The following is a 57671-nucleotide window of genomic DNA, read 5'->3' on the forward strand; positions in this document are numbered from 1 at the left end:
ACACTAGGCTGGAAAACGCCGGCGGAGGCGCTTGACGAATTGCTGTTATGAGTGAAAAAACTGGTGTTGCGACGACCGTTTGAATCCGCCTTGGCTGCCCCTGTCGCTATGATGCACGAGCCCGCCGCGATGGACCGGCCGTCGATCATGCAGTGCCTGTTCCAGCGCATCGAGCACGAAGCCCGCATGCGCCGTGCGCGAGGCCCGCCAGCCCACGATCCTGCGGGCATAGGCGTCGATGACGAAGGCGACGTAGACGAAGCCGGTCCAGGTCGCGACATAGGTGAAGTCGGAAAGCCAAAGGACGTTTGGCCTTGGCGCCCTGAACTGGCGGTTGACGTGATCCAGCGGGCATGGCGCGGCCTTGTCGCTGATCGTGGTCTTGACCGGTTTGCCGCGGATGACCCCTTGCAAACCCATGTCCCGCATCAGTCGCGACACGGTACAACGGGCAACATCGAAGCCTTCACGCTTGAGCTGCCGCCAGACCTTGCGCACGCCGTAGACGCCGAAGTTCTGATCGAAGACGCGCCGGACCTCGATCTTCAGCGCAGCATCCTGCCTGGCGCGCGCCGACAGTCTGGCGGGATCGCGCCGCTTGGCCACATGGGCGTGATAGGTCGAGGGGGCGATCGGCAGCACCTTGCAGATCGGCTCGACCCCATGCGCCCCACGATGATCGTCGATGAAGGCGATCATGGCTTGGATCGGCGGTCGAGCTCCGCCATCGCAAAATAGGCGCTTGCCTTGCGCAGGATCTCGTTGGCCTGCCGAAGCTCGCGGTTCTCTCGTTCGAGCGCCTTCAGCCTCTCGGCCGTGTCGGTCGGAACGCCGGCCCGCTGCCCGCTATCGACCTCGGCCTTCTTGACCCAGTCATGCAGCGTCTGCGCCGTGCAGCCGATCTTGGCCGCGATCGACATCACTGCCGCCCAGCGTGAGGGGTGCTCGCTGGCGTGATCCAGAACCATCCGAACCGCTCGGGTCCGGACCTCGGGTGAAAACTTGTTTGTCGTCTTGCTCGTCATGGCTCCATCCTCTCAGGAGTTGGAGCCTCCGGCAAACCCGGGGCGGTTCAAACCGACTCTGACAGTCCACCTAGCGCAGATCTATGGCTACCCCATCAAGGTCGAAGACGTATTGGCTTATGTTGCGGCTGTCGCATCCAATCCGGCTTTTCCCGTGCGGTTCAGATCGAACTTTGTACAGCCGGGGCTGCGCGTTCCAATAACGGCCGACTCAAGACTCTTTAGCGAAGCCGTCGCTCTTGGGAGCGAGATCATCTGGCTTCATTGCTACGGTGAGCGATTCGTAGATGCAGCTGCCAGTCGTCCCAAACAAGCGCCCCGCCTGCCGAAGGAGGTGGCGCCACGCATCCCTTCGGCTGGCAGCATTCCCTCCGCGCCAGAACCGTTACCTGACACGATGGACTACGACCCCGCGCTGCAACGATTGAAGATCGGAAAGGGCTACGTTGAGAATGTTACGCCGGCGATGTGGGCGTACGAGGTATCCGGCAAACAGATTCTTTGGCAGTGGTTCAGTTATCGCCGCCGCGACCGTACCCGCCCAATCATCGGTGACCGTCGACCTCCTTCGCCGCTCGATAGCATACAGCCCGAAGGCTGGCTGCCTGAATACACTTCAGACCTGCTCGATCTCCTGCATGTCCTCGGCCGACTGGTCGCTCTGGAGCCTCGCCAAGCCGAGTTGCTGGAGCAGATTTGCGCGGGGCCGTTGCAGAGTGCCGAGGAGCTTGAAGCGGCGAGCGCATTCGGCGTCCCTGAAACCGCGGTCACGTCGAAGAAAAAGAGCAAAAGCAAGGCCTAGTTCGCTAACGGGTGCGATACGGGGAAAAGTCCGCCTGACCGCTCGCCTAGCTGGACAAGATCGCGCATGTTTCTGTCCTGATTCGACATAGACTGCGAGCGACATGGCCCATCCCCGTCAGCCAGACCTGTTCCAGAACCACGAGCAAACCGACTTGTTCGGCGAAGATTCTCCGACTCCTGAGTACCGCCCTGACCCCGACTCGGTCCGCACCGAGCTTTACAGAATCCTCACCGAGGCGCGTGCGGCGCAGAAGCTCCCGTGGGAACCGAAGAAGGTCGTTCTATACAGAACCATCTTTCCCCAGATGACGAACTGGCTTCCAGACGAGGAAGGTGCGCAACTGCGGTTCGAGTTCGAGAGCGAGATTAGGCGGCTGGAGGCGGCGTAGGCTCGTGCGTGCCTCTCGCCTACGGCGAGCCCGATTATGTATGGGCTTCCTGCGAATGCCCCAACATTCCCGAAACAGCAGTCGTCTACAGAGAGGCCGCAGCGTACAGGATGCCCCGCTTTCGCGGGGCATGACAGAGGTGAGTGTGGGACCGCGCAATCCCGCCACACGGTCAGCCTACTGCACGCTCAGCGCGACAAACCGCAGCTCGCCGTCGGCATTCGACACCAACAGCAGCACCGACTTCTTGCCGTCCTTCTTGAGCTGGTCCACCCGCTTCTGGATGTCGGCTCCGTTTGACACCGCCTCCTGCGCCACCTCGACGATGACATCGCCGGCGGAGAGCCGCTTTTCCGCGGCGTCCGAATTGGCGTCGACATTGGTGACGACCACGCCCTTGACGGTGTCCTTGATCTTGTAGCGCGTGCGCAGATCCTTGCTCAGCGCCGCGAGATCGAGGCCGAGCGCCTTCTGCGTCACAGTCTTTTCAGGTGCGGGCTCATCGGTCTTCACCGCGGCCTGTACCTTGTCGGGATCCTGCAACCGGCCGAGCGTGACCTTCTTGGTCTCTTCCTGGCCCTTGCGAATGATGATGACGTCGACCTCCTTGCCGACCGCCGTGTCGGCGACGACGCGGGAGAGATCCTTGGGGTCCTTGACGTCCTTGCCGTCGAACTTGATGACGACGTCGCCGGGCTCGATGCCGGCCGGTTTGGCCGGGCCCTTGTCGTCAACGCCGGCAACCAGCGCTCCGCGCGGCGGCTTGATGTTGAGGCTCTCGGCGATCTCGTCGGTGACGCTCTGGATGCGGACGCCCAGCCAGCCGCGGCGCAATTCGCCGAACTGACGGAGCTGGTCGACGACACCCGCGACCGTCTTCGACGGTACGGCGAAGCCGATGCCGATCGAGCCGCCGGACGGCGAGATGATGAGCGTGTTGACGCCGATGACGTCGCCATCGAGGTTGAACAGCGGACCGCCGGAATTGCCGCGGTTGATGGAGGCGTCGGTCTGGATGTAACTGTCGTAGGGACCTGAGGAGATGTCGCGGTTCTTCGCCGAGACGATACCGGCCGTCACGGTGCCGCCGAGGCTGAAAGGATTGCCGATCGCGACGACCCAGTCGCCGAGGCGCAGCTTGTCGGAATCGCCGAACTTCACCGACACCAGCGGCTTCGGCGGCTTGAACTTCAGCACGGCAAGGTCAGTCTTCTTGTCGACGCCGACCAGCTCGGCCTTGATCTTGGTACCGTCGTTGAGGATGACGCTGATCTCGTCGGCGTCCGCGATGACGTGGTTGTTGGTGACGACGACGCCTGATGTGTCGATGATGAAGCCGCTGCCGAGCGAGTTGGTCTTGCGCGGCGCCGGGCTGTTCTCGCCGCCCTTGCTGCCGCCGCCGGGACCCTTGCGATTCTTGAAGAAGTCGTCGAAGAACTCCTCGAAGGGCGAGCCGGGCGGCAGTTGCGGCATGGCGTTGCTGCCGCCGCCACCTTTGGCGTCGACGGTCTGCGAGGTCGAGATGTTGACGACCGCGTCGATCACCTTCTCGGCAACGTCGGCGATGCCGTCCGGTCCGCGCGCAGAGGCCGGTGTGCCGAATGCGCTGAAAGCGCCAACGGCGAGCGCGGCCAGCCCTAAGCGCAAACGGGTCGGGGCAATGATGGCAGCGGTCATTGTGATCTCCAGGAAATGCGGATTCGGCGTCAAGACTGCGCTTGAACGGGGGGACGGCGCAAGCGCGGACCTTAACGGGCCTCAAGACCCGGACAATACGGCGAAAACCGGTCCCTCGCCTTCACTTTGGCGTTGGCGCGACGGCTAAATTGGACGTCGCATAACCCAGATCAGGATCAGGCCGGCCACGGCCGAACCAATCCCCACCGCCCGCAGGACATTGTCCGGAGTGGCCATGGCGCTTTTCATGGCCTTGCGCATCCAGGCCGGACTTGCCGCGAACATCAAGCCTTCCAGCACGAACAGGATGCCCAAGCCGATGAGGAAGTCGGCGAACGCAATGGACCTCATCGGATTGGAACCTCCCGTTGTGCTGTTCTTGTCCGGACGAAGGGCGGCCAGACCGGCCGCCCTCGTCTGGCTTACGGCTTCGCTGGCGTCGTGGTCGCCGTCTTGCCGGACGGGTTACCAAAGAACCGGAAGAAATCCGAGTCCGGGCGCAGGAGGAAGCGGGTATCGTTCGACCGCAACCCGTTCTCATAGGCCGACATCGAGCGGTAGAAGGCAAAGAAATCCGCATCCTGGCCGTAGGCTTCGGCGAACAGACGGTTGCGCTCGGCATCGCCGACGCCGCGCGTTTGCTCGGCCTGCGACCTTGCTTCTGCCTCGATTACGGTTGCCTCGCGGTCTGCCTTGGAGCGGATCTCCTGTGCCTTCTGGCCGCCCTGCGCGCGGAACTCGGCGGCTTCCCGCTCGCGCTCCGTCTTCATGCGCTGATAGACCGCCTGGCTGTTCTGCTCCGGCAAATCGGCGCGGCGGATCCGGACGTCAACGACCTGGATGCCGTAGCCGTCGGCCTCGTGATCGAGCTGATCGCGGATGCGCTGCATCAGCTTCTCGCGGTCGTCGCGCACCACGTTGATGAACGTGACCTCGCCGAGCACGCGGCGCAGTGCTGCGTTCAGCAGGGTGGTGAGCTGGATGTTGGCGGCCTGGATCGAGCCGATGCTCTGATAGAACCGCAACGCGTCCTTGATGCGGTAGCGCGCGAAAGCATCGACCACGAGCCGCTTCTGGTCGGACGCGATCGCTTCCTGTGACGGGTTCTCGAGATCGAGGATCCGCTTGTCGATGTTGATCACCGAATTCCACGGCGCCTTGAAATGCAGGCCGGGAGCGGTAACGACGTCGACAGGCCGGCCGAACTGCAGCACGATGGTCTGCTCGGTCTGCGCTACCGTGAACAGCGACATGTAGCCCACGATCACGACAAGCAGGAGCCCGAGCAGCGCGACGATACCTGTAACTGGAGACCTCATCGGTTGCCTCCGGTCGTCTGCTGGCCGGTTGCAGGCGGCCGCTTGGCCGTCAATTCGCTGAGCGGCAGATAAGGCACGACGCCCTGGCCCGACTGGCCGCCGTCATAGATGAGCTTCTCCGAGCCGCCGAGCACGCGCTCCATCGTCTCAAGATAAATCCGTTCACGCGTCACGTCGGGCGCCTTCTTGTATTCATCGTAAACCTTCAGGAAGCGCGAGCTCTGGCCCTTAGCCTCGGCGACCGTCTGCTCCCTGTAGCCTTCGGCGGCCTGCATGATCTGCGCCGAACGTCCGCGTGCCTGTGGTACGACCTGGTTGGCGTAGGTCTGCGCCTCGTTTTGCAACTGCTCGAGATTGGCGCGCGCCGCCTGGACGTCGCGGAAGGCGTCGATCACCTGGGCCGGCGGATCGACCTTCTGCATCTGCACCTGGCTGATCTGAATGCCGGCGCCGTAGGTGTCCAGGGTCTTCTGGATCAGCTCCTGCACGCCCTGTTCGGTGACGTTGCGCGCGCCGGTCAGGATCGGCTGGATCTGCGAGCGGCCGATCACCTCGCGCATCGAGCTCTCGGCGACCGCCTTCACGGTACCTTCGGGATTCTGGATGTTGAAGAGGAAATCGCCGACGCCGTTGGGCTTGATACGCCAGAGCACGGTGAAATCGACGTCGACGATGTTCTCGTCGCCGGTCAGCATCAGGCTCTCTTCCGGCACGTCACGAATGGAACGGCCGCGCCGCGCCGGATCGTCGATTAGCGTCATGCCGATGGAGATGGTGGAAACGCGCAGTGCCTTCGGCAGCAGCACGGTCTCGATCGGATAGGGCAGATGATAGTTCAGGCCGGGCTCCACGGTGCGAACGTGCTTGCCGAAGCGCAGCACGACGCCGAGCTCTTCGGATTGCACCCGGAAGAAGCCCGACAACAGCCAGAACGCGACGATGAGCAGCACGATCAGCGTGATGCCGATGCCGGAGAAATAGCCGCCCGGCATGATCTGCTGGAGGCGGTCCTGGCCGCGGCGCAGAAGGTCTTCCAAATCCGGCGGCCTCGGCCCGACCGGTTGCGGGCCGTTGCCCCATGGTCCCTTCGGACCCGAGCCCCATGGGCCACCGCCCTGATTCTTCCACGGCATTCGACGCTCTCCTCGGCAGGGTGAAATTGCCCCAGCCCGCTTTGTCCAGTCCGGCTTTATAGGGGACAGGCAGGTCCCTTACAACGCGGCCCTCGCTGTCTTCCGAGCTATGCTCGGGCACGAAAAAGTCAATGTAAACATTGGCGAAAGCGGTTAATGGCGCGGCCGCCGACGATATGTCACATAGGAGTAGTCGGCGCTGTCGTCGGGTCCGGCAGGATGACGTACACGCGCCACCTCATCCCAGTCTGCCTTGTCGATGTCGAAATACGTGTCGCCTTCGGGGCGCGCATGCACTTCGGTGATTTCGAGGCAATCGGCGCGATCGAGCCATTGCCGATAGATTTCGGCGCCGCCGATCACGGCAATCTCGGCGACTGAACGCCGCAGGGCATCGCCGCGGGCGACGGCGCCTGCATCGGCAGCCGATGTCGTGACGATGGCGCCAGTGGCACGATAATTCGCATCCCGCGTGATGACGATGTTGGTGCGGCCCCGAAGCGGCCGGGGCAGGGATTCGAAGGTCCTGCGGCCCATGATCACGGGCTTGCCGATCGTGAGCGCCTTGAAGCGCGCCATGTCGGATTTCAATCGCCACGGAATCGCGTTGCCGGCGCCGATGACGCCGTTCTCAGCGATCGCGACGACGAAGACGATCTCCATCAGGTCGCGCTTCCGGCAAGCTGCGTCAGCGCCGGACCGGTGACGCGGCACAGCGTCCAGTCGTCCAGCATGACGGCACCGAGCGACTTGTAGAACGCGATCGACGGTGCGTTCCAGTCGAGCACCGCCCATTGCAGCCGCGACCAGCCGTTCTCGACGCATTCCACGGCAAGGTGCACGAGCAGCGCCTTGCCGAGGCCCCTGCCCCGATGCGACGGCCGCACATACAAATCTTCGAGATAGATGCCGTGGCGGCCGCTGAACGTAGAAAAATTCACAAACCACACCGCGAAGCCGACCGGCTCGCCGTTCCACTCGGCGATTGCGCAATGGAGTTGCGGTCTCTCACCGAACAGCGCGTCGGTGATCATCGCCTCGGTCGCTTCGACCTCGTGCGAAAGCTTTTCGTACACGGCGAGCTCGCGGATGAAAGCGAGAACGAGCCCGGCTTCGTCTGGACGCACACGGCGGATGTTGAGCGACATCGGCTTCAGACCGCGACTGCCGCCTTGATGTGCGGATGCGGATCGTAGCCGACCAGCTCAAAATCCTCGTAACGGAAGGAGAAGATATCCTTCACGTCAGGATTGATCCGCATCACCGGCAGCGCGCGCGGCGCGCGCGTGAGCTGGAGCTTCGCTTGCTCCAGATGGTTGGAATAGAGGTGGGTGTCACCGAACGAATGCACGAAGTCGCCGGCCTTCAGGCCCGTGACCTGCGCCACCATCATGGTGAGCAGCGCGTAGGAAGCGATGTTGAAGGGCACGCCGAGGAACACGTCGGCCGAGCGCTGATAGAGCTGGCACGACAGCTTGCCGTTGGCGACGTAGAACTGGAACAGGCAGTGGCACGGCGGCAACGCCATCTTGTCCACTTCGGCCGGATTCCAGGCCGAGACGATCAGGCGGCGCGAATCCGGATTGCGCTTGATCATGTCGATCACGTTGGCGATCTGGTCGATGCTGCGTCCGTCCGGCGCGGGCCAGGAGCGCCATTGATGGCCGTAGACGGGTCCGAGATCGCCGTTGGCATCAGCCCACTCGTCCCAGATGGTGACGCCGTTGTCGCGCAGATATTTGACGTTGGTGTCGCCCTTCAGGAACCACAACAGCTCATGCACGATCGCCTTCAGCGGCAGGCGCTTGGTGGTCAGCATCGGGAAGCCAGCGGACAGGTTGAAGCGCATCTGATGGCCGAACACCGACAGCGTGCCGGTGCCGGTCCGGTCGGTCTTTTCCGCGCCGTCTGAAAGAATCCGCTCGAGCAGGTCCTGATACTGGTGCATGTGCGTGAGCCTTTGGGGAGGCGGCAAACTTAGCGGCCACCCCCGCGCTGCGACAGCGTCGATTCGCCATCCATACGCATTATACCCGGAAAAATGAGCGTTCCCGGCGCAAACGACAAGGGGCGGAACTTTGCGTGCCGCCCCTCGCCTATCGACTTGATCCTGCTGGCTAACTTGCCGGCTTGAGCACCGGGGTCCACTTCGCGATCTCGCTCCTGACGAGGGTCGCCAGCGCCTCCGGCGTCCGGTCCGCGGGCGCCGGAATGACGCTGCCGAGCTCGAGCAGGCGCTTGCGCACGGTTGCATCGTCGAGCGCCTTGACGGCCGCGGCGTTCAGGCTCGCTATGATCGCGGGCGAAGTTCCCTTCGGCGCGAACATCGCATTCCAGGCCTGGGCCTGGAATGCAGGCAGGCCGGCTTCCGCCGTCGAGGATAGGGTGCAGCAGCTGGAGCGACAAAGGCGCACAACGATGCCAGCGCCGCGGCACATGCGCCCGCAAGTGCGCGAATGCAAGTCATGTCGACCCCCTCGGACATAAAACAAAATGCCGGCCACAGGGCCGGCATTTTCATTTCACGAAGCGGTCACACAAGTCGATTCGACATCCGAATGCGACGCCCCGACACAGGGCGCCGCGCCGACGCAGCGCGCGTCGCGATCAGTTCTCGGATTCGGTGAACACCTCGTCGCGCTTGGCACGCAACGTGGGCAGCACCGTGAGCACCAGCAGGAAGGCCGCAATCGCAAGCAGCACGGCCGACAGCGGACGCGTCAGGAACACGCTCCAGTCGCCGCGCGAGATCAGCAACGCACGGCGCAGGTTCTCTTCCATCAGTGGTCCGAGCACCATGCCGAGCAATAGCGGCGCCGGTTCGAAATCGTGCTTGATCAGCCAGTAACCGACCAGACCGAACACGCCAGCGAGGATGACATCCACAGGTGCGTTGTTCACCGAGTAGATTCCGATCGCGCAGAAGATCACGATCGAGGGGAACATCAGCCGGTAGGGCACGCGCAACAGCCGCACCCAGATTCCGACCAGCGGCAGGTTGATGATGATCAGCATCAGATTGCCGACCCACATCGAAGCGATCATGCCCCAGACCAGCTCCGGCTGCTTCTGCATCACCTGCGGGCCTGGCACGATGCCGTGGATGGTCATCGCGCCCACCATCAGCGCCATCACCGCGTTGGGCGGGATGCCGAGCGTCAGCAACGGGATGAAGGAGGTCTGCGCCGCGGCGTTGTTGGCGCTTTCCGGCGCCGCAACGCCCTCGATCGCACCGCGGCCGAACCGCGACGGGTTCTTGGCGATCTTCTTCTCGAGCGTATAGGCCGCGAAGGAGGCGATCACGGCGCCGCCGCCCGGCAGGATGCCGAGGATCGAGCCGAGCACGGTGCCGCGCAGGATCGCAGGCGTCGAGTCGATCAGGTCTTTCCTGGTCGGCATCAGGCCGGTGATCTTCTGCTGCACGAGGTCGCGGTTCATCTCGGCGCCGGCATCGAGGTTACGGATGATCTCGGCGAATCCAAACACGCCCATCGCCACCGTCGCGAAGCCGAGTCCGTCGGCGAGTTCCGGAATGTTGAACGCCATGCGCGAGGCGCCGGTCTCGATGTCAGAGCCGACCATCGACAGCAACAGGCCGAACACGATCATCGCGATCGCTTTCAGCACAGAGCCCTTGGCCAGCACCACCGCGAAGATCAGGCCGAGCACCATCAGCGAGAAGTATTCGGCCGGACCGAATGCCAGCGCGAGCTTGGTCAGCGGCGCACCGAGGATGGCGATCAGGATGGTCGCGACGCAGCCGGCGAAAAACGAGCCGATCGCCGCAATCGCCAGCGCCGGACCGGCGCGGCCTTGCTTCGCCATCTGGTGACCGTCGATGGCGGTGACGACCGATGTCGCCTCACCGGGAATGTTGACCAGGATCGAGGTGGTCGAACCGCCATATTGGGCGCCGTAATAGATGCCGGCGAGCATGATCAGCGCGCCGACCGGCGGCAATCCGAACGTGATCGGCAGGAGCATCGCCACGGTTGCGACCGTGCCGATGCCCGGCAGCACGCCGACAAGCGTGCCGACCAGTGCGCCAATCAGGCACATGAGAATATTGATCGAAATCGGGAGCGACAGTCCGAACAGCCACGACGGTGACCACCAGGAGATCTGAAACACCACACCGAAACCGAGGCCCAGATTGTGAAAAAGATCGGCCATCACACCCTCACTGAACCAGGAAACGCGGGAACATCGGCATTGGCAGCCCGAGCACGTAAGGGAAGAGCAGCGCGCAGCCGAGCGTCAGGCAGGCGCCTACGATGATGGCTTCGATCCAGCGCGTCTCATGCGTGCCCATCGCCGCGACCAGGAAGCTCACGAACGCCGTAACCACGACCCCAAGCGGACGAATCGCCAGCGCGAAGAAGACGATCGAGATCAATACGAACAGCGGTCCGCGCCAGGCATAATGTGCCATCGCCGGTCCATCAGACAACAATCCCGTCAACGCGATGCCGGCGCCAAGCGCGACGAGGAGCCCGCCAAACATTCGCGGCGCCGTGCCGGCGCCGAAGGAGAAGCCGCGCATACCCTGCAAATCGCTGGAGGCCCACAGCGCGAACAAGGCCAGCGCCATCAGAACGATCCCGCCGACATAGTCCTGCGCCGACCTGATCGTCATGAAGATCGTGAGAATCGCCACCGCAAACAGCGGATAGGAATAGATCAGCGCCAGCAGCACATCGGATGACGCCTTCTTGGTGTCACCGCCGATCGCTCCGATCAGCGCGCCGGGGGCGCCCGCGAGCAGCGCCGTCACGTGACTGATCACGACGGTGGCCGGACCGCGTCCGGTGCCCCAGCCGAAGATCGTCCCGAACGACCAGATGAATTCGAAGATCTGCGGCGCTATGGCCAGCAGACAAAAGCTGAGCGCCACCGACGTGTTTCGGTTGGCTGTCGCCGAGTGGCCCATCGTATCGGCCATGCCTATCTCCTCCGCGACCCGTAAGCCACGAGCAATGTTGTTCTAATCGGCTGGAAAACGATCCCCCCGCCCGGATCACTGCCTAGCGATTTTCATTGCACAATGCCAGCAAAACCCAACAGGCCTCCGGCGAGCAAAAGCCATAGTGGATTGATGCGCGAGACCGAGGCGATCACTGCAACCGTCGCGGTCAGAAGCAGTGCAGCAATGGTGCGATCGGTCGACTGTGCCAGGATCAAGGCGCTCGCCGCCATCAGTCCGATCGACAGCGGAACCAATGCAGCCTGAATCAGCACGGGCCAGCGCGATTGGCTGGGGCGGTTGAGGAGCCGGCTGACATAATAGGCAAGCAGCGCCGTCGGCAGGCACATGGCCAAGGTCGCCGCCAGCGCGCCGGGGATGCCGGCAACGGCGTAGCCGATTAGCGTGACGATAAGCACGTTCGGACCTGGTGAGAGCTGCGCAATCGCATAGGCATCGGCGAACTGCTTGTCGGTCATCCAGTGATGCACATCGACCGCGATGCGGTGCATCTCTGGCACCGCCGCCGCGGCGCCGCCGACTGCGAACAGCGACATCAGGCCAAAGGTGGAGATCAGCGCCCAGATCGGGTTCTCGGCGTTCATGCGGCTACCTTCCGCCGCATCAGGAAGGTGGCGCCGACACTCACAGGGATCGCAACCAAAAGCACGGCCTGGAGCGGCAGGCGAACGACGCCGATGGCAAGAAACACGGCCAGCATCAGGATGAGCGCGACGACGTCCAGCCGCTTGAGCAGCGGCGTCATCATCCGGAAGACCACCGCGATCAAGAGCCCGACCGCCGCGCAGGAGATGCCCGCGAGGATGCGGCGCAGCACCTCCACATCGCCGAACCGGGCGTAGATGATCGCAAGCACCGTCACGATCAACGTCGGCGGCAGCAACAACCCGGCGAAGGCGGCAATACCACCCGCGATCCCGCGCAGCCGCGCGCCGAACACCATCGACAGATTGACGATGTTGGGCCCGGGCAGGAAATGGCAGAGCGCAAAAGTCTCGTTGAACTCGTCCGCGGTCATCCAGCGGTGCTGCTCGACGATGGCCTGCCGGGCAAATACCAACACCCCGCCGAAACCGGCCAGCGACATCCTGGCGAAGGCCAGGAACAGCGCGACGAGGCCGGGCGGAACGGGGTTGGTGGCTGGACGGTCCGGCGATTGATCTGGGTGTTGGGCGGCCGGTGCGGAATCCTTGGACATGTCAGGAGCTTAGAACGCCGGCCGTCGCGCGGCCAAGCCAGTCGGGAACCTATCCAAAGGGAACCTCCGGAAAACCGCTCGAAACACCTGTCATTTGAAACCTTTGCCCCCTATATTGGGGGTGCCGGTTCGCCGGCTATGGAAATAAACGGTCGTCGCAATAAACCATTCGGACCCGGGGGCGGTACCCGGCGCCTCCACCAAAGCCCACCAGCGGGCTAGCCCTAGAGTGGGCTTTGGCGGGGGCGAAATAGGATCGACGAGGGCGTAAAGGGCGTTCTTTTTCTCGGTATTGTTCCGCCGTTATCGGGCTATGCAATAGTTGCCAACGACAACTTTGCTCCGGTTGCTCAGGCTGCGTAACGCAGTTTGAAAGACCATTCTGAAGTCCTAACGGGTTAAGCTCCGTTAGGCGGGGTTCGGAGGCACCTGGCAACAGAAGCCTCCACTTACCTCCATTTCCTACCCGGCGGGGACTCCTGCTGACCCGTCAGGCGCGGTATTATCGCGGCTTGGCGAGTCGGGCCGGCGGGGCCCAACTCCTGGAATGCAACAGGACCACCATGGCGACCGATCATATCCGATACGATGTGCTGGCCCGCGACGCGCTGCGCGGCGTGCTGCGCAAGGTGCTGACCGATGCCGCGTCCCAAGGACTGCCGGGCGAGCATCATTTCTTCATCACCTTCGTCTCGAAGGCCGACGGCGTGAAGATCTCATCGCGACTGCTGGCGCAGTACCCGGAAGAAATGACGGTCATCCTGCAGCACCAGTTCTGGGATCTGACCGTGCTCGAGGACCGCTTCGAGGTCGGCCTGTCCTTCGGCGGCATTCCGGAGCGGCTGATCGTGCCGTTCAGCGCCATCAAGAGCTTCCTCGATCCGTCCGTGAAATTCGGCCTCCAGTTCGATACCTCCGATGTTGCGGAGGTCTCGCCCGAGACATTGCCCGCCGCTCCCGCCCCGTCCGCGGTCGCGGTGCCGGCGTCTGCGGCCGAGACGACGGAAAGCTCTGAAGAGCCGGCCGCCCCGAACCAGGGCGGCGCCGAAGTCGTGCGATTGGATCGTTTCCGCAAGAAATGATCTAGATTGGGCCGGAGCCCGTCGCACGCGACCAAACTCCCTATATAGAGGCACATGAAGAGGCTGCGCGGCGTTTCGCGCGGCGGAATGGATGTGCCCATGGCCAAGATCGCCCGCTCGAAAACCGACCGCTCCTCGCGCCCCGCGACCCGCACCGAGACCGACAGCTTCGGCCCCATCGAGGTCCTCGCCGATCGCTATTGGGGGGCGCAGACCGAACGCTCGCGCCAGAATTTTCGCATCGGCATCGATCGCATGCCGATCTCGCTCGTGCATGCGCTCGGCATCGTCAAGCTCGCCGCGGCGCAATCCAACCAGGAGCTCGGCCTGCTCGACCAGCGCCGCGCCAACGCCATCATCCGCGCCGCGCGCGAGGTGATCGAAGGCAAGCTGGACGATCATTTTCCGCTGGTGGTGTGGCAGACCGGCTCGGGCACGCAGAGCAACATGAACCTCAACGAGGTCATCGCCAACCGCGCCAATGAAATGCTTGGCGGCGAGCTCGGGGCCAAGAAGCCGGTCCATCCCAACGATCACGTCAACATGAGCCAGTCGTCGAACGACTCGTTCCCGACCGCGATGCACATCGCGGCGGCAAGCCGGATCAATGCCGATCTCGTCCCGGCCCTCGGCGAGCTGCTCCGCGCGCTGCGCAAGAAGGAGAAGGAGTTTTCCAGGATCGTGAAGATCGGCCGTACACATACCCAGGACGCCACGCCGCTGACGCTCGGCCAGGAATTTTCCGGCTACGCCGCGCAGGTCGAGAGCGGCATCGCCCGGCTCAAGGTCGCGGTGAAGGAGCTCTATCCGCTGGCGCAGGGCGGCACCGCCGTCGGCACCGGCCTCAATTCGAAGCCGCGCTTTGCAAAACTGTTCGCAAAGCACGCGGCCAGCATCACGAAGCTGCCCTTCACCAGCGCCGCCAACAAATTCGAGGCACTGGCCTCGAACGACGCCTACGTGTCGGCGCACGGCGCCATCAATTCGGTCGCGACCGGCCTGTTCAAGATCGCCAACGACATCCGCCTGCTCGGATCCGGCCCGCGCTCGGGCCTCGGCGAATTGATGCTGCCGGAGAACGAGCCGGGCTCCTCGATCATGCCGGGCAAGGTCAATCCGACGCAGTGCGAGGCGATGACCATGGTGTGCTGCCAGGTGTTCGGCAATCACACCGCGATCACGGTCGCCGGCAGCCAGGGCCATTTCGAGCTCAACGTCTACAAGCCCGTGCTGGCCTACAACATGCTGCACTCGATCCGCCTGATGGCGGACGCCGCGCGCTCCTTCACCGAGCATTGCGTCAGCGGCATCCGCGCCGACGAGAAGCGCATCAAGGAGCTGATGCAGCGCTCGCTGATGCTGGTGACGGCGCTCGCTCCCAAGATCGGCTACGACAACGCGGCCAAGGTGGCCAAGACGGCGCATGCCAACGGCACCACGCTGAAGGAGGAGGCACTGCGGCTCGGCTTCGTCTCGGCGGACGAGTTCGACCGCCTGGTGCGCCCCGAGAAGATGACCAGCCCGGGATAAAATTCCGAATTCCGATAGCCATCCGTAGTGATACGGACGCGCGCGCTGCAGAAATATGAGGCTTTGAGGGCCGGATTTGATTACCGTCAATGTCGCGGCGGGGCGGTGTGTTACGCAGCCCCTCTGCCCTTCACGGAGCGAAATTCATCGTTTGATGGCCCAAGGGGCCGATTGACGAGGACGAGCGAATGGCGATCAAGTCTTGTGGGGCGCAACGCGGCACCCTGTTTCTGAATGTTTCATCCAGCCCACGGAGGATCGGATGATGGAGACGCGGCATGGGGAACGTCATCAACCTGAAACGTTTCAGGAAGCGCGCCGAGCGGGAAGCCACGGCGAAGCAGGCGGACGCCAACCGAACGAAGTTCGGCCGCACGAAGGCGGAACGGTCGGCGGAGCAGACGCGCGCGGACCAGGCGAAGGCACACTTGGACCAGCACCAGATCGATCGCGAGGAGCAGCCATGAAGTCGCCCGTCGTGAAAAGGTCGATCGTCGTCGCCGGCCACAAGACCAGCGTCAGCCTGGAAGAGGCGTTCTGGAACGGCATGAAGGAGATCTCGGGCCTGCGCAACATGACGCTGTCCGAGCTGGTCGGCGAGATCGACGGCAACCGCCAGCAGGGCAATCTGTCCTCGGCGATCCGCCTGTTCGTGCTGGACTACTTCAAGAGCCGCGCCATGGCCGCCATCCAGTCGGAAAAGGTCCCGGCCCTGTAGCCGCCCTGGCGCCGATCCCCCTCCGTCACGAAGCTGCTACTTTAAAATCACTCTAAGATGCAGCTTCCGCGAGCCAGCGCGCTTGACCTCGATGCCCTGCGTTGAAAATACAGGGCATGACCGACATCCACGATACGCGTCCGCACATGCCGCTGGGTCTGGCCCAGCGCGGCTATACCGGCGTCATCCAGCACCTTTCCGCCAAGGACGCCGGCTCGGCGCTCTCGGACATCGAGCTCGAGAGCCGGCTGATCGAGCTCGGCTTCGTCGAAGGCGCCCGGGTCGAGGTCTTGCATGAGGGGCTGGTCGGGCGCGACCCGATCGCCGTACGGGTCGACAGCATCACGATCGCGGTGCGCCGTCGCGAAGCCATGGCCATTATCGTCGCCTGAAGCGACCGGACCCCAATTCCATGGAATTGCCCCAACTTCATCTCGCCCTGGTCGGCACGCCAAACAGCGGCAAGACCTCGCTGTTCAATGCGCTGACCGGCAGCCGGCAGAAGGTCGCGAACTATCCCGGCGTCACCGTCGAGCGCAAGGAAGGCTTTTTTGTCACCCCTCTGGGGCGCCAGGTCTCGGTGGTCGACCTGCCCGGCACCTATTCGCTGCGCGGCCGCAGCCCGGACGAGGAGATCACCCGCGACTTCGTGCTCGGCAAGGCCTCCGGCGAGACCGCGCCCGACCTCATCCTGTGCGTGGCCGATTCCACCAATCTGCGGCTGACCATCCGCCTGCTGCTGGAGCTCAAGCGCACCGGCCGGCCGATGGTCCTCGTGCTCAACATGTTCGATATCGCCAGCCGCCGCGGCATCACTGTCGACGTCGAGCGGCTCGCCAACGAGCTTGGCGTGCCCGTGGTCACCTCGATCGCGGTGCGGAAGGGCGGCACGGCCGACCTGCTGGCGCTGACGGACGAGATTTCGGCAAAGCTCGCCGCCGAGCCGGGCGAGAACAATTGGCGTGTGCTCAGCGTGGCCGAACTGCGCGCCACCCAGCGCGAGGCCGACCGCATCATCGCCGATTGCGTCAGCCTGCCAAGCCGGCCCGACACCTGGACGGCGCGGATCGACGCGATCGTGCTGCACCCCGTCGGCGGGCTGATCGTGCTCGCGGCTATCCTGTTCGTGATGTTCCAGGCGGTGTTCGCCTGGGCGCAGCCGCTGATGGAGCTGCTCAACTCGGGCTTCGACTCGCTCGGCGAGTTCGTGCACGCCACCCTGCCCGCCGGCCTGCTGCAGAGCTTCCTTCAGAACGGCGTGATCTCGGGCGTCGGCAGCGTGATTGTGTTTCTGCCGCAGATCATCATCATCTTCCTGTTCATCCTGCTGCTGGAAGATTTCGGCTACATGGCGCGCGCCGCGTTCCTGATGGACCGCATCATGGGCGGCGCCGGCCTGCACGGCCGCGCCTTCATTCCGCTGCTGTCGAGCTTCGCCTGCGCCATCCCCGGCATCATGGCGACGCGCGTCATCGACAACAAGCGCGATCGGCTGACCACGATCCTGATCGCGCCGCTGATGACCTGCTCCGCGCGCATTCCGGTCTACACGCTGATCATCTCCGCCTTCATTCCGGCAAAGGACGTCTGGGGCTTCATCAACCTCCAGGGCCTCGTGATGTTCGGGCTCTACGCCGCCGGCATCATCAGCGCGCTTGCCGTCTCGTTCCTCATCAAATTCTTCATGCTGCGCGACTATGCGCCGGCGCCGTTCATGCTGGAGCTGCCCGACTACAAAATGCCGCGGCTGAAATCGATCGCGATCGGCGTCTATACGCGGGCCAAGATGTTCCTGCACCGTGCCGGCACCACGATCTTCTCGATGATGGTGCTGATCTGGTTCTTGGCCTCGTTCCCGCAGCCGCCCGTTGGCGCAACCGAACCGGCGATCGACTTCAGCCTGGCCGCGATCATCGGCAAGGCGCTTGCGCCGCTGCTCGCGCCGGTCGGCTTCAACTGGCAGATCGCGGTGGCGCTGATCCCGGGCATGGCGGCACGCGAGGTCGCGGTCGCCGCGCTCGGCACCGTTTATGCGATCGAAGGCGGCAAGGAAGCGGCCGAGCAGATTGGCCAGGTGCTGGCGACAAAATGGTCGCTCGCGACCGCGCTGTCGATGCTGGCCTGGTACATCTTCGCCCCGCAATGCGCCTCGACGCTGGCCGTGATCCGACGCGAGACCGGAAGCTGGACCTGGATGGCCGTCACCTTCGCCTACATGCTGGTGCTGGCCTATGCGGCGAGCCTTCTGACCTACAATGTCGCGGTCGCGTTCGGGGCAGGGTAGCCCCACTCGAAACAAAAAGCGCGAAAACAACCCCATGCACAGTAGACCGACGCTGTGAGATCAATAGGTTACGCGTGCGTGAAAATCGTCCGACCGCAGCCGGGATAGAGCCCGCACAATCCGGACTTACCAGCTGTTCGCCGGTTGTCCCGTCGGGCAAAACAGGAGCATGATGGCATGGTCCGAGAATTGGCGAGACGCTCCGTGACGGCAGGACACGCCGGCGTGGCAGGCCTTCTCAGCCGCTCGCCTGTGTCGCCGGGAACGACGCGGTGAACACCGTTTCATCCCGCACCGACGACGCGACGATCAACCCGCCATGGGCGCGCGCGATCTCCTGGGCAATGTACAGTCCGAGCCCAAGCCCTTTCTGGTTCGGCAGAACGTCGCCACGATCGAACGCAGTGAAAAGGCGCGGCATCGCCTCCGCCGGAATTGGCGCACCTTTGTTGACAATGCTGATGTCGAAGCCAGATCCGGTCGTTTGCGCCAGCACCCTGATCGGCTCGTTGGCCGCTCCATAGGAAATCGCGTTGCCGAGAAGATTGGACAGCATCTGACCTATGCGGCCGGCGTCGATTCTCACAGTCCCCGGAATGTTGATGACCGTTTCGATAACGCGATCCGGATGCACGTTCTCGAACTCTGCGACAATCTGCTTGATGACAGGCTCGAGTGCCTGTTCTCTCAGCTCGAGCTGCATCCCGGCACCGAGCCGCGTGCGGGCGAGGTCCATGACATTGTCGATCAGACCCGCCATCCGGGCCACGCTTCCTTGCAGAAGGTTGATCCAGTTCTGCCCCTCTTCATCGACCTTCTTGTTCAGAAGCCGCAGGCCGCCCTGGATCGCGGCAAGAGGGTTTCTGAGGTCGTGACCGAGCACGGCGATAAACTGCTCGCGCAGTTCGGCATTCTGTCGTTCCAGCGCCAACCTCTTCTCGATCAGTTCGACGCGGTCGCCCGCGTCGAGGTGAGACGCGATCAGCTCGGCAAAAAGCTTGAACATCCCGATGACTTCGGGGGTCCGAAGCTTGCGCGGCTTCGGATCGATCGCGCAAAGAGTCCCGAAGAATGAACCGTCGGGAAGGATGATCGGCACGGAGATGTAGCTTTGGAAGCCATATTGCGCGGGCGTGTGATGCTTGAAGTACCCGGCATCTTCGCTGACATTCTCGATGACGACCGCCTCACGGCTCTGCCGGATCTCATGGCAGATCGTGGTCTCGACCTTGAGCTCGTCACCGGGTTTCAGCCCGAACTCAAGTTCGTCACGCGCAGCACAGGTGATCCACCTGTCCTCCGTGACGCGGGCAACGGCCGTAAATCCCATGCCGGTGGTCCGGCTGACCACGTCCAGGATGGTCGAGACCGCAGCGATTCCGCTGACCTTGGCTATGTCGCGCTCGAAATCCATCGCCGCTCCGCGTCGGAACATTCGCCCCGAGGCGACCGTCACCCCAACCAAAGCGCGTCCTTGCAACATTGAAAGCACTGCCAGCCAGGTTATTCCACATCAATGTTGCTCGACGCCCCACCATGGAAGCGGCTATCTGTTCCTATGGAACATTTCAGCACGGGGAGACTGACCGCCGAGAGGCTTCGTGAAGATCACCTGGCCGACCTCGTCGCATTGCATCTCGATGCCGAGGTATCCCGATATCTCGGCGGCGTGCGCCCGGCGGAGACGACCAGGACCTATCTCGGCGCCAACATGGCGCATTGGGACCGGCACGGTTTTGGGCTCTGGGTGCTGCGAACCAAAGACGGGGCATTCGCCGGACGGGCGGGCATCCGGCACATTCTGGTGGATGATATCGACGAGACCGAGATTGCCTACGCATTCAAGCGCGAATTCTGGGGCCGTGGACTTGCAAGCGAGACCGCGATCGCGCTGACGGATATTGGACTGTTACACCACGAGCTGCCGTCCCTCATCGGCCTGGTCTATGTCGGCAATGGCGCATCGCGCCGCGTGCTGGAGAAGTCCAACTATCTCCTCGAGCGAAGCACGATCCGGCACGGCGAAGACGTCGTGATCTACCGCATCCGGCGGTGAGACCCGGCCTGGAGATCACTCGGTGCGCAGTCGGACAACCGATTGAGGCAGAGACGCGAGAAACGCGCCGCTATGACCGAACCCGTCCAGGATCAAGCTGGCTTATGAGCCAGCACCGTTCCGATCCGCTCCTTTTTAAGCGCAAACTGTGCCGCCAATGCGAGGCCGAATGCCAAACAAAACGTCGTACCGGCCGCAATGAAGCGCAGCTTATTGGTTTCCCAGATCGCACCCTCCTGTGCCACCAGCGACAGCAAGGGCGGAAGAAGCAAAAACACATTGGTTGCCGCAAAGCCGAAGCAATTGAACAGTCGCCACGCTACCGTTCGTAGGGAATTATCGATGTCCGGCAAATCGGAGCAGCTCTGCCTGTCGAGATAGTACGAAATATAAACGGTCACGAGCGCGGGCCCGAGCCCCCACCGCAACATCGCATAGTAAAGACTGACAACAGACATTTCCCGCAGATTCCCCTCTCCAAAGTAATGGACGGCCACCGTCAGACCGGCGGGCCCTACGACCAGCGCGACCAGAAAACTCCAGCAATAGGTGGTGAGGTGCGACGGATCTGAATGGCTTCCCAGCGAAGAAATCGCAAATCGAAGCAAAAGAACGACGACGATCGCCAATCCATAATTGCAAAGTGAATACATGACCCATGCCATCGAGCGATTAGGGTCTTGCGCCAAAACAATACCCTTGCCTTGCAGCAAGTCATAAACGACGGCCGAAATGGCCACGCCCAGATAGACGGAACAGATCAGTGCAATAATATAGACAATCCAGTACCGTAACGGATTGTCGTGAACAGGAGCATCAATTTCGATGCCGAATTTGTTGGCCTCATTGCGCAGGTCAATTCGAGAGCCGTTGCGGTAGATCAGGTAGCACGCAACAAGACGGGAAAACCGATTGTAGAGCTCTTTGATCAATTGCGTGGCCTGGGGCGCAGCGAGGCCCGTTAGCACGCCGGCCTTCCACTCGCTCATTGTCGGCGACGCCAGCTGAAAGTCTGCCATGAGCTTGTCGAAACCAAAGCTGTCCTCGGTAAAGAAGGTGGCGTCATCGCCAGCGTCGTGCCCCTGCGTCAGCCACCATTTCATGTAGCAAATTTCCGCCCACATTCGGTCCGGGGTATTGGGATCCTTGCGGAAGTCCTGATCCACGATCTCCGGCGAGTTCGCAACGACTTTCGAGACCGCATTCTCTGGCACGCGCAGCGAAAAGCGGATTTGCGCCATGATCTGCTTCGCGAGTTGAGGCACGCTGATCCAGCTCTGGATCACGTCGCGGACCATCAGCAGGACGTTCCACTGAGCCTCCTTTGTAAGGAGGAACAAATACACGGCCCCCATTGCGGCGATCACGGTCAGGTAGGGCGCAGACTGGCCTTTCGCAGCCTGTATGACGGCGTCCGGAATCGCAGGGACCAATGGCGCCAAGGCAATGACGTCCCGGTTCTCATGGATGAGAAGAAGGAAAAAGCAGCACGAGAATATGACAAAGATGAAACCGCCCAATCGATACTGCTGTCGGGTCGTCATGTATCTCGGGAAAGTCGGTACTTCGGCAATGGTCACGGCGCGGCCAAAGGCTTGCCAAGCCAATCGGGCCGCCACAACCAAACCCAACAAGGTGATGGACCAGCGCACCAACGAAGGAAGGAGTTCGGACGCGGTGTCGCCGAACTCATCGGCGGAGGCTTGTGTCGATACCAATATGGAGATGACAATTCCCAACACGATGCTAGCCATTGCCAGAACTCCCTCTTGAGCGAGATAGTTCGAACGGGCCGCTCTACGCGGAATTTGAACAAACCGTAAATCCGGCGCGTCGGCGTGTGTGTGAACTAATTCACATCCTTTGGGAGTTTTTGTGCAACTCTCTCGGGCAAGAGGCACAATGCCTTGTCCGCAAGACCCCGACATCTCAACCAGACGAGCCGGAAACGAAATCCGGTGCGGCCGGGATTGCCGTCACCTCGGCGGAGCGCTGATCTCCGTCGGCATGACACCGGCCTGCTTGAATGGCGAAGCCAACGTCTTCGAGATCAATTCGAATGATGATTGGTACGGTTTGTCAGCTGGCTATTCCAATGTTGCAGGCACGCGATCCCTTGTCCTGCGCTCGGCCCGTTAGCGCGGGCCGCCGTGTCCATCCTCCGGATCGCTCTCCGGCTCGCGGATCAGCACCGCGGGTTCGTCATAGCCTTTGCGGCTGCTGTAAAACACCAGCGCCATCAGGCCGATGCCGACGACCAGCGAGAACACGACGCCGAGCACCAGCGCAACATAGCCCGACGCCGGCACGCCGTTATCGGTGCTGGTCCAGCCGAGATAGCCGAGAACGCACGCGGCGACGAGCAACGCGCACAGCACCGCAATGACTACCCATCTCGCGAGCTTGCCCTCTCGCGGGCTGGACGTCTCGGTTGCCGGTTGCTCATTGGTGCTGTTCATGGAGCTCTCCTCAAGCGTGGCCGCATTATGTTACGGCACAGTGGCCTTGGTCGCAATCGCATGCAGGGCCGCCGTCATCGCGGCTACCGCAGCCTTGGCCGGCTCGCCGGCGCCGTGACGCCCAGCGAGATAGGCCGGATCGTTGTAGGACAGCCAGGTCGCACCTTGCTCGTCCTGCCAGACCAGTGCCTTCAGCGGAAGGTCGATGCCAGCGGTCTGCGCCTGCTGCATCAACGGCGTGCCGCCCTTGGCGTTGCCGAAGATCAGCAGATCGGTCGGGCGCAATGTCAGCCCGACAGCGGCAGCGCCCGCGGCGTGATCGACATGGGCAAACACCGCGAGGCCTTTGGCTTTCACCTCTGTCTCGAGCCGCTTCATGGTGTCCTCCGGTCCAAAACTGCTCTTGATGGTGATGAGTCCGTCTGCGGCCATTGCTTGTGTCTCCGATAAACATGACGCTGCGACCAGAGCGATGATCCCGATCAGTGCCGAAAACTTCATGACCGCTCGCTTACTTCTTGCGGAATAGTTTCGCCGGGTCGAACTCCGGTTCCGGAATGAAGCCGTCGCGATTGGGCATCTTGATCTTCGGCAGGCTTTCCTTATCGACCTTGCCGTCCGCTGGAATGATGCCGTTGAGGCTCAGGATGTAAGCGGTGACGGCGTAGGTTTCGTCCGTGCTGAGCGAGCCGGGCGTCGGATACGGCATGGCGCGATGGATGTAGTCGAACAAGGTCGTCGCATAGGGCCAGAAGCTGCCGACCGTCTTGACCGGCATGTTGGAGGTGAGCGTGCCCTGTCCGCCAGCGAGGCGATCCTTGATGCCGCCCTGGCCATTGTCGCCATGACAGGCCGCACAATTGTCGGCGAATATCTGCTTGCCTGGCGCCACCGCGCCGCTGCCGTCCGGAAGCCCCTTGCCGTCAGGTCCGACATCAATGTCCCACAGCTTGATCTCCTCCGGCATCGCTGGACGGCCGAAATCGAACCCCAGCGCGGGTGCCGCGAGCAGGCCCAGGGTGAGCGCGACTGCGAGAAACAGCTTGCTATGCGAGGACATTGCGGACCCTCCCGGCCTCGTCGATGCTCCAGGTCTGCTGGGCGTTGTAATGAAACAACGCGTTAGTCCCCATCGCGGCGATGAAGGACTGCCGGTCCGGTTGAACATTGCCCTGGTCGTCAGTCGAACGGCTCACGATCTTGGTCGGTTTGCCGTCCCACGCCCAATCCATCTGGAATCGGACCTGGGCCTTGGACAACACCGGTTGGCTCAATTGCGCGGGCATCCACGTCTTCGCGCCATCGGTCGAGATTTCGACCTCGGCGATCTTGCCATGGCCGCTCCATGCAAGACCCGATATGCGATTGTAACCCGGCTGGATCTGCATCATGCCCGAGGGGTGCGTGATGACGGAGTTGGTCTCCATCCTCAGCTGAAACTGCCGCGCCTTACCGTTCGCGAGCAGCTGTGTGTAACGTGCCGTCTCCCAACGCGTCATCCACGGTTCGTTGCCGAACTTGAGCCGGCGCAGCCATTTGATATTGAGGTTGCCCTCGAAGCCCGGCATCACCAGCCGCATCGGAAAGCCATGCGCGGGCCGCAACGGCTCCCCGTTCTGCCCGTAGGCGACGAAGGCCTCGTTCACGATCTCTTCGGTGAGCGGAATGCTGCGGTCGACGCCCGCGCCGTCGCCGCCCTCCGCGAGCATCCAGTTCGAGCTCTTGTCCTTGGCTACGAGATCGATCAGGAATTTGAGCGGCACGCCGGTCCATTCATTGGTGCTGACGAGGCCATGCGTGTTCTGCACCGTCACATCGGGATCGGCCTTTTTCCAGTTTTCCCATCCGTTGCCAGTGCATTCGATAAAAACGATCCGCGTGACCGACGGCATCCGCTTGAGATCGTCGACGCTGAAAACCAGCGGCTTCCGAATCATGCCGTGGATGAGAAGCCGGTGCTGCGCAGGATCGATATCGGGGACGCCGGAATGGCTGCGCTCGTAATGCAAATCGGTTGGCGTGATGTTTCCGACCAGCTTCTGATGCGGCGTCTTGGAGTTGATGGCATCGCCCGGGTCGATGTTGCGCTTGCCCGGCGTGGATTCGGGGATGCGATCGATCTTGGCAAAACGTGAGCGCTCGCTGTGAGCGCTCAGATCGGCGCCGGGCCCGCGATCGGGCACATCGGCCAACGTTTCGGCGCCAGCGGCTTCGGTCGCAACCGCACCCACGATACCGGCCGACAGGCCTGTCACGAAGCCGCGACGCGAAACGTTCGCGGCGCGCGGCAACAAGTCGATTGGCGTCCTGGACGTCATGCGATCTCCCCTTGGTAGACGTGCGTTTTGGAAATCCCGGCCGCTCTCATGTCGCGATATTTGCCGAACGCCGCGAAGATTGCTCGTTAGGTTGTGTTAGAAGCCATGAGCACCAGCTCATTCGCTCGACGATTGCCAGCATTCCGATCTTGCCGACGCGGCGAGGACCTGGTGGCGATCATTATCCCGATCGAGCAAGGCCATGTTATTTCCCGCGAATGACTTGACGCGCGTAGGTTAGATGCGCTTTGCCGCTCCGTGGAATGGCCGGGCGGCTCGGAGTCATGTCCGGGCGGATCAAGGGGTGACGGATGTCGGAGGCGGACGCAGCGGACTTGTTGAAAGCGATGGTGCCGCTATTCAGAATCCGCCCTGTGTTCGAGGATTCCTGCAGATTTGGCGGCAGCTGGGAGTCGTTACACGCGCCGAACGGCAAGGGATGGGCGCAATTCCACATGGTCACGCGCGGCTCCTGCACGGTCGAGAGGCCTGGCCTGGGCTCGCAGCGGCTCGAAGCGGGTGACATCCTCCTCCTGCCGCATGGCGACAGTCACGCGGTCCGAAGCCAGATCGGAGGCGCTGTCGCGCAGATATCGACCGAGGTCAAAAACGGCGTCCGCCAGCGAGCGACGATCGACGCTGACGCCGATACCGAACTCCTGTGTGGCCGGTTTCTGTTCGAAACGTCGGACCGGAACCCCCTGATCGCAGCTCTTCCCGACGAAATCATTGTCCGCACGGCGGGCGAGCCGCATCTGGAAAGGTTTCGGCACCTGTTCATCGACATTCGTGACGAGCTGGATGCAGGAAGGGTTGGCTCGGAGGTGGTCGCGGCCGACCTCGCAAGGGCGCTGTTCGTCATGATCCTCCGCGACCATCTCGCCGACGATGCTTCCGGGAATAGTACGGTGTCGCTCTTGCGGGACCGCATAACGGCTCGTGTCGTGTCCGCGATCCTCGACGATCTCGCCCGGGACTGGACGCTCGACGAGATGGCGGCGGTCGCGATCTCCTCGCGCGCAAGTTTGGTGCGCGCCTTTCGGAAGCGCGCAGGCATTGCTCCAATGGCGTTCCTTGCCGATTTGAGGCTGACGATCGCGCGCCAACGGTTGGCCGGCACCTCTGATCCGATTGCGAGAATCGCAGGCGAGGTCGGCTATGCATCCGAAGGCGCGCTGAGCAAAGCCATCATGCGCAGATACGGCATGCGGCCCGGTGCTCTGAGAATGGCGCAGCCAGGCGAAGCGCGATCCGTCACGGCGAAGACGTCGTGATCTACCGCAGAGAGGCCGCCTGACGCTCAGCCGGTGCGCAGGCGCACAACCGATTGCGGCAGAGAGGCGAGAAACAACACCGCGCAAACGCACAGCAGGACGATGTCCTTGAACAGAAATTCGCCGGTCAGATTCCACGCCATTGGATCGGATGAAAGGCTCCATTTGACGACACCAGGCGTGGTGAAGAAGAACGACCACGTGATCGCGAAGGTCACCATGCCCATGAACGAGCCGAGGGCGGACGAGACCGGGCTGAAGCTGCCTGCCGCGAGCAGCCCCGCGATCACGAATTCAGCGACACCGAGGAAATATGCCTCTCCCCTCAAGCCGAACACCGACAGCCAGGAGATGATCGGGCTATTAGTGATGAACTGAGCGATGCCCTGCGCGGATTGCGGCGTGAATTTCTGCATTCCAAACGATACGAATATGATCACCATGACCCAACGGAGAATGGCGAGGGGACGATAGGAACCGCCCCCATTTTCAGCGACGTTGAATTCCTTCATCCGACCAAGTCTCCCCGGATTGCACATCCATCAGCTCTGCAAAATACGTTCGCTGAAGCTGTACGAAGGGGAGCTTCGGTCGTTACCCGTATCGGCGGGTTCCGCAGATCACAGCTGCGTGCGATGTGCGTGTCCGCGCGGCCTACGGCTAACGCCGCCGTCGGCGCATTGATGTGCCATTGGGCACCTGCGGCGTCTTACCTGAAATACCCCAGCACGAGATCGACATCCGCGCTGCCGGCGACCGTGCCGTTCAGCTCGGCGTCGATGACGCGCCGGCAGGCTTCGATGGCGACGTGGTCACCGAGGTCGTTGGCGGCTTCCAGCACGAGCCAGGCGGCGTCGACCGAGGCCTGGTCCGATGCTCCGCCGGCATCGACGTTGAGGTTCTTCTTGCGAACGGCGGTGCCGAATTGAGGTAACATTGCAGATACTCCCTCTCGCTCAGTGCACCTGGAGCTCGGGCTGACGGCCCGCTTCGGCGCCGGCGCTGTTCTTGCGCGACTGATAGCACTTCAAAACGCTGCGTGATGTCTCGATCTTGAGCTTGCCGAAATCGCGTTCGTTGTCGTGAAGCTCACGCGCCGTGATCAGATGATCCTTGGCGCCGAGGAACAGCAGCGACATGGTCGTGTCCCAGGAGAAGTCGAGCGCCTTGCACAGCACCAGGATCATCTCGCGATTGCGGTCCATCATCGCACGCTCGATCACGTCGACCGGCAGCGACGACAACAGTGACAGGCCGATCTGCACCTCGTCGAGCCGGTGCTGGCGCGCGTAGTTCGAGATCGAGTCCTGATTGAGGTTGCCCTGCCGGTACTGCGTCGTCACCACGCGCTTGGCGACGAAATAGCTGCGCGAGGACGGACCGAACTTGGACTGCAGGTCGCCGGTGACCCCTGTGACCGAGCTCTGGATCTGCGCCATCATCTCGGGCCGCTCGGTCTCGAGCCGGTGGCGGACGTCTTCCGACGCCTTCGAGATGAGCTGCTGGAAGATGTGGCGCGGCACGTCCTTGCGCAGGCCAAGCTGCTCGGCAAGAATCGAATCGCCCTCGGCGCGGCGGACCATGTGGAGCAGGCCCGAACCGGAGAAGCGCGCGCCCTCGTTCCTGGCAACCGACGTCACGACCGCCTGGTCGCCGCGCTTGACCAGCACGTCGGTGACGGCCTCGCCGATCGATGTGCGCTGGGCGATCGCGAGCAGGTGCGACTGGCCCTTGGTCATGGCGCTCTCGACCAGCATCTTCTCGTCGATGCGCGTGGAGTCGCGCAGCACGGGACCGGCGACGGCGATCTCGTCGTCGAGGGCGAGCTTCTCGATGACGTTGAGCGGGGCGTGATCGCACGCCGACATCAACTCCGAGAGCTGCGCTCGCGCGGCGACCTCGATCTCGTCGGCGAGCCGGCCGATCACCTCGCCGAACGTGCTGATCTCGTCGTCGCTGTAGCGGCCGGTGATCAGAATGTCGGTCGCATGCCACAACGCCTTCGCCCGGCTTTCGTCGGAGCCGCGCGCGATCGCGTCGTCCAGATCCTGCAGAAGTGTTGTCGCCCCGTTCATCTCGATATCCCCAGTTCTTGGCGAACCGTCCCGCCTGTGCTGCGCGACGCCGAATTCCTCTGGGAGCCAGACTAGGGAACAAACGCGCAAATCCGGTAAAATCGGCAGAGCAGTTTTGCCGAGCAAAATTCAATAAAATGCGAGGGAATTCATTTAGGCCCGCGTAACATCGCGCGTCGCTCGGGTCTGCCCGCTCGTTACGGATTCGACGGCGTCAGAACCAGCGGCGGCTTTGGCCTGGGCTTTGCGGGCGGCGGGCCCGGGGCCGGCCTCACGTCGATCGGCGGAGGCAACGGTGCGATCTGCTGGCTTGCAAGCGGCGGGCTCGGCGCTGCGGGAGCTGCCTGCGGCGCCTTCGGCGTCGGCGTGACCCTGATATCGACCTTGGGCTTCGGCGGCGGTGCACGGCGCGGATCGCGGCCGGGCATCGGTACATCCAGCAGCGGCGGCTCCGGCGCCGGGTCTGGCGAGACCAGTGTCGGCAGCGCGGCGGTTGCCGGCGGCGGCTCGCCGCGCTCGATCGCGTCCAGCCGCCGCGTTTCGCGGTCGATCATGCGCACCGCCAGCCATGACGACAGCGGCCCGAGATCGACGGTGCGGCTGAGCCTGTCCGGCGGACCTGCCGCGAACAGCTGGATCTCCGGCGGCGCGCCGGACAGCCCGGTCATGATCGGCGTCAGGCTGGCGCGGATGTCGGCCTGGTCGGCGGGGATGTCGTAGCCGCCGGAGACGATGGCACGCGCGTTCTTCGCCTCTAACGACGTGGCACCGACGCGCAGGCGTCCGTCGCGGATCGTGAACGGGAACTGCGCCGAGGCCACTGCAATCGGGCCTGCCGACAGCGCGGGCTCGACCAGCTGCCGCAATCGATTGTCGTCGGCAACCTGCCCGCCGTCGCTGGCCCGGATCGCAATCTCGAAGGCGCGGGGATTGAGGCCGGCGATCTCGGCGGACTCGAGCGTCACCGTGCCGTTGCCGGCGAGCGCACCGGTGAGCGCTGCGACGCTGCGGCCCTGGCTGGTCAGCGCCATCTGCGCCGAGGCGCGTCCCTTCGGCAGCGCGAGGTCGCGATAGCGCAGCACCGCCGCATCGACATTGCCGAGCTCGATACGCGCGTTCAACGTCAGACCATTGGCGCCATTGCGCGCATCCAGGCTCGCCGAGATCTGGCCGCCGCCGACGCCGCCCTTGAGCGCATCGAGCGCGAGCGACTGACCGTCGCTCCGGATCGTACCGCCGAAGGGGCGCAGCTCGATGCCGCCGGGCAATGTGCCGTGCAAGGCCTGGAAGGCGATGCGGCCGCGCCAGCCGCCGAGAAGCCCCGCACTCAAGGGATCGCCGCCATCGTGTCCGGCCGCGCCGATGGCCATCGCGAGCGCGGGCACGAGGTCGAGCGTGTCCAGGCCGACTTCGCCATCGACGCTCTTCTCCTGATCGAGCGTCACCGCCAGATGGCCGCGCAGATGCGAGCCGACCGCGCTGCTGTCGAGATCGTCGAAAGTCAGCCGGTTGCCGGAGAAGCCGACGCGCGAGGACAGGTTGACGGTCTGGACCGATTTATCGGCCGGGCTGATCCCGAACAGCGGCGCCAGATTGGCATTGCGCACGCGCAAATTCACGCTGCCTTTCGGCTCCGACAATTCGACGCTGCCTTGTGCGTCCGCGTCCAGCCCGCCGCCGCTGAGCTTTGCGTTCAATTGCAGCTGATGGCGCCACGCGCCGCTCAAGCGGCCTTCGAACCGGGAAGCGCCCTCGCCTGCAGCCACTACGCGATCGAGCCCGAGCAAGCCCAGCAATGCACCGGCCTGCGGTGTCGAGACTTTCGTGTCCAGCGTGAAGTCGCTGTTGCGCAAGCGGTCGACATCGATGCCGTTGACGGCCGCTACGGGCATCTGCGCGGCCAGCGTCGCGGTGGCCTTGAGCTGCGGCGCGTCGAGGTCGAGTACGACGCGCGCGTCGTTGCGATCGGCATGCTCGGCGTTCTTGTCGAGGCTGAGGTCGAGCTTCAGGCGCGTCGCGCCGGGCAATGACGGAATGGCGTCGAAGCGCGCGCGCACCGAAGGCGCAAACGGCTCGAGCAGCGCCGTGAGCTCGCGCAGCGAATTGCCGGAGGATTTCAGCGCGAACTTGCCCGTGGCCTTGGCGCGGTCGAAGCTGCCGCTCGCTTCCGTGGTCACACCGCTGGCCTGGCCGAACCGCAACTGCTCCAACGACAGCGCCGCCGGACCGTAGCCGAGCTTCGCCGCAAACGGCCGCAACTCCTGGCCCGCCGAGATCGCGCGGCCGATATCGAGCGAAAGCTTCGCTTCCTCCGGCCATTCTCCTTGCGGCCCCGCGAGCGCGCGGACAAAACTTGCGGCGGAATCGAGGTCGAGGCGGTCGGCCCTCAGCTCGGCGTCGATCCGCGAGCCCTTGCTCGCGCCGGTCTGGGCGAAGGCGATACGGCCTTCGACCGCGCCGCCCTCGATCTCGGCCTTCAGCCTGTCGATGGCGAAATGGTTGGCGGCGATGGTCACGTCTCCGGCAAGACGCAGCGGCCGCGTGCTGCGGCGGTTGACCTCGCTGCGGCCTTGGAGCCAGGCCACCAGCGTATCGGGATCGGAGGAATCGACGCTGAGACGGCCGCTGAAGCTGTCGGCGCCGGGCGTCGCGCCGTTGAGCGAGAGCTGCGTCATGCCCGGCGCGCGCAGCTCAAGCCGCTGGAAGGTCCAGGACCTTCCGTCGGTCTGAAGCTCGGCCGTGATGTTCTGGAGCGGACGGCCGCCGAGCATGATCTGGTCGGAGTTGAACTCGATCTGCGTCGGGATCGGCGCCTGCGGGATTGCGGCTAGCCCTGCGCGGAGCGCCGGGAGGATGCGCTGCGGCTCGTTAGCGTCCTTCGCCGTGAGCTTGTCGGCATCGACCTGGCGCGCCGACAGCACCGCACGCAGCAGCGGCGAAGCGCCGAACTTGATATCGCCGACGCCACCGAGCTTCAACGCGGTGTCTTCGGGGCCGAAGCTGGCATCGACCTGCTCGAACTTGGCGCCGGCCGGATCGGCCTTGAGTTTTGTCGTGAGCTTCCAGGGCATCGGCCCCGCTTCGCCCGGCTTCTTCGCCGCGGGTACGGCGAGCGTCAGCGCACCGTCGAATTTCGGAAGGCGATTGTCGAAGGCGAGCACGCCTTCGAGATCGGCCAGGATGGCGCGCTCGCCGGGATCGATGTTGAGGTGAAGGCGGGTGGCGTTGCCGTCGGCGCTCGGGCCGGAGGAGACGCGGAACGGATAGCGCACCCCGGTGGCGGTGAAACTGCCGTCGCCGCGGACCGAGCCGGCCAGCGAGCGCACGTCGCCGGAGAAGGTGATGTCGCTCAGCTCCAGCGTCGAACGGCTGGCGGCATCATGCAGGGCGATGCGGCCGGTGAGGTTCAGCCGCTCGATCGCCAGCGAGGCCAGATTGAAGCTGCCGCTCGCGACCGATGGCAAATCGACCCGCCCGCGCGCGTCGAGGCCGAGATCGACCGCCATACCGTTGACCGTAAGCTCGGTGGCGCGCCATTCACCGCGCATCAGGGAGCTCAGGCTGAACTCGACGTCGAGCTTGTCGGCGCGCAGGCGGCCGAGATCGTTGTTGCCGCCGAAGGTGACCGCGCGCAACCGCAGCGTCGGCGCCGGCAGGAGCCGCGCGTCGAGCTCGCCCGCCACCCGCACCGGAACGCCGATGATCCTGCCAGCCTCCGCCTCGAACTGGGGCCTGAACTGGTTCCAGTCGACGAAGTAAGGCCCGATCAGAGCGGCCAGCAGCGCTAGAATAAAGGCAATCGCCAATCCGAGCAGCGTCGTCTGCACGGGTCTCCCCTCGGCCAAACCGGATGCGGGCCTTGCCTGAGCCTTAGGGCCTCAGACGTACCGGAACAGCCCCTTATATAGGGGGAAGTGTGGCGAAGTCACAGCGACTGTTGCGCGCGGAGGTTAACGCCGGCAGCTATCACCAGCTCGCGGGCAGCCGCTTCAGGCCGCGCAGCACGAAGGTGGGCCGCCATTCCGGATTGTCGACGTCGTCAATGCGCAGATCCGGCAGCCGCCGCAGCAGCGTGGCGATGGCGATCTCGGCCTCGATGCGCGCCAATTGGGCCCCCAGGCAGAAATGGATGCCGCCGCCGAACGACAGTGGCCTCACATTCTGGCGGGTGACGTCGAGCCGGTCGGGGCGGTCAGGATAGACCGCCGGGTCGCGGTTGGCCGAGCCCAGCAGGCAAAGCACGGTCTCGCCCTTGGGGATCCTCGCGCCGCCGAGATCGTCGATATCCTCCAGCGCGACCCGCCCGGTCATCTGCACCGAGGAATCGTAGCGCAAAAATTCCTCGATCGCGCCCACCATCAGTTCCGGCCGTGCCTTCAGGAGCGCGAGCTGATCCGGATTGCGATGCAGCGCAAGCAGGCCGTTGCCGATCAGATTGACCGTGGTCTCGTGGCCGGCGCCGAACAACAGGATGATGTTGGCGGTCAGTTCCTCGTTGGTGAGCTTGTTGCCGTCTTCCTCGGCCTGCACCAGCTGCGTGATGAGATCGTCGCCGGGGTTGCGGCGGCGCAGCTCGAACAGCTGCTGGAAATACATCTGCGCCATCATGTTGCCGGCGTTGCCGTTCGCGATCTCCTCCGGCGAGAGCGGCACGGGGTCGAGCAGCCGTCCGCCGTCGCGCGAGCTGCTATAGAAAGTCTCGCGATGATCCTCGGGGATGCCGAGCATGTCGCAGATGATGGTGACAGGCAGGCGGAAGGCGAAGTCCTCGATCAGGTCCATGTGGCCGCGGTCGATCACGGCGTCGATGGTCTGGTCGACGATCTCCTGGATGCGCGGCCGCATGTCCTCGACGCGGCGGGCGGTGAAGGCCTTCACGACGAGACCGCGCAGGCGGGTGTGGTCGGGCGGATCAGCCTGCAGCATCCAGTGGCTCATGCTGCGGAAGACCGGCTCCTCCATGATCTTCTCACTATAGCGGCGCCTGGAACGCTCGACGAAATCCTTGCCGAAGCGCTTGTCGCGCATCACGAGGCTGACATCGGCGTGGCGGCTGGCGACGAACTGGCCGAACGGCGTCACGTGGATCGGAAAGATCGCGCGGAGCCGGTCATAATGCGGATAGGGATCGCGGATGAAGTCCGGTGACAGCGGATTGAACAGCGGACCGCCGGCGCCTTGCACGTGCTCGTTCATGGTGACCTCATATCGGTTGCCGCATGAATCGAATACGCCGGGCAACCCCTCTTGCGCAGCGTAACCATCCCCGAATTATAAACTCGATACATTGTTGTATCGAGTTGCATTCTGCCCTAAACTGCTCCGATGTCAAGGGTGAGAACCAGGCCGACCAGGGACGACACGCGCGACAAGCTGTTCGAAGCGGCCGCGCGAATGTTCGAGGAAGACGGCATCGGCGGCGCCAGCATCGAGGCGATCGCGGCAGCGGCCGGCTTCACCCGCGGCGCGTTCTATTCCAACTTCAAGAGCAAGGACGAGCTGATCATCGCCATGCTCGAGGATCATGTCGAGCAGTCGATCCGGCGCAACATGGACATCCTCGCGCAGCACGACAATCTCGACGATTTCATCGCGGCGCTGAAGACGATGGATCGCACAAGGCAGGATCCGCTCGGCCGTTCGCCGCTGCTGCACATGGAGATGATCCTGTTCGTCGCGCGCGCCGAGAAGCGCCGGCCTGAACTTGCCAAGCGCCTGCGCGCGCGGCGCAAACTGGTCGCCGACATCGTCGAGGCCACGCTGAAGAGCAACGCGAAGAGCGACAAGTTGAATCCGCCATGGATAGCCTCCGTCGTGCTGGCCCTGGAAGACGGCTTTCGCCTGCACCGCCTGATCGATCCGGAGACAACGCCGCCCGACAGCTTCTTGCGCGCGATCACGGATTTGCGGCGGAGGACGGGGTTGTCGTCGGATTAGGACGAGCTTCAGAATTCTGTCGAGCTTTCACGTGCGATCGGCCTTGTAAATGGATCAACCGCCGCTCAGCGTGCGGCTGACACGGGTCACGATCGCATCCCACTGCCGCTTCTCGGCGGAAGCCCAATGATAGCGTCGGAACGCTCGTTAGGCCGCCAGCGTCTCGTCGACGCGTCCGAGCGCTCGACGAAGAGCTGCAAAGCAGTCCGGGTCGATTTGGGTGCCGATCGTCTCCGCCATGATCGCAAGAGCTTTCGTGACCGGCATCGCAGCGCGATACGGCCGGTCTGCGGTGAGCACGTCGAAGATATCTCCGGTCGTGATGATTCGGGGTGTCCAGGCAGATCTGGTCTCCCGCGAGGCCACGGGGATAGCCTTTGCCGTCCAGCCGCTCATGATGCGCGCCGGCGATCGGGGCGAGTTCGCCAAACGCGCCGATACGGACAGAATTGCTTCCGAATGCCCGAATGCGCGGAATGCATGTGCATGACCTCCCATTCGGCTTCGTCCAGCTTGTCGGGCTTGTCGAGGATGGCGTTGCTGGCGCCGAGCTTGCCGATGTCGTGCAGCAGCGCAGCACGCTTGAGCCAGCGTCGCCGCTCGGCAGTGAACTCCAGCTGCTCCGCGATTCATATCGGGAAAGAGCGTCACGCGCTCGCTGTGCCCGTGGGTGTAGGGACTCTTGGAGCCGACCATTGTTTGCGAGCGATCCAGCCGAAGGTCGCGCCCTCCGCCGACCGCTTCGCCGTCTTTTCAATCTCACCGGCCGGATGGATGTCGAGAACGGTCAGCGCAGTTCTATTGCGCTAGTGTCCATGGCCGCGATCAAGGATGCGATCTCGATTGTCGCGAAATTGCAGAAGCTGTCGGAGACCGCATAGGGGAAGATGATCTTGTCGCGATGGCGCATCGCGCCGCAGGTATAGACAACGTTTGGAACATATCCTTCGCGTTCGGAAGGGTCTGGGCGCAACAGGGGCTCGCGCAGGCGGCCGAGCACCTTCGACGGGTCCCTTTTGTCCAGCAACGCGGCCCCGATCGAATATTTTCGCAAAGGGCCGACGCCGTGCGTGAGCAGCAACCACCCTACGTCGAGCTCGATCGGTGATCCGCAATTGCCGATCTGCACGAATTCCCAGGGGTATCGAGGCTTCAGAATCGGCTGGCCGCCATCCCACGTATGGAGATCGTCGGAAAAGATCAGATAGAGGTTTTCGTTGTCCTGGCGCGCGATCATCGCATATCTGCCCTCGATCTTGCGCGGGAATAACGCCATGCCCTTGTTGCGCGCGGCATTGCCCTTCAAGGTCGAGAGCCGGAACGATACAAAATCGGACGTCTCGATCAGCTCCGACCGGATCGCGCGTCCGCTATAGGCGGTGTAGGTCGCGTAGTAGATCTTCTGTCCGGCGTTGCTGAATTGCACAAAGCGGGCATCCTCGATCCCGTTCGACTGCGCTTCGGTGACCGGAAAAATCACCCGCTCGCTCAGATCTTCCCCAGCCGCGAACGTAACGTCAATCTCGTCGCCGCCGGCGCCCGATGTCAGCCTGACGAGATCGGGGCTGGATGCAAGACGCCCCGTCGGGTCGATGGTCACGGCCCCGTCTGCCGCAATAAGCCCCGAACGAAATGTCAGGGAAGACACATGACCCTCGCCGACGGCACGAAGACTTAGGATGAAGCGGAGGCTGCCGTCCGGCGTTCCGGACTGATCGGGATGTGGCACGATACTCGGATTGAACAATGCCGAGGCCTCGAACGAATATTCGTTGAGAAAATAGGCGCCCGCGAGTTGCCGCTGGACCTTCGTGAATACAGCATGGTCGGCCAGCGCCTGTTCCATTTCCGCGGCGCGTGCCTCGAAGATCTGCAACAGGTTGCGGTGACGGCCGAGAAAATTCTCCAGAACGTCGGCCAATTGCCGGTCGGCCGTCTCGGGATCGAGCGCGAGAACCCGTTCGACGATATGGTTGGCGCGGGTCTTGTCCGTCGGATTGAGGTCGCGCGGCTCTGTCGCCGGCTTGAATGGCCGAACGATGACACGGGTCGGGTCCGGCCGCAGCTGAAGGGCTTGGCGTTTGAGGAAGGGAGATTGCGACAAAACGGCCTCGATTGGTTGAAGGAGGAAATCGTAATCGGCGCCGTCAAGCGACCAGAGGAGCAGGCTTGGCCCGGCTTTCGCTGAGGCGGGCAATCTGCCGAATCTCGGAAAGGCCAAGCAGATACGACACCACCGATTCCCCGCCCCGATTCTCATTAGGACGATCGGGGTGCAGGCCATCCCGGCAGCTTCCGGTTTCCAAATCGACCAGCGAGGCCGACAAATCGTTACTGCCAAGAAACCACGCGAATACCCGTGCCGCTTCGGCTTTCCACTCGACATCGTGATCGGCCCGCCACGCGGCGAGGCATGCCGCGATGGTCGCCGCGGCTTCCAGCGGCTGCTGGTCGAAGGCTTGCGGCGGTCGGCGTCGATCACCGAATCCCGCCGTGCCGATCGGGCGGAATTGGCCCTTCGCTGAGGTTTGCCGCTTCACAAGCCAGCGCAGCGACTCCAGCCCGATATTGACATAGCGCGATGTCTTGCTGGCCAAGCCGGTAATGATCAGCGCCTGGGACAAGCGGGCGTTATCGTAGGCCAACCCGTCCTCGAACCAGACCCAATCGCCGGTTGCCACGGTATCGAAGATCAAAATCAACCGATCGGCAAGCACGGCACGCAGGCGGGTCGCCTGGAAATCGTCCGGAACAGCCGAGCAGTAAGCATCGAGGCCCAGCAATACGAACGCCCACGCACGGGGCGAACGAAAACTTTCCACTGTCACCATCGCTTCGGAAAACAGCGCCGCGGCCCATGAGCGCCGCGACGGGCTGGCATCGGTAAGCGCGCAGACGCCCAAGGCCCAGAGCGTGCGTCCGTGGCTATCCTCGGACCCCCTGTCCTCCAACCAGCAGCGGTTGAAGCCCATGAAATTGCGAAACCGCCGTGTATCCGGATTCCAGGCGTGCTGGACGAAGGCGGCAAATCGCGCCGTCAGGGCTTCCGGCAGACGCTCTTCGCCCGGATTGTTGAGCGCACAGGCCACGAGCAGTGCCCGGGCGTTGTCGTCGACGCAATAGCCGTGGGCACGATCCGGCACGCTATGAACGGCATGCTGAAACAGTCCGGTGTCGTCGCACATCGACAGGAAATGGCCGAGCTGCATTTCCGGCGGGGCGCGGCTGTCGCGCAGCAGCGTACCAGTATCCGTGCGCGCAATGGTCTTGAGCCGATGCCGGCGGCCCGCGTTCTCGAATACCGACATATAGCGTTCGGCGGTTCTTTCCCACGTCATCGCGCGGCTGCTCGAATAGGCGCGCTTGCGCATCGCCTGCCGAAGCACGTCGTTGGTGAGCAGCTTGGCGATTTCGATGCCAAGCGCTGCCGCATCGCCAAACGGAACCAGGATGCCGCGGCCATCGGCTAATAGTTCGCGGGCATGCCAATACGGGGTTGAAACCACGGCTTTACCGAGGCCAAAACTATAGGCAAGCGTGCCCGACGTCATCTGGGCTTCACTAAGGTACGGCGTTACGTAGACGTCGGACATCGAGATGAAATCGAGCAGCGTTTTCTTGTCGACGAACTGATCGAGGAACACCACGTGATCCTCGACTCCAGCCCGGCGCGCGTGCGCCATCAGGGCCTCACGATAGGCTTCGCCCCGATCTCGCACGAGGTTGGGATGCGTCGCACCGAGCACGACGTAAACGGCGTCGGGTCGGGTCTTCAGAATAGAAGGCATCGCATCGATCATGACTTCGATACCCTTGTTCGGCGACAGCAATCCGAACGTCAGGATGACCGACTTGTTGCTGAATCCAAGCGCAGCCTTGGCCGCGTCGGGTTCGACAAACGCGAACTCCGGGATGCCGTGCGGGATGATTTCGATCTTCTCGTCAGCCACGTGATAGACGGAGCGCAACAATTCCCGACCTTTTTCAGCCATCACGACGACCTTGGACGAGGACTCGACGATGCGTGCGATGACATCGCGCTGAGCCTCTGTCGGCTCTGACAAGACCGTATGCAGGGTTGTCACGATCGGTATGGTCAGGCGCGACAAGAGCGCCATGATCTGACCTCCGGCTTCGCCGCCGAAAATGCCGAATTCATGTTGCAACGAAACGGCCTCGAAGCCGCCGCTGTTCAGATAAGCGGCCGCACGGACATAATCATCTTGCCGGTCGTCGTTGATCTCCAGGCCCACGGTGGCAGGATAATCGTAGACCTGGCCGTGATCGGTCATCGCGACGATGACGGTTTCCAGATCGCCCCGGGACGCCGCAATGGCGCTCTGCAAGTCGGTGGTGAAGGTCGCAATGCCGCAGCGGCGGGGAAGCGAATTCCCGATGAATGCGATACGATTTACGGTAGCCAATTTGGCGTCTCCGATTGTTTGAGCGCGGCGGTCTCGAAGGGGGTCGGGACCAGGGCGCTGGGAAAAGCGTGCGGTACGCGACTGGCGCTCGCGGCGCTGCGTTCTATTAACGCGGCAGGGTTTGCCTTCGGGCCGGGATAGGCCAGCAGCGCTTTCAACCCGTTCGCACCTACCTCGATTTCCGCATGGTCGGCTTCCAGGAAAAACGCGTCCCCCGGCGCGAGCCTCGTCGGGCCGAGTTGGGCGTGACCTTCGATCGCCAGCAGCCAAGTCTCTTTCGGTGCGTCGAGCATCCAAACGGAGCCCGGAGCAAGGTCAGTTTGCTCCAGCGCAAAATAAGAATTGACGGTGAGGACCGTTCGCGCGCCGCTCAGACGTTCGGAAGGCAATTGGATTTTGCGAGGGCCTGCCGTTGCCACCGCGACGGCATTGTCGATGTGCAGTTGGCGCTCTCGTCCATAGTCGAACAGCCGGAACGTGGCGTCGCTGTGCTGCTGGATTTCGACGAGCACGATGCCAGCGCCGATCGCATGAATGGTTCCAGCAGGAATGAAAATGAAGTCGCCTGGATGAACCGGCTGCCAATGCACGATATCGGCGATCGAGCCGTCAGTGACCGCGGTTCGCAACTCGGCGGCAGAGCGCGGATAGTTCAGTCCCACCGCGACCTGCGCACCGGGGACCGCGGAGACGATGTACCAGGCTTCGGTCTTGCCGTTGGCAAGCCCGATCGCGTGCGCGAACGCATCATCCGGATGAACTTGAATCGATAGCGGCTCGGTGGTGAAGAGCATTTTGAGCAGCAACGCCGTCTTCGGCGCAGCAAGACCCGGGCGCTCAAACCACAATTCCCCGATCGGGCCGTCGCCGGTCGACGTCTGGCTCCAGGGACGCAGATCGAGGCTGCCCCAGGGCTTCGGCCTGGCTCGCACGATAGCATGTTCGATCGTCAAGCGGGCCTCCCAAAGGCTGTGGCATCAGTCGGTGACCGTGCGTGCCGGGCGCGGGCCGGTCCAGGGCGGGAGCGCATCCCATTCAGCCCTTCGCATGCGGCGTTCTTCGTCGCCGACCTTGACGAAGACAAACGGGGCGTCGTCCTGCCCGGTCTTCGATCCAGTGAATGTGGCTGGAAGACCGTTAGAGTCTCGGACAGCTGCTGTATTTGCCAAGTAACCTCCTGACCGATCTGCGTGCGAGATCGCTGCCGCAGATCAATCAAAAATGGAGTCCCGATGCATGAGGCCGACACAGCGACGGGCAAAACAAGGAAACCGGGCAACTGCACCGGAGGTACCAGCCACTTCAGGAGATTTGTATTTAGGGGTATCAGACATCCGACCGCCTTCGTGGTTGAGGCGGGAGCGCAATGCTCTCAGTCACCGATAACTACCTGGGGCGGGCGGTGATCTCAAGCATATAGGAACGTCGTCGCCCAATAGCGAGACGAGAGCATCGATCAGATCGGCTTTATTAGCTGTATCTTTGTGTTGGCATTGCTCTATGGTCACGCGACCTGACGTCTGAGTTGACGGGGGCAATTGCTCGATTCCAATCCTGGCCGGCTGATCCCCCTTTTCGGAAGGGTTTTCGGCTATCGGATGCTGCATGGTTTCAACGGATCATTTCCGGCAAGAGATTCGATCCCGGCTCGAATTGGCGAGCGCGCAAGGCCGGCAGAACCTGACTATCGAATGTGGCGAGCTTTACCGGTCCGTGAGCAAGCTGCCCCTTTTGAATCGATTGATGATCTTCTGCTGCAATGCCATGCGCGCCGAAATGGCCTTGACCGATCATTTGATTTTCGATGACAGGAACGCAAGCTTGCTGACCGTTCACTATGCATTGCCACGTCAATGCCGACCAAAATCAAACCAGGTACGATCGAAGTAACGCGTTCACGGCGAGCTGCCCTTGTCCGCGGACATGGCACGCCTTCGGGATGCAAGCCTTCGGGATGTAAGCCTTCGGGATAATTGGCGCCGAGAGTACACGCCCTACGCCGACCGCTTCACCGCAGCCGCGTCAACCGGCTTGACATCAAGCCTGCCCAGCATCGCCCTCGCCTGCTCAGCGCAGTGCTCGATCAGCCAGCGCTCGAAGGCTACTGGCGCGAGCGCGGGTGCGTAGAGGAAGCCTGGCACGACGTCGCAGCCGAGTTCGGCCAGCACCTTGCGCTGCGCCTCGGTCTCGACGCCTTCGGCGACGACGGTCATGCCGAGGCCCTGGCCGACGCGCACCACGGCGGTGGCGATTGCGAGGGCGCCCGCGTCGCGCTCGATGTCGCGCATAAAACTGCGGTCGATCTTCAGCTCGCGGATCGGCAGATGCGCGAGCCGGCTGAGGCTGGAATAGCCGGTGCCGAAATCGTCCACCGAAAGCCCGACGCCGAGCTCCCGGATCGCGTTCATCGTCTCGAGCGCGGCGACGCTGTCCTGCATGAACGCGCCACGTGCGGAACCTATTTGGCGCCGGTTCCCGCCTGAAGCTTGCCGGCCACCGCGCGTACCTTGCGCGGCGCGGCCTGCCCTATCGAGAGCGCCGACAATCCGCTCACGATGATGGCGATGCCGAAGGCAAGCGTGTAGTCGCCGGCCCGATCATAGAGCAAGCCGGTGACCCAGGGTCCCGCCGCGCCGCCGGCCAATGCCGCCAGCATGATCGTGCCGAAGATGCTGCCCTGGTGCTTGCCTTGAAAAATCTCGAACACCACCGCGCCCATGATCGAGGTGAGGCCGTAGCCGAGCGCGCCTTGCGTGAACACCATGAGATAGACCAGCCACAATGAAGGCTGGAATTTCAGTGCCATCAGCGCCGCGAAAGAGATCGCAAAGCCCGCGCAGCTGATCGCCCACACCCATTCCCGCCCGATCCGGTCGGAGACATGGCCGAGCAGGATCTGGCCGGGAATGCCAAGCAGGCTGACGATGCCGAGTGCCCACACCGCGACGTTCGCGCTGAAGCCGATGTCGAGCAGGAATTTGGTCTGGTGCACCTGAACCGCATACCAGATGTAAAGGCCGCAGAAATAGCCGAGCGCGATCCACCAGAACCGCGCAGTAGCGACCGCGCGCCGAAGCGTCCACTCGGTACCAACCCAGGCGGGATCGACGATGTTGGAGACGGGCTTTGCGGCACCCGCGGCCGGGGCGGCATCGCCGTCCGGCTGGAGGCCGATATCCTCGGGCCGCCTGTGCAGGAACAGATTGATCGGTGCCAGCACGATCAGGATCATCAGACCCATCGCGGTGCAGGCGGTGCGCCAGCCGGTCTGTTCGATCATGTGCTGCACCCATGGCAGCAGCGTCACCGAGCCGATGCCGACGCCGGCGAAGGCGATACCGATCGCGAAGCCGCGCTTGCGGATGAACCAGTTCGGCAGGAACAGCGATTGTCCGGAATAGCCGAGACACACCGAGCCGGCGCCGACCATGACGCCGATGGTCACGTAGAGATGCCAGGGTTGGCTCGTGAGCGGCGCAAGCAGCAGCCCGCCGCCCATCAGAACCACGCCGAGCTCCATCACCGCACGCGGGCCGGCGCGGTCCATCAGCCGGCCGATCAGCGGGCTGACCATGCCCGACACCACGAAGCCGAAGGAGAAGGCGCCTGCGGTGACGCCGCGCTCCCAGCCAAATTCGGAGATGATGGGAGGAAAGAACAACGAAAAGGCTGTGCGCGCGTTGACGCCGATGGCCATGGTGACGAAGGTCACCGCGACCACGACCCAGCCGTAGAAGAACGGAAGCCGCATTGTGTGTTTCATCCCTGGACGGTCCTTCGGACCATCCGGGAATGACCGGGTCAAGCGCTTTTCGCGCATGCCCGCTGAGCAAGGCGATCGCATTTGAAGGGCAACTCGGCGAACAACTACCCTGCGGCCATCCTTCGAGACGCCCGCTTGGGGCGGGCTCCTCAGGATGAGGACGGAGTGTACGGCAGCAGTTCAACAGGCGCCGATGCCGCTTAGCCTCATCCTGAGGAGACGCGAAGCGGTCGTCTCGAAGGACAAGGCGCGCGCTCAGGCGGCGTTGAGCTGGGACGGTTCGACGGGCACGTCGAACAGAATCCGCTCGATCGGCTGCGGGCGGCCAAACAGATAGCCTTGCGCGAAATTAACGCCGAGCGCCTTCAGCCGCTCGTACTCCTCGCGGGTCTCGACGCCCTCGGCGGTGACCGACATGTCCAGCCCGCGCGCCAGCGTCACGATCGAGGAGATGATCGCGGAGCTGCGCGGCAGATGCGTGAGGTTGCGGATGAACGATTTGTCGATCTTGATCTTGTCGAACGGGAACGCGGTCAGATAGCTGAGCGACGAATAGCCGGTGCCGAAATCGTCGAGCGCGAGCTCGATGCCGATACTCTTCAACCGCTCCATGAAGGCGTGGTTCTCGACCCCGCGTTCAAGCAGTACGGATTCCGTGATCTCGATCTCCAGCCGCTGCGGCGGCAGCCCGGAATCCGCGAGCGCCGCGCTGATCATCTCGAACAGCTCGGCCTCCTTGAACTGGATCGGCGACAGGTTGACGGCGAGTGCGAGGTGGGAGGGCCAGCCGGCCGCGTCCGCGCAGGCGCGCCGCAACACGAATTCGCCGAGCGGCACGATCAGTCCGGTTTCCTCCGCGAGCGGAATGAACTGGTCCGGCGGAATCAATCCGCGGCTCGGATGCCGCCAGCGCACCAGCGCCTCGAAACCGCGCCGCGCGCCGCTGAGGGCGTCGACGAACGGCTGGTAGTGCACCTCGAGCTGGCACTGTGCGATGGCGTCGCGCAAATCGCCTTCCAGCGTGTTGCGGGCCTCGAGCTCGGCCGACATCGCCTTGTCATAGATGGTGAAGCAGTTGCGGCCCGCCGATTTCGAGCGGTAAAGCGCAAGGTCGGCCTTCTTCAGGAGCTGCTCCTGGTCGCTGCCATGATCGGGCGCGATCGCAATGCCGATGCTGGTGCCGATCTCGACGCGGTGTCCGGGAAGCAGGAACGGCTCGGCCACGAGCTTTGCGATTCGCCCGGCGAGTTCGGTCGAGCAGACGCGCTGATCCTCGCAAGCCTCCTGGATGATGGCGAATTCGTCGCCGCCGAGCCGGGCCAGCACGTCGCCGGTGCGCAGCGCGGATTTCAGCCGCTGTGCGACCTGACGCAGCAGTGCATCGCCGGCACCGTGACCGAGCGAGTCGTTGACGTTCTTGAAGCGGTCGAGGTCGAGCATCAGGATCGAGAAGGTCGGACCGCCGTCCTTCAAGCGGCCGTTGAGCTCGTCGAGCCGGGCGAGGAAGAAGGCGCGGTTCGGCAGTCCGGTCAGGATGTCGGTCTGGGCGAGTTCGAGCACACGCCGGTTCGCCAGCGACAGCCGCTGCGAATTGCGGCTTGCGAGCCTGAGATAGATCGAAAGCGACAGCGTCAGCAGCATGCCGACGATCAACACCGCGCCCGCGCGATCGTACGTCGTCTCCAGCGAGCCGCCGGCAGCCGGTATCGCGCGCACTTGCCAATCGGTGTCGCCGATCTTGAGATTGCCCGACCAGTGCAGGGCCCGCGCGACATCTCGCATCGACTGCGGCGCCGTGGCGGCCGACGAATAATCCGGCAGCATTTCCTCCAGGCTGACGATCTGCCCCGTGAACGGCGGATAGACGTTCACGCTGACCGCGGGGCTTGCGCCGGTGGTCACGCGAATGGACTGGATCAGCAGCGGCAGGTCGAACACGCCGACGACGAAGCCGGCGAGATTGCGGCGCCGGTCCACGACCGTGTCGCGCGACGTTGCCTTGGCGTAGACGGGAATGGCGACGAGGACGTCGGGCAGCCGGCCGCCCTCCTTCGGCTCGTAGAGGCGGGTGCGAATGGCCGCGACCCGATCAGCGTCGCGCGCGCGCTCGAGAACCGCGCGGCGCTCCGGAACGGTCGCGTAGTCCATGCCGTAGATCGAAGACGTCTTCGGCTGGGTCGAGTAGAACACCGGAAAATACTCGTCGCTCTGCGGCGCGCTCGCGAACGCATCGCCCTGGAGCGACTTGATGCGATAGCCGGACACACCGTCCGCGATCGCCGCGGCCTCGTATTCGGCACGCTCCTTGCGGTTCACGCGCGGCACCCACGCGATGCGCAGCATGCCGGGATGGCGTTCGAACAGGCGGGCGCTGAAGGTCTCGAATTCGCTGCGGGTGATCTTCTGGTTGGTCGATTCGAACAGCGTGCGCAGCGCGACGAGCCTGGAGATGTACTCGCCCATGCCGTTCTGCATGACGATCGCTTCGGTTTCGGCCGCGTTCTCGAACTCGATCTTGTTGACGCGGTCTTCCCATCGCGCCACTGCGGCCGCACCCGCAATCGAGAACAGAAGACCAATTCCGACCGCGACGAGCGCAGGACGATACAGCCCGAGCAGCGGCGCGGCACGCCACCATCCGGTCATACATCCCCGATCCTGATCGTTCTGATCGCGACCGCCCATTCCAGAAACTGCCGTCCCCTCTCCCGGTCAACCGAACCTCTGGTTGAGCCGCCGGAGCCACTATCGGAACAGGACCGCGGTTAAGAACTGCTCAATTTCGGAACCCGGGCGTTCCGCATGACCCGGCTTAGTTAATGAAGTGCGGGATGATGCGAACTTTGTCGAAGTAAGTTGCCGGTTTCCCCGGAGTAGTACGGAGCCGTCGATACATCGCCGATTCATCCTGCGGAGATAGCTTTCCCGAAGCTCTTCCCCGCACCCGGCAAGACTTTTCCCGATGTATCGCGCGCGCGAGCCTGCTGCGCGCCATCAACGATATCGGCCGCTTCGACGTCAGCGGCAGCACCGTCACCGTCACCGTCACCGTCGGCATGCGCATGATCGAACCGAAGGTGTTTTTGACGGTGACCCAGAAGGACGGGACGTTCAGAGCGGTGGACCGGCTGTAGAGCCGGATTTGACGAGACTCGCCTACCGCTTCGAAAGAGATGCGTTCCCTCCCGTTGTGGGTCAGGGCCATCGCATAGAAAGAAACATATGGCTGGAAGCTCGACTGCGGCCATCCTTCGAGACGCCCGCCTGCGGCGGGCCCTCAGGATGAGGGATGAGCATGCGGCAGCATTTTCAACGCAGATGGATGCAGCTGAGCCTCATCCTGAGGAGGCCGCGAAGCGGTCGTCTCGAAGGACGAGGCGCTCGCTCAGGCGCCGCTGAGACGTCATATGCGATAGCCCTGCCTACAAGGGGAGAGCGAACGGAGAAGCGTGCGTTTAGTCGTGTGCCAAGCTCAATTCGACCTCAACAGATCACGCTCGCAGTCGATCAGGGCCGCCGCGTCCAGCGCTCGGCGTTGACCGCGCCCTGCGGAATCTCGCCTTTGACGATCGCTTCGACCTGGCGCACGGTTTCCAGCGACTGATATTCGATCGCCTGCGGCGTCAGCCCACCGACATGCGGCGTCGCGATGACGTTGGGAAGCTTCGCGAGTTCCGGCGCCGGCATCTGGTCTGGCGCGCGACCGACATCCATCGCAGCGCCTGCGATGCGGCCTTCCAACAGCGCCTTCGCAAGCGCCGCCTCGTCGACGAGGTTGCCGCGCGAGAGATTGACGAAGACGGCGTGCTTCTGCATGCGCGCCAGCGCCGCCTGCCCGATCAGGCACTCGGTCTCTTCGTTCGCAACCGCAAGGCAGACGACATAGTCCGACCCGGCAAGGAGATCGTCGAGACCGACCTGGCGGATCGCAGCATCACTGACTGTCGCAAACGGATCGGAGACCAGCACCTCCATGCGCAGCACTTTTGCCACCTCGGCGAGGTAACGCCCGATGCTGCCATAGCCAATGATGCCGATCTTGCTGCCGGCGAGCTGACGGCCCATCCGCGCTTCCGGCTGGCGGCCGGCCTGATAATCGGCCGTCGCCCGCGATACGCCGCGGGAGAGATCGACCATGAAGCCGAGCGCGAGCTCGGCAACGGCTTGCACGAAGCCAGGCCCGGCGCGGGTCACGAGCACGCCGGCGTTCGAGGCCGCCTCGACATCGACGTTGCGGATGTCGACGGCGCAACGGACGAAGGCGCGCAAGCGCGGCAGTTGCGCAAAGATCTCGCCGCGGCCCTCGGTCATGCGATCGGCCACGATGATGTCGATATCTTTCGCGGCGCGGACGAGGCCGGCGGCGTCCAGCGTATCATCGCTCTCGTGCAGGACCACCTCGGCGGTCGCGCGCAGGCCGCTCAGGCTGCGATCACCGTAGTAATTGCGGCGCATCTCCGGCGTGTGGGCCAGCAGGACTTTCACGGCAAGACTCCTTCAGTAGCCGAACGCGCGCGGCAATGCCGTGCTGAGCCATGGCACGAACGCGATCACCAGCAGGCAAAGGAACAACAGGCCAAGATAGCCCATGATCGGCTTCACCGTCTGCTCGATCGGCACGTTGCCGATCAGGCAAGCGCCGTAGAGCCCGAGCCCGAGCGGCGGCGCGAACAGGCCGATGCCCATCGCGATCACGAGCACGACGCCGAAATGCAGGGGATCGATACCGAGTTGCACGGCCACCGGCAGCAGCAGTGGACCGAAGATGATCAGCGCAGCCGCGCCTTCCAGCACCGAGCCCATCACGATCAGCACGCCGATCGCGAGCAGGATGAACAACCAGGTGCCGCTGGTCTTTGACAATCCCAGCATGAAATCGCCGACCGCATGCGGCACCTGCTGCAAGGTCAGCGTGAACGCCAGCGATTGCGCTGCGGCAACGATGAACAGCACGAGCCCCGCGCGCGTCGCTCCCTGCACAAAACTATGCGCGGCCGATGTGAAGCTGAGCTCGCGGAACACGACACTGCCGACGACGAGTGCATAGGCGACGGCAAAGGCCGAGATTTCCGTGGCGGTGGCAAAGCCGCTCTTGAAGCCGAAGAAGATCATGAAGATCAGGCCGAACGAGGCGATCGCGCCGCTCCACAGCCCCGACACCGGCATCTGCGGCTCGACGTCCTCGGTAGCAGCGGGAGTCTTGCCGAAGATGATGGAGACGGCGATCAGGGCCAGCGCCATCAGCGCCGCCGGCAACAGCCCTGCGACGAACAGGCCGCCGATCGACAGGTTCGCGACGAAGCCAAGGATGATCAGGTTGATGCAGGGCGGAATGGTCTCCGCCATCACCGCGGATGCCGCGAGCAGCGCCACCGCGCCGCCCGGATTCTGCTTGGAGCGGCGCGCAGCCGGGATCAACACGGAGCCGACCGCGGCGACATCAGCCATCTTCGAGCCGGAGATGCCGGAGAACAGCACCATCGAGGCCACCATCACGACGTTGAGGCCGCCGCGCATGCGCCCGACCCCACGCTGCAACAGCTCGATCAGCCGCACCGACATGCCGTTGGCTTCCATAAGGTAGCCGACGAGGATGAAGAACGGGATCGCGAGCAGCACGAAATTGTCGATACCGCGCGCCATCTGCTGGGCGAAGATCACGCCGGGCAGCGCGCCCTCGACCCAGATGAAGACCAGCGCGGCCAGCGCCAGCGCAAAGCCGATCGGCAAGCCGCCGACCAACGTCGCGAAGAAACCGATCAGCATCAGCGTTCCCGCCGACGGCACCGTGGCGGGCGACAAATAATCCCACGCGAGATAGAGGCCGGTCACAACGGCAATTGCAACGAGACCTCTGACGATATCAGGGAGCGGCCTTGCGCAAAGATGGTCGATCGCGAACACCGTCATGAACAGCGCGCCGATGCCCATCGGATAGAAGGTCAGCTCCAGCGGCAAGCCAGATCCGGTGGTCTGGCCCGCCGTCAACGAGCCGAGCTTGATGGCGTTGTAGGCGACGTAGCCCGAGATCAGCACCACCAGCAGCGAACTCGCGGCGTCGACCAGCGCGCGTAGCCGCACCGGAGCCAGATCGCGAAAGAAGGAGACGCCGACATTCTCGCCGCGCGCGAGTGCGCTCGCCGCGCCGAAGAAGGCCGAGCCGACCATCAGGCCGCGCGCGACGTCGTCGGACCATTCGACCGGCGCGTTGAAGCAGAAGCGCAGCAGTACGGAACCGCAGACAACGACGAGATCTGCGGCGAGCAGGATGGCTGCGATCGCGTCGCTGACGCGAAGCAGCAGTGCGATGCTCCCGTGGCGGCCGCCCGAGAGGGAGGCGGCGCCCGTCATCGCCAGCTCAGATTTGGCCATTTCAAGCTTGCGTGGCGCGGATGATGTCGATGACGGGTTTGGATTCCGGCCGCGCCTTGATGAAGTTCTCGATCTGCGGCGCCACGCGCTTTTTGAAAGCCTCGCGGTCGCATTCGGCCACTGTCACGCCCTTCTCGGTCAAGGCCGACAGCGCCTCCTTCTCGACCGCGAGCCCATGGGTACGCGTGTCGGATGCGGCCTTCTTCGCGGCGTCGAGAAAGCCCTCGCGCAGCTTCGGATCCATGCGATTGTAGGTCACGTCGCTGAAATAGATCGCGAGCGGCGAGAAATTGTGCTGCGTCAGCGCATAGAATTTCGCAGTTTCGAAGAACTTGCTCGCCAGGATGGTCGGCGGATCGTGCTCCAGCCCGTCCAGTACGCCGGCCTGCAATGCCGTGTAGATTTCGCCGAACGCCAGCGGCGTCGCGGCGGCGCCCATCAGGCGCAGGCATTCCGTGATAACGGGATTTGGCAGGGTGCGGATCTTGAGCCCGGCGAGATCTTCCGGCGTCTTCACCGGCTTCTTCGCAAGGACGCTGCGTGAGCCGAAATTATAGGCCCAGGCGATGATGCGGACGTTGCTGCCCTTGAGCAGCGCGTCCTCGATCGGCTTGGCGGCGCCAGCGTCGAACGCCTTGGTCTGCTGCGGGAAACTCGAGAACAGAAAGCCGAGGTCATAGGTGCCGACCAGCGGCACCAGATTGGCCGAGATCGACGAGCCCGACACCATGAGGTCGATGACGCCGAGCTTCACCGAGTTGATGACGTCGATTTCCTGCCCCAACTGGTTGTCGGGAAAGAAAGCGACCTCGACCTGCTCACCGAGGCCGTTCGTCTTCAGGTTCTTCACGAGATTGTCGTAATAGACGCGGCCGTTGGCGAATTTGGGATCGTTCGGCAGCGAGGAGGAGCATTTCAGCTTCAACGTCGCGGCTTCGGCGCGGCCAATCAGTGCGGGGGAGAACACAAGGCCGGCGGCAAGTCCCGTCGACGACTTGATGAACGCGCGACGGTTCACGGGTACGATGGACATAATGCGGTCTCTCCCCAATTATTATTTTTTCGCGCCGCGGTGGTTGCCGCAACCCGTTGCGCGGACTGTATGGCCAAAGCGACGGCGCAGGCAAGGCTTGCGGCCGGCCGTCGCAAGGCGGCGTGCAGCGAAAAGCGACAGCATCAGCGCGCGGCGAAACAACCATGTTTTGTGCGGGATTCCCGATCAGATCGGCATGGGGCCCGAGGCTCGAAAGCATGCCTTCGCGCAGATCCCGAGATCAATCCAATTGGCGCATGGATCAATGCGCTATTCACATGGATGGCGCTAGAACGATGCTGCACCGGCTCTGGCAGACCTGCTGCCCCTTTTTGCCGCAGCTCGCAACGTGATCCAGTGCACAGACAGGCGCGTGGCGGCGACCTAGAAAAGGTGAGATCCTCGCGCGCATTGCCGATGGAGGAGACACCATGCCCCGTCCAGTCCTTCGCAATTTTTTCCTTGCCTCCAGCCTTCTTGCGCTCACGCAATTGACGACGCCGACGGAGGCCACGGCCGAAGCGCGGCTCGCGCTCGTGATCGGTCAATCGGCCTATCGCACCGTGCCGGAACTGCCCAACGCCGCCAACGACGCCAAGGGCATGACGGAACTGCTCGGCAATGCCGGCTTCACCGTCACCACGGCGGCCAATCTCGGGCAGAACGACATGCGCGCGGCGATCTCGGATTTCGCCGGCAAGGTCAGCGCCAGCGGCGCCGACACGGTCGCGCTGGTGTTCTATGCCGGCCACGGCCTCCAGATCGACGGCGAGAACTATCTGGTGCCGGTCGATCTCGACCCCAAGCGCGAGGCCGACATTCCGCTTCAAGGCGTGCGGCTCAACGATTTGCTCAACACGCTCGGCGCGCTGCCGACGCGGGCGCGCATCTTCATGCTCGATGCCTGCCGCAACAATCCGTTCCCGGCGCTCAGCGGCGCCGGCCACGGGCTTGCGATGGTCGACACCAAGGCCGGCGCGCCCGGCTCCTTCATCTCCTATTCGACCTCACCCGGCGCGGAAGCCGAGGATGGCTCCGGCATCGACAGCCCTTACACCACGGCAGCGCTGACCGTCGCCAAGCAGCCCAATCTGCCGATCGAGGAAGTCTTCAAGCGCATCCGCGTCGCCGTGGCGCAATCGACCGACGGACGGCAGATCCCCTGGGAAAGCTCGTCGCTGACGACCGACTTCAAGTTCTTCGGCGGCGACAGCAGCGGCGATCAGACTGCGCTTCCCGGCGCATCCTCCATGGCACTTGCGAGCGGCACGCGCAGCCTCGATGACTGGCGCAAGGATTTGCAGGGCAAGCCGGCCATGGTCGCCTATGAGATCGTGATCACCGACGACACCGTGCCGGCGTATCAGGCCTATATCGAGTTGTACGCTCAGGACACCCGTACGCCGCGCCTGCGCACGGTGCTGGAGCGCCGGCGCCAGATGCTGGCCTGGGAGCGCGCCACCGCGATCAACACCCGCGCCTCGTTCGAGGCCTATCTGGCGAACTGGGACAACAGCGATCTGGCTGCGACCGCACGCAGGCTGCTGCTCCGCGTGCAGAACCGCAACTACGTCTTGCCTGCTGTGGTCGCGGCCGCTCCTGTCCCGGTCGCAATCGCGATGGCGCCGACCTGCCCGTGCTCCACGCCCTCGATACCGGCAACACCCGTCAATCCGACGATCGCGCCTGTGATCAAGAAGCGCGTCGACGACACGCCGCCGAAGCGCAAGGTCGTCGACACGCCGCCCAGGCAGCGGCGGCCGCCGCCTGATGAAGTGATCTACGAACGCGCGCCGCCCCCCGGTCCGCCTCCCGGCGCCGTCATCCAAGGCATCGGCATCGGTGTCGGAATCGGCATGGGAATGGGCGGCGGCCGCGGCGGCGATTATCACAACGACCGCGGCCGGTACTGAGGCTTCCGCCCACGTCGAGAGAGATGTCCGCGAGCCCATGGTTTGCGGACATTTCTGTTGATGCGGCTCTCGTGCCCCGGACGCAGCGCAGCGCTCTTCGGCGGTGCGCTGCAGAGCCGGGGCCCATCCAGCAGCGAACTGTGCAGCATCCTGGGTCCCGGCACTGCGCCGCAACGCTACGCGCTGCAGCGCGTCCGGGGCACGAGAGAGTTGCGGATATTCGCCATCTGCCGCCCTCCGAGCCGGAATTGCTGTAGTCTGATCGTCCGACGCAGGCCTTGGGGATTCCACATCAATGCCGCACGACACTCACGCGAAGAGGTCTTGGCCGCTATTCCGGTCGCTCGCGTCCTATTCGCTGCCTGGCGATCTCATGGCGGGGCTGACGCTGGCGGCCATCGCGATCCCCGAGCAGATGGCCACGGCGCGGCTCGGCGGCTTCGCGCCGCAGATCGGCTTCTTCGCCTTCATGGCGGGATCGCTGGGCTTTGCGATGCTCGGCGGCAACCGCTTCCTGTCCTGCGGCGCGGATTCCACGATCACGCCGATCTTCGCCGGCGGGCTTGCGGCGCTGGCCGCCGCCGGCTCGCCAGACTATCAGGGCCTCGCAATCGCACTGGCGCTGATGGTCGGCGCGATGATGCTCGCCGGCGGCGCCTTCCGCCTCGGCGGCATCGCCAATCTGCTATCGGTGCCGGTCATGGTCGGCTTCCTCGCCGGCATCTCCGTCCACATCACCGTGTCGCAATTGCCGGGCGTGCTAGGACTGGAATCGCCGAGTGGGCCGACGCTCGATCGCATCGGCGTGCTCGCAAGCGAGCTCGGCCGCAGCAATCCCTTCACGCTGTGCATCGGCTTCGGTGTGCTGGCCGTGGTCTTCGTCGCCGAGAAGGTCAGCGCAAAAATTCCGGGCGCGCTGATCGGGCTCGTCGCCGCGACCTTGGCCACAATCGCCCTCGGCCTCGAGAGCAAAGGCGTTAGCGTCGTGGGCCTCGTGCCCGGCACGCTGCCGCGGCCGACCTTCCCCGACCTTGCACCGGAGCAATGGGTGCGCCTCGTGCCGCTGGCCTTCGTGATCACGGTCGTGGTGATGGTGCAGACCGCGGCGACGACGCGGTCGTTTCCGTCCGATCCGGACAAGCCCGCCGATGTCGATCGCGATTTCCTCGGCGCGGGCGCCGGCAGCGTGCTGTCGGGACTGTTCGGCGCGTTTCCGGTCAATGCGAGCCCGCCGCGAACGGGTATCGTCGCCGAGACCGGCGGGCAATCGCAGCTTGCGGGCCTTGCCGCCGGGACAATCGTGCTGGCGCTGCTCGCATTCGGAACGGGGTTGCTGCAGCACGTTCCGGACGCCGCCCTCGGCGGCATCCTGCTGTTCGTCGCGCTGCGGATCATCCGCGTGAAGCAGATCGTCACGATCTATCGCCAAACCACGAGCGAATTCCTGCTGATCGTCGCCACCGCCGCGCTGATCATCTTGCTGCCGATCCAGCAGGGCGCGTTCCTCGGCATCGTGCTGTCGCTACTGCACGGCATCTGGAGCACGACCCGCGCGCGGCTGGTCGAGTTCGAGCGCGTGCGGGGCACCACGATCTGGTGGCCGGCGCATCCGCACATCACCGGCGAACGCATCGCCGGTGTCGCCGTGATCGGGCTGCAGGCGCCGCTGTCCTTCCTCAACGCGCCCGGCTTCCGCAGCGACGTGACCAAGGTGCTCGGCGCGATGCCCCCACAACTGCTGGTACTGGAGGCGAGCGGCATGGTCGAGATCGACTTCACCGCCGCGCAGATCCTGCTGGACGTGTTCAGGGCGTGCAGCGAACAGGGCGTCACGGTGGCGCTGGCCCGGCTGGAATCGGTGCGCGCGCAGGACGCGTTCGAGCGGTTCAGGCTGTTCGAGGCGCTGCCGCGGGACCACGTCTTCCACAGCGTGGACGAGGCCGTGCGCAAGCTGGCGAAATAATCCTGCTTACGCCCTCCGACCCTCATCCTGAGGAGCCCGCGAAAAGCGGGCGTCTCGAAGGATGGCCACGGGCGAGATCCGGGCCTTCATGGTTCGAGACGCGCGAAGACGCGCTCCTCACCATGAGGGTCTGGATGCAGTGGAGATCGCGAAAGCTGCCATCACTGCACCAGGGCCGGGTGATCACGCTGTATTATTTCGCGGATCCAGCTGGCATGGATCGCGCGAAAGAGGATCTGCGCGGTCTTGAGGTCGTTCGCCTTCATGCAGAGATCGACGATGCGACGGACTGCGTCGTCGCGCATCAATCCATCCGAGATCTTCATCGCGATTTCCATCGCGACTTTCGCCGCCCGCTCGTAGCGCTCGCTGTCGCGCTTGTCGTTGCGCGCAGAGCCTGCCGCGCTTGCCGCACCGGCGTCACAGATCGTACGGATGCGCTCGGCGGCCTCGATGTCGCCGAGCGGCCGTTCGATCGCTTCGTCCCAGATGTCCTGTCGCGTCTTGCGCGCGAACCACTTCATCGCCCCGCCACCCGTGGTCTTCCAGCCGCCGCATCGTCACGCTTCAAACCGCGCCCAGCATAGAGAACCGTGGTGAGATCGGCGAGGCAGTTTTTTCCGCCAAACTCCGCGGCCCGCGACACGTTCAGGACGTCCGACGCGGCCCGATCGCCTCGAACTGCGCCTTCTGCTCGTCGTTCAACGTGGCATAGAAATCTTCGAGCGCAGCGCGCACCGATTTGACGCCATCCAGCATCAGGTCGAGCCGCTTGTGGATCGCGGCCATTCGCGCCGGCGGCGTCATCACGTCGTTGGGCTGGCAAGCCGCCTTGAGCGATGCGCTGACCTTGGCGCTGGTATCCTGGAGCACCTGCAGCGCAGCGCGCTGGGTGCCGTCGGGATGAAGCCTCGCCTCGATGTCGGCGCCGGGCCAATCGAGTGCGGCAGACGCTCCACAATTCTGGACCAGCGATCCACCGGCAGTGTTGGAAGCCGTCGCGCGACGCTGATCCTCGGCCAGCGCATTGAAGCGCGCCTTCTGCTCGTCGGTGAGCGAGCCATAGAATTTATCCAGTGCGGGCTGAACGAGATCGACGGCTTTCTCCATCGCCTCGATGCGCTGCTGCATCGCCGCCAGCCGACCGGGCGCCGTCGCCGCGACCTGCGCAGGACAGGACGCGCGGATGATCTCCGCCGCCTGGATCGAGGCATTGCCGAGATCGTCGAGGCTTGCCCCTTGCGCATCGGTCGGCTGCACCGCAGCTGCGATCTGGTCGATCGGCAGACCGACGATTTCGCGGCGGTCGCTGCCGCAAAGCTGGTCGAGCGCAACGCCTCGCGCTTGCCGTCGTCCCTGCGGACGTTGCGGCAGATAGGCCGAGAGACCGTCATAGCCATAGGGCCCGAAGATGCCGGCATAGACATCCGGATAGCCGTAGCTCCAGAAGCCGAGACCGTCGCCCCAGATCGTGTAGTCGTAGAGGTCGTTATAGGCGAACGGCCAGAACAGCGGTCCGACCCAGCCATAGCCGCCCCCTGCATGTTGCCACCATCCGCTGCTTGCGCCATGCCAGCCGGCGAGTGCGGCAGCGGCTGCGATCTGGGCCCGCGCCGCCGGATTGCTGATCAGACGGCCGTTGCGGAAGGCGCTGGAGTGCGCGTTGAGCGCATTGCGGAAATTCGCGGGACGCACGGCCGCATTCCGCATCTGACCGAAGTTCGGGCCACCATGTCGGGCTCCAGTTGCGAACCGCATCCCGCGATGCCCGCCGCCACCATGCGCGTGCCCGAAACCGTGACCACCGAAATGGCCACCCCCATGATGACCACCTCCATGATGACCACCTCCGTGACCACCTCCGTGACCACCGCCATGGCCACCACCGCCATGGCCACCACCGCCCTTGCCCAGAGCCGTGCCCGCCAGCATGCAGGCCAGCGCCATCACGGCAATTCCAATGACCGGTCGCAACATCGCATCCTCTCGCAGAGCCGCGCCATTGAGGCATCGGAAGTCTACGGGAATTGGAACCGGCGCGGCTGCGGAAAGTTCCGCGACCGCGACGCGGCAGGCGCGCTAGACCTCCGGCACAATCTTGCCGGGATTGAAGATGTTTTGCGGATCGAGCGCCTTTTTCAGCGCCCGCATCGCGTCGATCGCCTCGGGGCCGAGTTCTGCATTGAGATATTTCTGCTTGCCCTGGCCGATGCCGTGCTCGCCGGTGCAGGTGCCGTCCATCGCCTGCGCGCGCTCGACCAGGCGATGCATGAACTCTTCGCCGCGCGCCATCTCATCGGAATCGTTGGTGTCGCAGACCAGCGAACAGTGGAAATTGCCGTCACCGACATGGCCGACGATCGGCGACAACAGGTTGAGGCGCTTGAGATCTTCCTCGGTCTCGTTGACGCAATCGGCCAGGCGCGAGATCGGCACGCAGACGTCGGTCGCGACCACGCCGATGCTGTTCCCGGGCCGCAGCGCCTTGACGGACCAATAGGCGTCGTGCCGCGCCTGCCACAGTTTTGTGCGATCCTCCGGCTTGGTGGTCCAGGAGAAATCGCCGCCGCCGTACTCCCCGGCGATCTCGGCGAAGGCCTTGGACTGCTCGGCGACCTCGATCTCGCTGCCGTGGAATTCCATCAGCAGTAGCGGCGTCTCCGGCAGCGTCAGCTTCGAATAGGCGTTGCAGGCCCGCACCTGCGCGGCGTTGAGCAGCTCGATGCGCGCCACGGGAATCCCGGTCTGGATCGCCAGGATCACGGCCTGACACGCCCCGTGCACGGTCTCGAACGACACCGCACCGGCCGCGATCGTATCAGGAATGCCGCGCAGACGGATGGTCAGTTCCGAGATGATGCCGAGCGTGCCCTCGGCGCCGACGAACAGATGCGTCAGGTCGTAGCCGGCGGATGTTTTCTTCGCGCGCGTGCCGGTCGTGATGATCTCACCGTCGCCGCGCACCACCTTCAGCGCCAGCACGCTGTCGCGCATGGTGCCGTAACGCACCGCGTTGGTGCCGGAGGCGCGCGTCGAGGCCATGCCGCCGAGGGAAGCGTCCGCGCCGGGGTCGATCGGGAAGAACAGGCCCTGGTCGCGCAGATGCTCGTTGAGCGCCTTGCGGGTGACGCCGGGCTGGATCACGCAGTCGAGGTCCTCGGCATGCACCGCCAGCACCTTGTTCATGTCGCGCAGGTCGATGGAGATGCCGCCGGCGGGTGCGTTGACCTGGCCCTCGAGCGAGGTGCCGGTGCCGAAGGCGATGACGGGCACGCCGTTTTTCGCGCAGATCCGCACCACGTCCTGAATGTCGGCAGTCTCCTGCGCCATCACCACGCCGTCCGGCGGCTGGTTCACAATCCATGTGGTGGTATGGCCGTGCTGCTCGCGGACGGCCTGCGAGGTGATGAGGCGGTTGCCGAACCGTGCGGCAAGCTGCTCCAGCGCACTTGCAAGGGCTTTCGGCGCCGGCCGCGGCGGATTATTGGTGATGGTCGTACCCACGGACGTTCCTCCCGACGAGACGAACCGTGGCAAAGGACATCTCACCGGTCAAGTCAAGCGGCCGGGCGCATAGCTGGGGAAGGAAACATGCCGGAGACTGCCGCCACAGTGCCATTCCGCGCCTCGATCATGCAGATCGAGCCGCAATGGATCGACTACAACGGCCACCTCAACATGGCCTATTACAACGTGATGTTCGACCACGCGGTCGACCAGATGTGGCTGACGCTCGGGATCGGGCCGGGCTACATGAAAGAACGCGGCGGCTCGACCTTCACCGCCGAATGCCATGTGCGGTATCTGCGCGAAATCCACCTCGGCGATCCCGTGCAGGTGTCGGTCTGGCTGCTGGAAGCCGACGACAAGCGGCTGCACACGTTCCAGGAGTTGCGACACGCGACCGAAGGCTGGTTGTCGGCGACCTCCGAAAACATGTC

Annotated in this window: 51 protein-coding genes, 1 other RNA gene, 3 pseudogenes and 1 other annotated feature (1 of these 56 running past the window's edge); of the genes and pseudogenes, 15 read left to right on the forward strand and 40 right to left on the reverse strand. The window is 63.7% G+C overall.

Annotated features, from left to right (window positions below; genetic code table 11):
* Positions 1-90 precede the first annotated feature (90 nt).
* Positions 91-1025: pseudogene (locus tag IVA74_RS20240) on the reverse strand (IS3 family transposase); the annotation flags it as partial.
* Positions 625-741: a sequence feature (AL1L pseudoknot), on the reverse strand. (Overlaps the previous pseudogene by 117 nt.)
* Here IVA74_RS20240 and IVA74_RS20245 point away from each other — a divergent pair.
* Together IVA74_RS20245 and IVA74_RS20250 are read left to right on the forward strand one after the other, a co-directional pair.
* Positions 1003-1827 (forward strand): type ISP restriction/modification enzyme, encoded by an 825-nt coding sequence (locus tag IVA74_RS20245; RefSeq protein WP_247347549.1) that lies wholly within the window; start codon positions 1003-1005, stop codon positions 1825-1827. The pseudogene IVA74_RS20240 and the gene IVA74_RS20245 overlap by 23 nt on opposite strands.
* A 103-nt stretch (positions 1828-1930) precedes the next feature.
* The gene (locus tag IVA74_RS20250) at positions 1931-2218 is read left to right on the forward strand and encodes a hypothetical protein (protein WP_247347552.1); all 288 of its coding nucleotides are present in this window, start codon (positions 1931-1933) and stop codon (positions 2216-2218) included.
* A 177-nt stretch (positions 2219-2395) separates the two neighbouring features.
* Here the strand turns inward: IVA74_RS20250 and IVA74_RS20255 are convergent, their stop codons facing one another.
* The 12 genes and pseudogenes from IVA74_RS20255 to IVA74_RS20310 all read right to left on the reverse strand — a co-directional run bounded on the left by IVA74_RS20255 (position 2396) and on the right by IVA74_RS20310 (position 12529).
* Positions 2396-3895, reverse strand: coding sequence for a Do family serine endopeptidase (locus tag IVA74_RS20255; protein ID WP_247347554.1), 1500 nt, complete (start codon positions 3893-3895; stop codon positions 2396-2398).
* A 144-nt stretch (positions 3896-4039) separates the two neighbouring features.
* A complete protein-coding gene (locus IVA74_RS20260) occupies positions 4040-4246 on the reverse strand; it encodes a DUF2065 domain-containing protein (RefSeq protein ID WP_211384594.1) in 207 nt (68 codons plus the stop codon).
* Positions 4247-4317: 71 nt separating this feature from the next.
* The gene (locus tag IVA74_RS20265; protein WP_247347556.1) at positions 4318-5214 is read right to left on the reverse strand and encodes a protease modulator HflC; all 897 of its coding nucleotides are present in this window, start codon (positions 5212-5214) and stop codon (positions 4318-4320) included.
* Positions 5211-6347, reverse strand: coding sequence for an FtsH protease activity modulator HflK (gene hflK, locus IVA74_RS20270; RefSeq protein WP_247347558.1), 1137 nt, complete (start codon positions 6345-6347; stop codon positions 5211-5213). The genes IVA74_RS20265 and hflK overlap by 4 nt, the downstream gene beginning before the upstream one ends.
* 153 nt (positions 6348-6500) lie before the next feature.
* On the reverse strand, positions 6501-7010 hold the full coding sequence (locus tag IVA74_RS20275) for a dihydrofolate reductase (protein WP_247347562.1): 510 nt from the start codon (positions 7008-7010) through the stop codon (positions 6501-6503).
* Positions 7010-7495 carry a GNAT family N-acetyltransferase gene (locus tag IVA74_RS20280; protein WP_247347569.1) on the reverse strand — a complete coding sequence of 162 codons (486 nt, stop codon included), beginning with the start codon at positions 7493-7495 and terminating at the stop codon, positions 7010-7012. Before IVA74_RS20280 ends, IVA74_RS20275 begins: the two co-directional genes overlap by 1 nt.
* A gap of 5 nt (positions 7496-7500) precedes the next feature.
* Positions 7501-8295 (reverse strand): thymidylate synthase, encoded by a 795-nt coding sequence (locus IVA74_RS20285; RefSeq protein WP_247347571.1) that lies wholly within the window; start codon positions 8293-8295, stop codon positions 7501-7503.
* 169 nt (positions 8296-8464) lie between these two features.
* Positions 8465-8725: pseudogene (locus IVA74_RS20290) on the reverse strand (tripartite tricarboxylate transporter substrate-binding protein); the annotation flags it as partial.
* 229 nt (positions 8726-8954) lie between these two features.
* Positions 8955-10520, reverse strand: coding sequence for a tripartite tricarboxylate transporter permease (locus IVA74_RS20295; protein WP_247347573.1), 1566 nt, complete (start codon positions 10518-10520; stop codon positions 8955-8957).
* A 7-nt stretch (positions 10521-10527) separates the two neighbouring features.
* Entirely contained in the window at positions 10528-11289 is a 762-nt protein-coding gene (locus tag IVA74_RS20300) for a tripartite tricarboxylate transporter TctB family protein (protein ID WP_247347576.1), read from the reverse strand.
* Between the two features lie 92 nt (positions 11290-11381).
* Entirely contained in the window at positions 11382-11915 is a 534-nt protein-coding gene (locus IVA74_RS20305) for a chromate transporter (RefSeq protein WP_247347577.1), read from the reverse strand.
* Entirely contained in the window at positions 11912-12529 is a 618-nt protein-coding gene (locus IVA74_RS20310; protein ID WP_247347580.1) for a chromate transporter, read from the reverse strand. Before IVA74_RS20310 ends, IVA74_RS20305 begins: the two co-directional genes overlap by 4 nt.
* An 84-nt stretch (positions 12530-12613) precedes the next feature.
* On the opposite strand from IVA74_RS20310, the gene ssrA reads away from it, so the two are divergent.
* The 7 genes from ssrA (at position 12614) to IVA74_RS20345 (ending at position 18143) form a co-directional block, all read left to right on the forward strand.
* Positions 12614-12979, forward strand: a transfer-messenger RNA (tmRNA) gene (gene ssrA, locus IVA74_RS20315).
* A 113-nt stretch (positions 12980-13092) separates the two neighbouring features.
* A complete protein-coding gene (locus IVA74_RS20320; protein ID WP_247347583.1) occupies positions 13093-13611 on the forward strand; it encodes a ClpXP protease specificity-enhancing factor SspB in 519 nt (172 codons plus the stop codon).
* Positions 13612-13698: 87 nt separating this feature from the next.
* Positions 13699-15141 carry a class II fumarate hydratase gene (gene fumC, locus IVA74_RS20325; protein WP_247347865.1) on the forward strand — a complete coding sequence of 481 codons (1443 nt, stop codon included), beginning with the start codon at positions 13699-13701 and terminating at the stop codon, positions 15139-15141.
* A 278-nt stretch (positions 15142-15419) separates the two neighbouring features.
* On the forward strand, positions 15420-15608 hold the full coding sequence (locus tag IVA74_RS20330) for a DUF4169 family protein (protein ID WP_247347585.1): 189 nt from the start codon (positions 15420-15422) through the stop codon (positions 15606-15608).
* Complete coding sequence (locus IVA74_RS20335; RefSeq protein WP_247329715.1) at positions 15605-15859, forward strand: ribbon-helix-helix domain-containing protein; 255 nt, start codon at positions 15605-15607, stop codon at positions 15857-15859. Before IVA74_RS20330 ends, IVA74_RS20335 begins: the two co-directional genes overlap by 4 nt.
* A gap of 116 nt (positions 15860-15975) precedes the next feature.
* On the forward strand, positions 15976-16251 hold the full coding sequence (locus tag IVA74_RS20340; RefSeq protein ID WP_247347587.1) for a FeoA family protein: 276 nt from the start codon (positions 15976-15978) through the stop codon (positions 16249-16251).
* A 20-nt stretch (positions 16252-16271) separates the two neighbouring features.
* The gene (locus IVA74_RS20345) at positions 16272-18143 is read left to right on the forward strand and encodes a ferrous iron transporter B (protein ID WP_247347589.1); all 1872 of its coding nucleotides are present in this window, start codon (positions 16272-16274) and stop codon (positions 18141-18143) included.
* A gap of 238 nt (positions 18144-18381) precedes the next feature.
* On the opposite strand, the gene IVA74_RS20350 is transcribed toward IVA74_RS20345, so the two are convergent.
* Positions 18382-19557 carry a GAF domain-containing sensor histidine kinase gene (locus IVA74_RS20350; protein WP_247347591.1) on the reverse strand — a complete coding sequence of 392 codons (1176 nt, stop codon included), beginning with the start codon at positions 19555-19557 and terminating at the stop codon, positions 18382-18384.
* 144 nt (positions 19558-19701) lie between these two features.
* Here IVA74_RS20350 and IVA74_RS20355 point away from each other — a divergent pair, with 144 nt between their 5' ends.
* On the forward strand, positions 19702-20199 hold the full coding sequence (locus tag IVA74_RS20355; protein ID WP_247347593.1) for a GNAT family N-acetyltransferase: 498 nt from the start codon (positions 19702-19704) through the stop codon (positions 20197-20199).
* 92 nt (positions 20200-20291) lie between these two features.
* Here IVA74_RS20355 and IVA74_RS20360 read toward each other — a convergent pair whose 3' ends face one another.
* From IVA74_RS20360 to soxC, 5 genes are all read right to left on the reverse strand, one after another.
* The gene (locus IVA74_RS20360; protein ID WP_247347595.1) at positions 20292-21953 is read right to left on the reverse strand and encodes a hypothetical protein; all 1662 of its coding nucleotides are present in this window, start codon (positions 21951-21953) and stop codon (positions 20292-20294) included.
* Positions 21954-22334: 381 nt separating this feature from the next.
* The gene (locus tag IVA74_RS20365; RefSeq protein WP_247347597.1) at positions 22335-22658 is read right to left on the reverse strand and encodes a hypothetical protein; all 324 of its coding nucleotides are present in this window, start codon (positions 22656-22658) and stop codon (positions 22335-22337) included.
* Positions 22659-22688: 30 nt separating this feature from the next.
* Positions 22689-23159: a DUF302 domain-containing protein gene (locus tag IVA74_RS20370; protein WP_247347599.1), complete on the reverse strand. Its 471-nt coding sequence runs from the start codon at positions 23157-23159 to the stop codon at positions 22689-22691.
* A 10-nt stretch (positions 23160-23169) separates the two neighbouring features.
* Positions 23170-23718: a cytochrome c gene (locus IVA74_RS20375; RefSeq protein ID WP_247347601.1), complete on the reverse strand. Its 549-nt coding sequence runs from the start codon at positions 23716-23718 to the stop codon at positions 23170-23172.
* A complete protein-coding gene (gene soxC / locus IVA74_RS20380; protein WP_247347603.1) occupies positions 23705-24976 on the reverse strand; it encodes a sulfite dehydrogenase in 1272 nt (423 codons plus the stop codon). The genes IVA74_RS20375 and soxC overlap by 14 nt, the downstream gene beginning before the upstream one ends.
* Positions 24977-25287: 311 nt before the next feature.
* On the opposite strand from soxC, the gene IVA74_RS20385 reads away from it, so the two are divergent.
* On the forward strand, positions 25288-26250 hold the full coding sequence (locus tag IVA74_RS20385) for an AraC family transcriptional regulator (protein ID WP_247347605.1): 963 nt from the start codon (positions 25288-25290) through the stop codon (positions 26248-26250).
* A 26-nt stretch (positions 26251-26276) separates the two neighbouring features.
* Here IVA74_RS20385 and IVA74_RS20390 read toward each other — a convergent pair whose 3' ends face one another.
* The 5 genes from IVA74_RS20390 to IVA74_RS20410 all read right to left on the reverse strand — a co-directional run bounded on the left by IVA74_RS20390 (position 26277) and on the right by IVA74_RS20410 (position 33521).
* A complete protein-coding gene (locus tag IVA74_RS20390) occupies positions 26277-26762 on the reverse strand; it encodes a DUF417 family protein (protein WP_247347607.1) in 486 nt (161 codons plus the stop codon).
* Between the two features lie 197 nt (positions 26763-26959).
* Positions 26960-27187, reverse strand: coding sequence for a hypothetical protein (locus tag IVA74_RS20395; protein WP_247347609.1), 228 nt, complete (start codon positions 27185-27187; stop codon positions 26960-26962).
* A 19-nt stretch (positions 27188-27206) separates the two neighbouring features.
* Entirely contained in the window at positions 27207-28325 is a 1119-nt protein-coding gene (locus tag IVA74_RS20400) for a DUF2336 domain-containing protein (protein ID WP_247347612.1), read from the reverse strand.
* Between the two features lie 197 nt (positions 28326-28522).
* A complete protein-coding gene (locus IVA74_RS20405; protein ID WP_247347613.1) occupies positions 28523-32152 on the reverse strand; it encodes an AsmA-like C-terminal region-containing protein in 3630 nt (1209 codons plus the stop codon).
* Positions 32153-32291: 139 nt separating this feature from the next.
* The gene (locus tag IVA74_RS20410) at positions 32292-33521 is read right to left on the reverse strand and encodes a cytochrome P450 (protein ID WP_247347615.1); all 1230 of its coding nucleotides are present in this window, start codon (positions 33519-33521) and stop codon (positions 32292-32294) included.
* Positions 33522-33650: 129 nt separating this feature from the next.
* On the opposite strand from IVA74_RS20410, the gene IVA74_RS20415 reads away from it, so the two are divergent.
* On the forward strand, positions 33651-34262 hold the full coding sequence (locus IVA74_RS20415) for a TetR/AcrR family transcriptional regulator (protein WP_247347617.1): 612 nt from the start codon (positions 33651-33653) through the stop codon (positions 34260-34262).
* A gap of 147 nt (positions 34263-34409) precedes the next feature.
* Here the strand turns inward: IVA74_RS20415 and IVA74_RS41200 are convergent, their stop codons facing one another.
* The 13 genes and pseudogenes from IVA74_RS41200 to IVA74_RS20475 all read right to left on the reverse strand — a co-directional run bounded on the left by IVA74_RS41200 (position 34410) and on the right by IVA74_RS20475 (position 49854).
* Positions 34410-34658 (reverse strand): HD domain-containing phosphohydrolase, encoded by a 249-nt coding sequence (locus tag IVA74_RS41200; RefSeq protein ID WP_346730961.1) that lies wholly within the window; start codon positions 34656-34658, stop codon positions 34410-34412.
* Positions 34655-34891, reverse strand: coding sequence for an HD domain-containing protein (locus IVA74_RS41065; protein WP_346730963.1), 237 nt, complete (start codon positions 34889-34891; stop codon positions 34655-34657). Before IVA74_RS41065 ends, IVA74_RS41200 begins: the two co-directional genes overlap by 4 nt.
* Before the next feature lie 158 nt (positions 34892-35049).
* The gene (locus IVA74_RS20425) at positions 35050-36366 is read right to left on the reverse strand and encodes a glycoside hydrolase family 130 protein (protein WP_247347619.1); all 1317 of its coding nucleotides are present in this window, start codon (positions 36364-36366) and stop codon (positions 35050-35052) included.
* Positions 36367-36409: 43 nt separating this feature from the next.
* Positions 36410-38686, reverse strand: a complete 2277-nt coding sequence (locus tag IVA74_RS20430; protein WP_247347866.1) for a glycosyltransferase family 4 protein — start codon at positions 38684-38686, stop codon at positions 36410-36412.
* A complete protein-coding gene (locus IVA74_RS20435; protein ID WP_247347622.1) occupies positions 38674-39639 on the reverse strand; it encodes a class I mannose-6-phosphate isomerase in 966 nt (321 codons plus the stop codon). The genes IVA74_RS20430 and IVA74_RS20435 overlap by 13 nt, the downstream gene beginning before the upstream one ends.
* A gap of 658 nt (positions 39640-40297) precedes the next feature.
* Positions 40298-40522 (reverse strand): hypothetical protein, encoded by a 225-nt coding sequence (locus IVA74_RS20440; RefSeq protein WP_247347624.1) that lies wholly within the window; start codon positions 40520-40522, stop codon positions 40298-40300.
* A gap of 158 nt (positions 40523-40680) precedes the next feature.
* Positions 40681-41133 (reverse strand): annotated as a pseudogene (locus IVA74_RS20445) (EAL domain-containing protein); the annotation flags it as partial.
* Between the two features lie 11 nt (positions 41134-41144).
* Complete coding sequence (locus IVA74_RS20450) at positions 41145-42437, reverse strand: MFS transporter (protein WP_247347867.1); 1293 nt, start codon at positions 42435-42437, stop codon at positions 41145-41147.
* Between the two features lie 267 nt (positions 42438-42704).
* Positions 42705-45095, reverse strand: coding sequence for an EAL domain-containing protein (locus IVA74_RS20455; protein ID WP_247347626.1), 2391 nt, complete (start codon positions 45093-45095; stop codon positions 42705-42707).
* Between the two features lie 166 nt (positions 45096-45261).
* Entirely contained in the window at positions 45262-45654 is a 393-nt protein-coding gene (locus IVA74_RS20460; protein ID WP_247347628.1) for a hypothetical protein, read from the reverse strand.
* A 302-nt stretch (positions 45655-45956) separates the two neighbouring features.
* Positions 45957-46934 (reverse strand): hydroxyacid dehydrogenase, encoded by a 978-nt coding sequence (locus IVA74_RS20465; RefSeq protein ID WP_247347630.1) that lies wholly within the window; start codon positions 46932-46934, stop codon positions 45957-45959.
* Between the two features lie 12 nt (positions 46935-46946).
* Positions 46947-48800 (reverse strand): TRAP transporter large permease subunit, encoded by a 1854-nt coding sequence (locus tag IVA74_RS20470; protein ID WP_247347868.1) that lies wholly within the window; start codon positions 48798-48800, stop codon positions 46947-46949.
* 22 nt (positions 48801-48822) lie between these two features.
* A complete protein-coding gene (locus IVA74_RS20475) occupies positions 48823-49854 on the reverse strand; it encodes a TRAP transporter substrate-binding protein (protein ID WP_247347633.1) in 1032 nt (343 codons plus the stop codon).
* Between the two features lie 431 nt (positions 49855-50285).
* On the opposite strand from IVA74_RS20475, the gene IVA74_RS20480 reads away from it, so the two are divergent.
* Positions 50286-51767 (forward strand): caspase family protein, encoded by a 1482-nt coding sequence (locus IVA74_RS20480; protein WP_247347635.1) that lies wholly within the window; start codon positions 50286-50288, stop codon positions 51765-51767.
* Positions 51768-52062: 295 nt separating this feature from the next.
* On the forward strand, positions 52063-53730 hold the full coding sequence (locus tag IVA74_RS20485; protein WP_247347636.1) for a SulP family inorganic anion transporter: 1668 nt from the start codon (positions 52063-52065) through the stop codon (positions 53728-53730).
* A gap of 161 nt (positions 53731-53891) precedes the next feature.
* Here IVA74_RS20485 and IVA74_RS20490 read toward each other — a convergent pair whose 3' ends face one another.
* From IVA74_RS20490 to IVA74_RS20500, 3 genes are all read right to left on the reverse strand, one after another.
* A complete protein-coding gene (locus IVA74_RS20490) occupies positions 53892-54254 on the reverse strand; it encodes a hypothetical protein (RefSeq protein WP_247347637.1) in 363 nt (120 codons plus the stop codon).
* A 124-nt stretch (positions 54255-54378) separates the two neighbouring features.
* Positions 54379-55707 carry a Spy/CpxP family protein refolding chaperone gene (locus IVA74_RS20495; protein WP_247347638.1) on the reverse strand — a complete coding sequence of 443 codons (1329 nt, stop codon included), beginning with the start codon at positions 55705-55707 and terminating at the stop codon, positions 54379-54381.
* A gap of 102 nt (positions 55708-55809) precedes the next feature.
* Positions 55810-57234: an FAD-linked oxidase C-terminal domain-containing protein gene (locus tag IVA74_RS20500; protein WP_247347639.1), complete on the reverse strand. Its 1425-nt coding sequence runs from the start codon at positions 57232-57234 to the stop codon at positions 55810-55812.
* Positions 57235-57321: 87 nt separating this feature from the next.
* Here IVA74_RS20500 and IVA74_RS20505 point away from each other — a divergent pair, with 87 nt between their 5' ends.
* On the forward strand, positions 57322-57671 hold the 5' portion of the coding sequence (locus IVA74_RS20505) for a thioesterase family protein (protein ID WP_247347640.1). The gene runs 145 nt beyond the window's last position; only the first 350 of its 495 coding nucleotides appear in the window; the start codon lies at positions 57322-57324; its stop codon lies beyond the right edge, outside the window.

The sequence above is a fragment of the Bradyrhizobium sp. 132 genome, assembly GCF_023074185.1.
Classification (GTDB): domain Bacteria; phylum Pseudomonadota; class Alphaproteobacteria; order Rhizobiales; family Xanthobacteraceae; genus Bradyrhizobium.

What these genes read in the sequence shown, in the direction of transcription:
- IVA74_RS20350 (WP_247347591.1), bottom strand. Translation starts at nt 19,557, where the DNA reads ATGGATTTCGAGCGCGACATAGCCAAGGTCAGCGGAATCGCTGCGGTC.
- IVA74_RS20400 (WP_247347612.1), bottom strand. Translation starts at nt 28,325, where the DNA reads ATGAACGGGGCGACAACACTTCTGCAGGATCTGGACGACGCGATCGCG.
- soxC (WP_247347603.1), bottom strand. Translation starts at nt 24,976, where the DNA reads ATGACGTCCAGGACGCCAATCGACTTGTTGCCGCGCGCCGCGAACGTT.
- IVA74_RS20415 (WP_247347617.1), top strand. Translation starts at nt 33,651, where the DNA reads ATGTCAAGGGTGAGAACCAGGCCGACCAGGGACGACACGCGCGACAAG.
- IVA74_RS20490 (WP_247347637.1), bottom strand. Translation starts at nt 54,254, where the DNA reads ATGAAGTGGTTCGCGCGCAAGACGCGACAGGACATCTGGGACGAAGCG.
- IVA74_RS20370 (WP_247347599.1), bottom strand. Translation starts at nt 23,159, where the DNA reads ATGAAGTTTTCGGCACTGATCGGGATCATCGCTCTGGTCGCAGCGTCA.
- IVA74_RS20460 (WP_247347628.1), bottom strand. Translation starts at nt 45,654, where the DNA reads ATGGCCCTGACCCACAACGGGAGGGAACGCATCTCTTTCGAAGCGGTA.
- IVA74_RS20365 (WP_247347597.1), bottom strand. Translation starts at nt 22,658, where the DNA reads ATGAACAGCACCAATGAGCAACCGGCAACCGAGACGTCCAGCCCGCGA.
- IVA74_RS20260 (WP_211384594.1), bottom strand. Translation starts at nt 4,246, where the DNA reads ATGAGGTCCATTGCGTTCGCCGACTTCCTCATCGGCTTGGGCATCCTG.
- IVA74_RS20385 (WP_247347605.1), top strand. Translation starts at nt 25,288, where the DNA reads ATGTCGGAGGCGGACGCAGCGGACTTGTTGAAAGCGATGGTGCCGCTA.
- IVA74_RS41200 (WP_346730961.1), bottom strand. Translation starts at nt 34,658, where the DNA reads ATGAGCGGCTGGACGGCAAAGGCTATCCCCGTGGCCTCGCGGGAGACC.
- IVA74_RS20410 (WP_247347615.1), bottom strand. Translation starts at nt 33,521, where the DNA reads ATGAACGAGCACGTGCAAGGCGCCGGCGGTCCGCTGTTCAATCCGCTG.
- IVA74_RS20335 (WP_247329715.1), top strand. Translation starts at nt 15,605, where the DNA reads ATGAAGTCGCCCGTCGTGAAAAGGTCGATCGTCGTCGCCGGCCACAAG.
- IVA74_RS20320 (WP_247347583.1), top strand. Translation starts at nt 13,093, where the DNA reads ATGGCGACCGATCATATCCGATACGATGTGCTGGCCCGCGACGCGCTG.
- IVA74_RS20375 (WP_247347601.1), bottom strand. Translation starts at nt 23,718, where the DNA reads ATGTCCTCGCATAGCAAGCTGTTTCTCGCAGTCGCGCTCACCCTGGGC.
- IVA74_RS20480 (WP_247347635.1), top strand. Translation starts at nt 50,286, where the DNA reads ATGCCCCGTCCAGTCCTTCGCAATTTTTTCCTTGCCTCCAGCCTTCTT.
- IVA74_RS20280 (WP_247347569.1), bottom strand. Translation starts at nt 7,495, where the DNA reads ATGTCGCTCAACATCCGCCGTGTGCGTCCAGACGAAGCCGGGCTCGTT.
- IVA74_RS20395 (WP_247347609.1), bottom strand. Translation starts at nt 27,187, where the DNA reads ATGTTACCTCAATTCGGCACCGCCGTTCGCAAGAAGAACCTCAACGTC.
- IVA74_RS20310 (WP_247347580.1), bottom strand. Translation starts at nt 12,529, where the DNA reads ATGTCCAAGGATTCCGCACCGGCCGCCCAACACCCAGATCAATCGCCG.
- IVA74_RS20450 (WP_247347867.1), bottom strand. Translation starts at nt 42,437, where the DNA reads ATGCGGCTTCCGTTCTTCTACGGCTGGGTCGTGGTCGCGGTGACCTTC.
- IVA74_RS20360 (WP_247347595.1), bottom strand. Translation starts at nt 21,953, where the DNA reads ATGGCTAGCATCGTGTTGGGAATTGTCATCTCCATATTGGTATCGACA.
- IVA74_RS20390 (WP_247347607.1), bottom strand. Translation starts at nt 26,762, where the DNA reads ATGAAGGAATTCAACGTCGCTGAAAATGGGGGCGGTTCCTATCGTCCC.
- IVA74_RS20275 (WP_247347562.1), bottom strand. Translation starts at nt 7,010, where the DNA reads ATGGAGATCGTCTTCGTCGTCGCGATCGCTGAGAACGGCGTCATCGGC.
- IVA74_RS20300 (WP_247347576.1), bottom strand. Translation starts at nt 11,289, where the DNA reads ATGGCCGATACGATGGGCCACTCGGCGACAGCCAACCGAAACACGTCG.
- IVA74_RS20250 (WP_247347552.1), top strand. Translation starts at nt 1,931, where the DNA reads ATGGCCCATCCCCGTCAGCCAGACCTGTTCCAGAACCACGAGCAAACC.
- IVA74_RS20295 (WP_247347573.1), bottom strand. Translation starts at nt 10,520, where the DNA reads ATGGCCGATCTTTTTCACAATCTGGGCCTCGGTTTCGGTGTGGTGTTT.
- IVA74_RS20355 (WP_247347593.1), top strand. Translation starts at nt 19,702, where the DNA reads ATGGAACATTTCAGCACGGGGAGACTGACCGCCGAGAGGCTTCGTGAA.
- IVA74_RS20475 (WP_247347633.1), bottom strand. Translation starts at nt 49,854, where the DNA reads ATGTCCATCGTACCCGTGAACCGTCGCGCGTTCATCAAGTCGTCGACG.
- IVA74_RS20330 (WP_247347585.1), top strand. Translation starts at nt 15,420, where the DNA reads ATGGGGAACGTCATCAACCTGAAACGTTTCAGGAAGCGCGCCGAGCGG.
- IVA74_RS20305 (WP_247347577.1), bottom strand. Translation starts at nt 11,915, where the DNA reads ATGAACGCCGAGAACCCGATCTGGGCGCTGATCTCCACCTTTGGCCTG.
- IVA74_RS20485 (WP_247347636.1), top strand. Translation starts at nt 52,063, where the DNA reads ATGCCGCACGACACTCACGCGAAGAGGTCTTGGCCGCTATTCCGGTCG.
- fumC (WP_247347865.1), top strand. Translation starts at nt 13,699, where the DNA reads ATGGATGTGCCCATGGCCAAGATCGCCCGCTCGAAAACCGACCGCTCC.
- IVA74_RS20255 (WP_247347554.1), bottom strand. Translation starts at nt 3,895, where the DNA reads ATGACCGCTGCCATCATTGCCCCGACCCGTTTGCGCTTAGGGCTGGCC.
- IVA74_RS20455 (WP_247347626.1), bottom strand. Translation starts at nt 45,095, where the DNA reads ATGACCGGATGGTGGCGTGCCGCGCCGCTGCTCGGGCTGTATCGTCCT.
- IVA74_RS20470 (WP_247347868.1), bottom strand. Translation starts at nt 48,800, where the DNA reads ATGACGGGCGCCGCCTCCCTCTCGGGCGGCCGCCACGGGAGCATCGCA.
- hflK (WP_247347558.1), bottom strand. Translation starts at nt 6,347, where the DNA reads ATGCCGTGGAAGAATCAGGGCGGTGGCCCATGGGGCTCGGGTCCGAAG.
- IVA74_RS20345 (WP_247347589.1), top strand. Translation starts at nt 16,272, where the DNA reads ATGGAATTGCCCCAACTTCATCTCGCCCTGGTCGGCACGCCAAACAGC.
- IVA74_RS20495 (WP_247347638.1), bottom strand. Translation starts at nt 55,707, where the DNA reads ATGTTGCGACCGGTCATTGGAATTGCCGTGATGGCGCTGGCCTGCATG.
- IVA74_RS20340 (WP_247347587.1), top strand. Translation starts at nt 15,976, where the DNA reads ATGACCGACATCCACGATACGCGTCCGCACATGCCGCTGGGTCTGGCC.
- IVA74_RS20285 (WP_247347571.1), bottom strand. Translation starts at nt 8,295, where the DNA reads ATGCACCAGTATCAGGACCTGCTCGAGCGGATTCTTTCAGACGGCGCG.
- IVA74_RS20265 (WP_247347556.1), bottom strand. Translation starts at nt 5,214, where the DNA reads ATGAGGTCTCCAGTTACAGGTATCGTCGCGCTGCTCGGGCTCCTGCTT.